Here is a 55,469-nt window from a genome sequence, read left to right as displayed (position 1 = left end):
CAGCCAATAGGCCATGGAGACGGCTCCTGAAAAAATTTGAAATAACATGTTGCATGAAACCGACAGTCGGTTGACGTCAAGGTTTGCGTGTCGCCTCACGTTGTCGGAAAATGCGCCGATTTTAAAGCTCGACGCTCCGGCAGCACCAAGAAGGTTGCCGAGCCTGACTGTTTGCCTTAGGGGGGCATTCATCCATGAACCAACGCAAACCGGACTTGCTCTGGATCCTGGTCTTCATCTTCGGCCTGGGTGTCGTCACCACGGGCTATGCGCAGAGTTTCTGGGAGCGTAAGGCTGACGCTGCCTATCAGATGCCGGTCGAGCCTACCCAGCAGCAGCGCTGATTCCGTCGCTGGCACCGGTCAAGCCGGTGCCAGGTACCAACCGCGGTCCGAGACCGTCCCCTTGAGCGGTACATCCCAACTGGCCTGGGCCAGGCGTTCCACCTTCTGGCATTCGTGGGCAAGGCCCAGCAGCAGCGGTTTCTTCCACACCTTGCGTCGTGCCTGGTAGGCCAGGCTGCGGTCATAGAAGCCGCCACCCATGCCCAGGCGCCCACCGATTTCATCGAAGCCGACCAATGGCAGCAGGATCAGGTCCAGCGACCAGATCGGCCGTTGGCGCTTGCGTTCGATCAGCGGCTCTGGAATGCGGAAACGGTTGGGCCGCAGCTTCTCGCCTTGCTCGAAGCGCTGGAAGACCATGCGCGTGCGTGGCCAGGCATGCAGCACCGGCAGATAGGTGCGCTTGCCGCGTCGCTGGGCTTCGCGCAGCAGCAGGCGCGGGTCTATCTCCCCGTCATTGGGAAGGTACAGGGCAATGTGCCGGGCGCGGCGAAACAGGGGGTGCTGGGCCAGCTGACGATACAGGCCGAGCGAAGCCTGGCGTTGCTGGGCAGGTGTCAGCGCGCGGCGGGCATTGCGAAGCAGGCGGCGGAGTTGAGGGCGGGTGAGCGGCGCGGTGTCGGTCATGGCACGTGCGTTCCCAGGTGTACCGGCCGCCATGGCGGCTAGACGAAATTGCCCGCCGGAGGAGGCGGGCAAGCAAAAATTCAGGCTCCCCGATGAAACCGCTATCGGTGTAGCCCTTGAACCCGAAAGTTCAAGGTGGAGATTGCAGGGGGCGTTAAGGCTTTCCGTCGGGCGGACATGCACACCGGCCCCAGCGTGCAACCCCCGTGGTTGTGCGTATCGGCTCAGGGACATAACCGACTGGCGCATCCCCCAGGGAGTGGCGCCAGTATACCAATCTCAGCCGATTTTGGTATCCGTGTCGTCGGACAGCGCCTGGTCGACTCGCTCCAGCAAGTCGCGCACCTGCTCGCGGGTGGTGCCGCTGGCGGCGACATCCGGGCGTTCCTGGCGGTGCAGCAGTTCGTGGGTGATGTTCAGCGCGGCCATGACGGCGATGCGGTCGGCGCCGATCACCTTGCCGCTGCTGCGGATCTCGCGCATCTTGCCATCCAGGTAGCGTGCGGCACTGATCAGGTTGTTGCGTTCTTCCGGCGGGCAGATGATCGAGTATTCCTTGTCGAGGATCTGGACGGTGACGCTATTGCTTGAACTCATGAGTCTTGCTCCAGGGCCTTGAGGCGTAAAATCATCGACTCGACCTTGCGCCTTGCGATCTCGTTCTTTTCGATGAGGTGGGCGCGCTCCTCGCGCCAGGATTTTTCCTGAGCTACTAGGAGTGCATTTTGGCGTTTTAGTTGCTCGACACGCTCGATGAGCGATTCGAATCGGCTCATCAGTGCCTGCAGGTCGTTCTCTGGCATGGGTTGCACTCGATTCGCTCCCTCGTTGACTGCCCGGCGATCATGCCTGTTCCGGGGGCGGTACGGCCAGTGCTGATGGTCTTGGCGCGCCTGCCGGTGCTAGGATACAAGGTCTTCATTCTAGTCATTGCGCCGCTTGGCGCCTAGCTGCCCATGCCCAATACCCAATCGCCCTACACCGCCTTCGCCTCGCTGCTCGCCAGCAACGGCCACCCTGTTTCCCCAGCCGAACTGCACGGCCTGCTGATCGGCCGCAGCTGCGCCGGCGCAGGTTTCGATGCCGACGCCTGGCTGGCCGATGCCGCCGGCGCGCTGGAAAACGAGCCTGAAGACAACGTGCGCGCCGCACTGATCGGCCTGCAGGAAATGGTCAAGGCCGAGCTCACCGGCGAAGACGTCGCCATCGTCCTGCTGCTGCCCAGCGACGAAGCCCCGCTCGCCGAGCGTGCCACTGCGCTGGGCCAATGGTGCCAGGGCTTCATCACCGGCTTCGGCCTGAACGCCGGTGGCAAGGACTTGTCCACCGATGCGAAGGAGGTGCTCCAGGACCTGGTGGCCATTTCGCAGGTCCAGGAAGCGCTGGAGGAGTCCGAAGACGGCGAGAGCGACTACATGGAAGTCATGGAGTACCTGCGTGTCGCGCCCCTGCTGCTGTACACGGAGCTGGCCAAGCCGGCCGCGCCCGCGCCCAAGCCATCGCTGCACTGATATTCCGGGGGTTGTCGTGCCCATGAGCCGTATTCCGAAGGCCGAGTATGCCCGTCGGCGCAAGGCGCTGATGGCGCAGATGGTCCCCAACAGCATCGCCATCCTGCCCGCCGCCGCGGTTGCCATCCGCAACCGCGACGTCGAGCATGTGTATCGCCAGGACAGCGACTTCCAATACCTCAGCGGCTTCCCCGAGCCCGAGGCGGTGATCGCCCTGATTCCGGGGCGTGAACATGGCGAGTACGTGCTGTTCTGCCGCGAGCGCAACCCTGAGCGCGAACTGTGGGATGGCCTGCGTGCCGGCCAGGAAGGCGCGATCCGCGACTTTGGCGCGGACGATGCGTTTCCCATCACCGATATCGACGAGATCCTCCCGGGCCTGATCGAAGGCCGCGACCGGGTCTACACCGCCATGGGCAGCAACCCGGAATTCGATCGCCGCCTGATGGAATGGATCAACGTGATCCGCTCCAAGGCGCGCCTGGGCGCCCAGCCACCGAACGAGTTCGTTGCCCTGGATCATTTGCTGCACGACATGCGCCTGTATAAATCGGCGGCGGAGGTGAAGGTGATGCGCACGGCGGCGGAGATTTCCGCCCGCGCTCATGTGCGGGCCATGCAGGTCTGTCGAGCGGGCTTGCACGAATTCAGCCTGGAAGCCGAGCTCGACTACGAGTTCCGCAAGGGCGGCGCGAAGATGCCGGCCTATGGTTCGATCGTCGCGGCGGGGCGTAACGCCTGCATCCTGCATTACCAGCAGAACGATGCGCCGCTCAAGGATGGCGACCTGGTGTTGATCGACGCGGGCTGCGAGATCGATTGCTACGCCAGCGACATCACCCGCACCTTCCCGGTCAGCGGGCGTTTTTCGCCGGAGCAGAAGGCCATCTACGAGTTGGTGCTCAAGGCCCAGGCGGCCGCCTTCGCCGAGATCGCCCCGGGCAAGCACTGGAACCACGCCCACGAGGCGACCGTGCGGGTCATCACCGAAGGGCTGGTGGAACTGGGGCTGCTCAAGGGTGATGTGCAGGCCCTGATCGACAGCGAGGCCCACCGTGCGTTCTACATGCATCGCGCCGGCCATTGGCTGGGCATGGATGTGCACGATGTGGGCGAATACAAGGTCGGTGGCCAATGGCGCGTGCTCGAGCCGGGCATGGCGCTGACGGTCGAGCCGGGTATCTACATTGCAGCCGACAACCCGAACGTCGCGAAGAAATGGCGCGGCATCGGCGTACGAATCGAGGACGACGTAGTGGTGACCAGGCAAGGCTGTGAAATCCTGACCAACGGTGTGCCGCGCACGGTCGCCGAGATCGAGGCGCTGATGGCCGACGCCCGAAGGGACGTGGCATGAACCGGGTCAACCTGGCGATCGTCGGTGGCGGCCTGGTCGGCGCCAGCCTGGCTCTGGCTTTGCAGGCAGGCGCCAAGGCACGGGGCTGGAAGATCCTGCTGATCGAACCCTTCGCCCCGGGCGACAGCTTCCAGCCCAGTTACGACGCCCGCTCCTCCGCGCTGTCCTACGGCACCCGGCAGATCTACGAACAGCTTGGCCTGTGGCAGGTCATCAGCCGCCGCGCCGAGCCTATCAGCCAGATCCAGGTGTCCGACCGTGGTCGCTTCGGCGCCACCCGCCTGGATGCCATCGAGGAAGGTGTACCAGCCCTCGGTTACGTGGTGGAGAACGCCTGGCTCGGCCAATGCCTGTGGCAGGGCCTGGATACCGAGGTGGTGAGCTGGCGCTGCCCGGCCGAGGTCAAGGCCCTGCAGGCGATCGCCGGCGGCTATCGCCTGCAACTGGACGACGACACCAGCCTGGAGTGTGACCTGGTGGTGCTGGCCGACGGCGGCCGCTCCGGCCTGCGCGAGCAGTTGAGCATCCATGTGCGCCGTACACCCTACGAGCAGAGCGCGCTGATCGCCAACATCACCCCGGGCGAGGCCCACTGCGGCCAGGCCTTCGAACGTTTCACCGAGCAGGGCCCGATGGCGCTGCTACCCTTGCCGGAGAACCGCTGCGCGCTGGTCTGGACCCGTCAGGGGATGGATGCCCAGCGCCTGGCGGACATCGACGAACGCAGCTTCCTGCGCGAGCTGCAGGAAGCCTTCGGCTACCGCCTGGGCGCCCTGCGCCAGGTGGGCGCGCGGCATCTGTATCCGCTGGCGCTGGTCGAGGCCCAAGAGCAGGTACGCCCGCACCTGGTGGTGCTGGGCAACGCCGCCCATAGCCTGCACCCGATCGCCGGGCAAGGGTTCAACCTGTCCCTGCGTGACGTGCAGTCGCTGGCCGATGCCTTGCTGGCCGGGCCGCAGCAGCCCGGCGACCTGGCGACCCTGCAGGCCTATCACCAACGCCAACAGTTGGACCAGGCCCTGACCATCGGTTTCTCCGACCAGGTCACCCGGCTGTTCGGCAGCAGCCAGCCGCTACTGGCCGCCGGCCGCAACATCGGCTTGCTGGGGCTCGACCTGCTGCCGCCGGCCAAGCGCTGGTTCGCCCGCCAGGCCATGGGCTTGGGCACCCGACCCGATCCACGGGGGCGGGCATGAGCCACTCATCTCGACTGGCCCGCAGGGCGCGCCTGCTGCGCTGGGTATTGAATCTCTATCCGCCTTACCTGGGCGCAGGCATCCGGGTGCAGCACATCAGCCCGGACATGCGCAGCATCAAGGTGCGCATGAACCTGACCCGCTGGAACCGCAACTACGTCGGCACCCAGTTCGGCGGCAGCCTGTACTCGATGGTCGATCCGTTCTACATGTTGTTGCTGATCGAGCGGCTCGGGCGTGACTACATCGTCTGGGACAAGGCTGCCAGCATCGACTTCATCGCACCGGGCAAGGGCCCGGTATTCGCCGAGTTCCACGTCGATGACGCGTTGCTGGAAGACATTCGCCAGCAGACCGCCGGCGGCAAGAAGTACCTGCCCCGTTTGCAGGTCGATATCCGCGACGGTGCCGGCGAGCTGGTGGCGCGGGTCGATAAAACCCTTTATGTGCGGCTCAAGCCGCAAGCGAGGCAGGCGTAAGGCATGGAAATGCGCGCAGATCTGTTGATTGTCGGTGCCGGTATGGTCGGCAGCGCCCTGGCCCTGGCACTGCACCACAGCGGCCTGGAAATCCTCCTGCTCGATGGCGGCCCGCTGTCGGTAAGACCCTTCGATGCCCAGGCGCCTTTCGAACCGCGGGTCAGCGCCTTGTCCGCGGCCAGCCAGCGCATCCTCGAGCGCCTGGGGGCCTGGGAAGGCATCGCCGGTCGGCGTGTCTCGCCGTATTCGGACATGCACGTCTGGGACGGCAGCGGCACCGGGCAGATCCACTTCTCGGCGGCCAGCGTGCATGCTCAGGTGCTTGGCCATATCGTCGAGAACAGGGTGGTGCAAGACGGCCTGCTGGAGCGCTTGCACGACAGCGACGTGGGGCTGCTGCCCAATGCCCGGCTGGAGCAGATGCGCCGTTCCGGCGATGAGTGGCTGCTGACCCTGGCCGATGGCCGGCGCCTGCGCGCACCGCTGGTGGTGGCTGCCGACGGCGCCAACTCCGCGGTGCGCAAACTGACCGGCTGCGAAACCCGTGAGTGGGATTACCTGCATCACGCCATCGTCACCAGCGTGCGCTGCAGCCAGGCGCACCAGGCCACGGCCTGGCAGCGTTTCACCGATGAAGGGCCGTTGGCGTTCCTGCCGCTGGATCGCGGGGACGGGCAGGTGTGGTGCTCGATCGTCTGGTCGACCACGCCGGAGCAGGCCGACAAGCTCATGGCGCTGGATGACGTGGCCTTCTGCGAAGCCTTGGGCCGCGCCTTCGAAGGGCGCCTGGGCGAGGTGCTGGGAGCCGACCCGCGGGTGTGTGTGCCGCTGCGCCAGCGTCATGCCAAGCGTTATGTCGACGAAGGGTTGGCGTTGATCGGCGATGCCGCCCATACCATCCATCCGCTGGCCGGGCAGGGCGTCAACTTGGGCTTCCTAGATGCTGCGGTGCTGGCCGAGGAACTGGAGCGTGCCTGCGGCCGAGGTGAGCGGCTGGCGGACGTGAAGGTGCTGAGCCGCTTCGAGCGTCGGCGCATGCCGCACAACCTGGCATTGATGGCGGCGATGGAAGGCTTCGAGCGCCTGTTCCAGGCCAACCCGCTGCCGCTGCGCTGGTTGCGCAACAGCGGGTTGAAACTGGTGGAACAGGTGCCGGAGGCCAAGGCGCTGTTCGTGCGTCAGGCGCTGGGGCTTTCCGGGGACCTGCCTGAGTTGGCGAAGGCCTGAGGGCCCAATCGCGGGACAAGCCCCACAGAAGTGCACACCGGGCCCTTTGGCAACATTCGGTAACGTCTGCGTAGGTGAGAGGCAAAATGGGATTCACTACCATTTGCACCTCCCAACTCAGCGAGGAATACCCGATGTTGCCACGCAAGCCCCTACTGGCCGCCCTGGCCCTGACCCTGTTCGGCGGCACCGCCCAGGCGGCGGACGAGGTGGTGGTGTATTCCTCGCGCATCGACGAGCTGATCAAGCCGGTGTTCGACGCCTACACCGCCAAGACCGGTGTGAAGATCAAGTTCATCACCGACAAGGAAGCCCCGTTGATGCAGCGCATCAAGGCCGAGGGCGAGAACGGCGTTGCCGACCTGCTGCTCACCGTCGATGCCGGCAACCTCTGGCAGGCTGAGCAGATGGGCATCCTGCAGCCGATCAAGTCGGACGTCATCGATAACAATATCCCGCCGCAGTACCGCGCCTCGTCCCATGACTGGACCGGCCTGAGCCTGCGCGCGCGGACCATCGCCTACTCCACCGACCGGGTCAAACCCGAGGAGCTGACCACCTACGAGGCCCTGGCCGACAAGCAATGGGAAGGCCGCCTATGCCTGCGCACGGCGAAGAAGGTCTACAACCAGTCGCTGACCGCCACCCTGATCGAGACCCACGGCGAAGCCAAGACCGAGGAAATCATCAAGGGTTGGGTCAACAACCTGTCCACTGACGTGTTCTCCGACGACACCGCCGTGCTCCAGGCCATCGAGGCCGGCCAGTGCGACGTGGGCATCGTCAACACCTACTATTACGGCCGCCTGCACAAGGAAAAGCCCAGCCTGCCGGTCAAGCTGTTCTGGCCCAACCAAAGCGACCGTGGCGTGCACGTGAACCTCTCCGGTATCGGCCTGACCAAGCATGCGCCTCATCCGGAAGCCGCCAAGAAGCTGGTGGAGTGGATGACCGGCGACGAAGCGCAAAAACTGTTCGCCGATATCAACCAGGAATTCCCGGCCAACCCGAAGGTCAAGCCATCGGCCGAAGTGGCGGCCTGGGGTAGCTTCAAGGCCGACAGCATCCCGGTGGAAGTGGCCGGCAAGCGCCAGGCCGAGGCCATCCGCTTGATGGACCGGGCTGGCTGGAACTAAGCGCCAGGCTTTATCCTTCTGGGCCATTGAAGCCCAATCGCGGGACAAGCCCGCTCCCACAGGGCCCGGTGCACACCCCTGTGGGAGCGGGCTTGTCCCGCGATGCGGTCGCCACGTATCGAGACTTCTGTTTTGTCCCACGCCCCCCAACGCCGCTGGTACCTTCCGGTTTCCCTGGTTGCCGCTCTGGTGCTGCTGCCCCTGAGCGTCCTGCTGCTGTCCTGGCAGTCGATCGACATGCAGATCTGGTCGCATCTGCTCGACACCCAGATGAGCCGCCTGCTGGGCAATACCCTCACGCTGGTGCTGGGCGTCGGTGCCGGTGTGACCGTGCTGGGCGTGAGCCTGGCCTGGCTCACCAGCCTGTGCGAGTTCCCTGGCCGGCGCTGGCTCGACTGGGCGCTGATGCTGCCCTTTGCCATTCCCGCCTATGTGCTGGCGTTCGTCTTCGTCGGCCTGCTGGACTTCGCAGGCCCGGTGCAGACGGCCCTGCGCGAGGTATTCGGGCCCATGCGCCTGCCACGGGTGCGCTCCACCGGCGGGGTGGTCACGGTCTTAGTACTGGTGTTCTATCCCTATGTCTACCTGCTGGCGCGCAGTGCGTTCCTGGCCCAGGGCAAAGGCCTGATGGAAGCGGCGCGGGTGCTGGGCCTGTCGCCGCTGCAGGCGTTCTGGCGGGTGGCCTTGCCCATGGCCCGGCCGGCCATTGGCGCGGGGATCGCCTTGGCACTGATGGAGACCCTGGCGGATTTCGGCGCTGTGGCCGTGTTCAATTTCGATACCTTCACCACCGCCATCTACAAGACCTGGTACGGGTTCTTCAGCCTTTCCAGCGCCGCGCAGCTGGCCAGCCTGCTGTTGCTGGTGGTGATGCTGGTGCTGTACGGCGAGCGTCGCGCCCGCGGTGCTTCCCGCAGCGCCAGCGAGCGCCCGCGCGGGCAGGCGCTCTACCACCTGCGTGGGGCCAAGGCGGCGGCGGCCACCGGGTGGTGCCTGCTGGTGTTCGCCTGTGCCTTCGTCATCCCTGTATTGCAGCTGCTGGCGTGGTTCTGGCAGCGCGGTCGACATGACCTGGACGAACGCTATGTCGGGCTGGTCCTGCATACCCTTTACCTGGGCGGCATGGCCGCGCTGGTCACGGTCTGCGTGGCGCTGATGCTGGCGTTCGCCCGGCGCCAGGCGCCGACCGGTGGCATCCGCGCCGGGGTGGGCCTGGCCAACCTGGGGTATGCCTTGCCTGGCTCGGTACTGGCCGTGTCGATCATGCTGGCCTTCAGTTACCTGGACAACCAGCTGGTGGTACCGCTTTCCCAATGGCTTGGGGGCGCGGGCAGGCCTTTACTGCTGGGTAGCCTGTCGGCCTTGCTGCTGGCGTACCTGGTGCGCTTCATGGCCGTGGCCTATGGCCCGCTGGAAAGCAGTCTGGAGCGTATCCGGCCGTCGTTGCCGGAGGCCTCGCGTAGCCTGGGCGTAGGCGGTGCAGGGTTGTTTTTCAAGGTATACCTGCCCTTGCTGGTTCCCGGAGCACTGAGCGCCGCCTTGCTGGTATTCGTCGACGTGCTCAAGGAAATGCCGGCCACCCTGCTGATGCGACCGTTCGGCTGGGACACCTTGGCCGTGAGGGTGTTCGAGATGACCAGCGAGGGTGAATGGGCGCGGGCCTCGCTGCCTGCGTTGACGCTGGTCCTGGTCGGCCTGCTGCCGGTCATCGGTTTGATCCGGCGTTCGGCACGGCGCCCCGGCCATCGTCACTGAGGGTGCCAGGGCTCGTCCTTGCGGCTACAATGCGCGGCATTCGCTGCGGTGGGTCCTACAAGATCAGGTGATGAGCAAACGTCGCCGACCGCCGCCGCTTCGCCACGCCCGGAAGGAGAAACCCATGGGACAGCGTACGCCTCTGTATGACCTGCACCTGGCGCTTGGCGCCAAGATGGTCGATTTCGGTGGCTGGGACATGCCCCTGCACTATGGCTCGCAAGTCGAGGAGCACCACCAGGTGCGCAGTGACTGCGGGGTCTTCGATGTATCCCACATGACCGTGATCGATGTCGCCGGCGATGCGGCCACGCCCTGGTTGCAACGCCTGTTGGCCAATGACGTGGCTCGCCTGGACAGCCCCGGCAAGGCGCTGTACAGCCCGTTGCTCAATGCCGACGGCGGCGTCATCGACGACCTGATCGCCTACCGCACGGAAATCGGCTATCGCCTGGTGGCCAACGCCGCCACCCGCGACAAGGTCCTCACCTGGCTGCAGGCGCAGAGCGCCGGTTTCGCCATCAACTTCGTCGAGCGCTCTGAGCTCGCAATCCTCGCCATCCAAGGCCCCCACGCCCGCGAGAAAGTCGCCCAACTGCTCAGTGCCCCGCGTGCTGCGCTGGTCCGTGAGCTGCGCCCGTTCGAAGGTGTTGCCGAAGGTGACTGGTTCATCGCCCGCACCGGTTACACCGGTGAAGACGGCCTGGAAATCATCTTCCCCGGGCAACAGGCCCCAGCCTTCTTCAACGACCTGGTCGGCGCGGGCATCGCCCCTAGTGGCCTGGGGGCACGCGACACCCTGCGCCTGGAAGCCGGGATGAACCTCTACGGGCAGGATATCGACGAAACCCATACCCCCCTGACCTCCAACCTGGGCTGGAGCATCGCCTGGGAGCCGGCCGAGCGCGACTTCATCGGCCGGGCCGGCCTGCTCGCGGAAATCGAGCAGGGCGTGCAGGAAAAACTGGTCGGCCTGGTACTGGAAGAACGTGGCGTGCTGCGGGCCCACCAAGTGGTGCGAGTCGCCGGGATTGGCGAAGGAGAGATCACCAGTGGTAGTTTCTCGCCTACGCTGAGCAAGTCCATTGCCTTGGCGCGCGTACCCATGGCCACGGGCGACCGCGCCGAAGTGGAGATCCGTGGCAAGTGGTACCCGGTGCGGGTGGTCAAGCCGACCTTCGTGCGCCATGGCAAGATCCTGATCTGAATACCCAACGGCGGGCCGACCGCTGACCCTAACGAGGAATACAAGACAATGAGCCAAATCCCCGCCGACCTGCGTTTTGCCGAGAGCCACGAGTGGGCTCGCCTGGAAGCCGACGGCAGCGTGACTGTAGGTATCAGCGACCATGCCCAGCAAGCCCTGGGTGACGTGGTGTTCGTCGAACTGGCAGAAGTGGGCAAGGTGTTTGCCGCTGGCGACGCCGCGGGTGTGGTCGAGTCGGTCAAGGCCGCTTCGGACATCTATGCGCCGGTGGCCGGTGAAGTGACTGCGGTCAACGAAGAGCTGGCCGATAGCCCGGAAAGGCTCAACGACGAGCCTTACGAGGCCTGGATCTTCAAGCTCAAGCCAAGCAACCGTGCCGAGCTGGACAAGCTGCTGGATGCTGCTGGCTACCAGGCTGCCATCGGCGAGTAAGCGTCCTTGCCATGCCTACCCATTGGCGGGTAAACCCGCTCCCACAGGATTGTGTCACCCCTGTGGGAGCGGATTTACCCGCCAATGCATGGAGTGGGTGAAGCAAGTTTTCCCGCAGCATCGGCAATCCCTTCCTAGACTTGTAAGTTTCCAAGAGAACGGGTCCAGGAAGAGATCGTCGCCATGTCCCAGTCGCCATCGCTGAGTCAACTGCAAGAGCTCAACCCCTTCCTGCGTCGTCACCTGGGGCCTGATGCCTCGGAGCAGAAGGCCATGCTCGACGCCCTGGGCGTCGCCAGCCGTGTCGAGCTGATCGAGCAGACCGTGCCACCCGGCATTCGCCTCGGGCGCCCACTCGACCTGCCGCCTGCGCTGGACGAACAGGCCGCCCTGGCCAAGCTCGCCGGCTATGCCGAGCAGAACCAGGTGTGGACCAGCCTGATCGGCATGGGCTACCACGCCACCCTCACGCCAACCGTCATCCTGCGCAACGTGCTGGAGAACCCTGGCTGGTACACCGCCTACACGCCCTACCAGCCGGAAATCGCCCAAGGGCGCCTGGAGGCGCTGCTGAACTTCCAGCAGATGGTCATCGACCTCACGGGCCTGGCCCTGGCCAACGCGTCGCTGCTCGACGAGGCCACCGCGGCAGCCGAGGCCATGGCGCTGGCCAAGCGGGTGGCCAAGAACAAGAGCAATGTCTTCTTCGCCGACGAGCACTGCCACCCGCAGACGCTCTCGGTGCTGCGCACGCGCGCCGAAGGCTTCGGCTTCGAGTTGATCGTCGACTCGGTGGACAACCTGGGCAAGCACCAGGTGTTCGGCGCCCTGCTGCAATACCCGGATACCCACGGTGAGATACGTGACCTGCGCCCGCTGATCGACCAATTGCACGGCCAGCATGCCCTGGCCTGCGTAGCCGCGGACATCCTCAGCCTGGTGGTGCTCACGCCACCCGGCGAGCTGGGCGCCGATGTGGTGCTGGGCTCGACCCAACGCTTTGGCGTGCCCATGGGCTATGGCGGCCCCCATGCCGCCTATTTTGCCTGCCGTGACGAATTCAAACGGGCCATGCCCGGGCGCATCATCGGTGTGTCGCGCGACGCCCGGGGCAACACCGCCCTGCGCATGGCCTTGCAGACCCGCGAGCAGCACATCCGCCGCGAGAAGGCCAACTCGAACATCTGCACGGCCCAAGTGCTGTTGGCCAATATCGCCGGCTTCTATGCCGTCTATCACGGCCCGGAGGGGCTGCGGCGCATCGCCCAGCGGGTGCATAGGCTGACCTTCATCCTGGCCGCAGGCCTGCAAGCCAAAGGCATCAAGCGCTTGAACCAGCACTTCTTCGACACCCTGACCCTCGAGGTCGGTGGCGCCCAGGCGGCGATCATCGAGAGCGCCGCGGATGCACGCATCAACCTGCGGATTCTCGGGCGCGGGCATCTGGGTGTGAGCCTGGACGAAACCTGCACCGAGGCCACGGTGCTGCGTCTGTTCGATATCTTCCTGGGCGTCGACCACGGCCTGAGCATCGCCGAGCTGGATGGCCAGGCCCTGCCCGAAGGCATCCCTGGCGCGTTGGTGCGGCGCACGCCGTTGCTCACCCACCCGGTGTTCAACTTGCACCACAGCGAAACCGAGATGCTGCGCTACCTCAAGCAGCTGGAGAACAAGGATCTGGCGCTGAACCAGTCGATGATCCCGCTGGGTTCCTGCACCATGAAGCTCAACGCCACCAGCGAGATGATTCCCATCACCTGGCCTAGCTTCGCACTGTTGCACCCGTTCGTTCCGGCGGCCCAGGCCCAGGGCTACAAGGCCATGATCGACGAACTGGAAAGCTGGTTGTGCGCCATCACTGGCTTCGATGCGATCTGCATGCAGCCCAATTCCGGCGCCCAGGGCGAATATGCCGGCCTGATGGCGATCACCCGCTACCACCACAGCCGGCACCAACCGCAGCGAACCTTGTGCCTGATTCCTTCGTCCGCCCACGGCACCAACCCGGCCTCGGCACAGATGGCCGGCATGGAGGTGGTGATCGTCGAGTGCGACGACGCTGGCAACGTCGACCTCGACGACCTCAAGGCCAAGGCCCGTGAGGCCGGCCCGCGGCTGTCATGCCTGATGATCACCTACCCCTCGACACACGGGGTATACGAGGAAGGTATCCGCGAGATCTGCGACGTGATCCACCAGCATGGTGGCCAGGTGTACATGGATGGCGCCAACCTCAACGCCCAGGTCGGCCTGGCGCGGCCGGCGGACATCGGTGCCGACGTCTCGCACATGAACCTGCACAAGACGTTCTGCATCCCTCACGGCGGTGGCGGTCCGGGCATGGGGCCGATCGGCGTGCGTGCGCACCTGCAACCATTCGTTGCCAGCCACCCCGTGGTGCCGGTACCAGGGCTCGACCCGAACAACAGTGCCGTCAGCGCAGCCCCGTGGGGCAGTGCCAGCATCCTGCCGATCAGTTGGATGTACATCGCCATGATGGGGCCGCAACTGGCCGACGCCAGCGAGGTGGCGATTCTTTCGGCCAACTACCTGGCCCGCCGGCTCGAAGGGGCCTTCCCGGTGCTCTACCGTGGGCGCAACGAACGCGTGGCCCATGAGTGCATCCTCGACCTGCGCCCGCTCAAGGCCTTGACCGGCATCACTGAGGAGGATGTGGCCAAGCGCCTGATGGACTACGGCTTCCACGCACCGACCATGTCGTTCCCGGTGCCAGGCACGCTGATGGTCGAACCGACGGAGAGCGAATCCAAGGCCGAGCTGGACCGTTTCGTCGAGTCGATGCTGGCGATTCGTGCGGAAATAGACCAAGTGCAGGAGGGCAACTGGCCGGCCGATGACAACCCGCTCAAGCATGCGCCGCATACCTTGGCCGATGTATTGGCGCCATGGACGCGACCGTACAGCCTGGAGCAGGCGGTTGCCCCCACTGCCCACGTTCGGCAGCACAAGTACTGGCCGGCGGTGAACCGGGTCGACAACGTGTATGGCGACAGGAACCTGTTTTGCGCGTGTGTGCCGGTGGAGGCGTACCGGTGAGGCTGGTCGGGCCCGGCTGCAGTGAGGCTGCTGCGCAGCCCATCGCCGGCAAGCCGGCTCCCACCTGCCCTGCGCTGTGATCAGAGACACCGCCGTACCTGTGGGAGCCGGCTTGCCGGCGATAGGGCCGGGGCAAGCAACGCAAGACAGTTGCTCCTACAGGTACGGTGCTGCCTTCAAGGTTGTGCGGGCGCGGTTTGCTCCGCGATGGGGAGTTATTCGACGACGGCGTTCTTGGCCAGGATCGCGTTGGCCAGTTCCATGTCGCTCGCCTTCATGCCCGGGTTGTCGGCTCGCACCTTGCGGATCGCCGCTTCCAGGTAAGGGCCGCGGATTGCACCTTCGCTGGCGACGAAGCTGCCGGCGTCGTCCTGGGCGGCCAGAACCATCTTGTGGTCGGCTGAGGTCAGGTAGCTCGATGCGGTGGTCGCGCCGGAAGAAATGACGTTGCGCCAGAAGGTTTCATCATCGGCCATGGCGGAGCCGAGGGGCAGCGAGAACAGGGCAGCGGCTGCGATGGCGGTTTTGAGACGCATGATGCATTCACCTCGAATGGTGAGGGTTGTGGGATGGCCGCTTTGATCTTGCCCAGGTGACGCAAGTTCCCTGAATACAAGGCTTTTTTCCTCAGGAGCAGACGCGTAGCACCTCCGTCAGGCTGGTTATGCCGGCATCGACTTTCGCCTCGCCGCAACGACGCAGATCCTGCAGCCCTTCGGCAAGCGCCTGTTGTCGCAAGGTGGCCAGGTCGCAGCCCGGGCCGATGCTGGCGCGCAGCTGCGCACTGGGCGCCAACAGTTCGAACAGGCCCGTGCGACCGTGGTACCCGGTACCGCGGCAGGTGCGGCAGGGCAGGGCTTCGTGGGCCGTTGCACCCCGGCAGTCGACGCACAGTGTGCGTACCAGGCGCTGTGCCATGACACCGAGCAGCGTGGCCTTGATCAGGTAGTCGGCCACGCCCAGTTCTTGCAGGCGGGTAATCGCGCCGCAGGCGTCGTCGGTGTGCAGCGTGGAAAGCACCAGGTGTCCGGTCAGTGCGGCCTGGACCGCGACCTGTGCGGTTTCCCGATCACGGATCTCGCCGACCATGATGATGTCCGGGTCCTGGCGCAGCAGGGCCCGCACGCCGTTGGCAAAGCCCAGGTCCAGGCCCGGCTGGACCTGCAATTGGTTGAACGCCGGTTCCAGGCGCTCGATAGGGTCTTCGATGGTGCACAGGTTGACCTGGGGCGTGGCCAATTGCCGAAGGCTGGCGTAGAGCGTGCTGGTCTTGCCCGACCCGGTGGGGCCGGTGACCAGCAGGATCCCCTGGCGGTGGCCGAGCAGGGCTTGCCACTGCCGCAGTTGCTCGCCCTCCAGGCCCAGGCGGTCGAAGTCCTGGTGCAACTGCTGCGGGTCGAACAGGCGCAGCACGAGTTTCTCGCCGAAAGGCGTGGGCAGGGTGGACAGGCGCAGCTCCACTTCGCCACCACTGGGCAGGCGGCTTTTCAGACGGCCGTCCTGGGGGCGGCGTTTTTCAGCTACGTCCATTCGCCCCAGGTGCTTCAGGCGGCTGACCAAGGCCAGGGTGACACCTGCGGGAAAGGCATAGACCCCATGCAGCAGGCCGTCGATGCGATACCGCAGCTGCCCCTGCTCGCGGCGCGGCTCAAGGTGGATATCGCTGGCCCTTTGCTCGATGGCGTACTGCAGCATCCAGTCGACGATATGTACGATATGCGCATCGTCGGCACTGGCTTCGGTATGGCGCTGGCCCAGTTCGAGCAATTGCTCCAGCTCTCCCAGGCTGGTGGGCTGCTGGTGCTGGGCGCCTTGGACCGAATGGGCCAGGCGAAAGAAGGTCTGGGCCAGCTGACGGATCTGCACCGGGCTTGCCAGTACCCGCCGTACCGGCTTGCCCAGGCTTCGGGTGAGGTCTGCCTCCCATTCGCGTTGGTAGGGCTGGGCGCTGGCCACCGTGACGCCGTTGTCGTCCACGGCCACGGCAAGAATGCCATGGCGCTGGGCGAAAGCCGGGGACATCAACCCGCTGACCTTCTGCACGTCGATCTGCAGCGGGTCGATGCGCAGGAAGGGTTGCCTGACCTTGTGGGCGAGCCACTGGCAAAGGGTGTCCAGGTCCAGATGCCTGCCTGGGCGCTGGCGGTCCTCCAGGGCCAGGCTGGCGATGCGTTCCAGTGGATGGATGCTTGGCTGGCTGTTGGCCTGTTCTAGGACGCGCAGGGTGTCGCTGGCGTCCAGGCGCTGGTCGAGCAGCAGGGTATCGAGCAGCCGGCCCAAGTCGAGGGCATGGGTATCGTCAGTGTGCATGCTTGGCTTCCTTGCCAGGTAGGTTGATGCTGGTAAGGTTAGCCGGCATGACAAGGTGCAGGCGGGGCAAAGGGTTTCGGAATCTTGCGCGGTCCCACAGATGTGCGGCGCCCTAGCAAAGCGCTGAATGATGGATGAGGTGGCAGCTCAACCCGCCGCCAGGCCAGTTATGCGCGGTAGGTTCTCCAGGCTGACTTCGCCGACGCACACCAGGTTGCGCAGCTTCTGGGCGATGACCTCGGCCCGGTGCCAGCTCAGGCCGCCAACGCCAACCTCGATGCCCAGCACGTCATCCTGCTGTTGCACATGCACGCTGTGCGGTGTGAGGAACTGCAGCGCGAACAGGTTGAGCACGCGGCACAGGCTGTCCGGCTCGGCCTCGGCTTGCAGGCGATAGCGCACGGTGGCGTGGGCGGCATTAGCGGCCCAGGTGTCGATGCGTTGCGGGGTGTCGGGCCGTTCGAGTGCGTTCATGCCGGTCTCCATCTGTGAGAGGGAAATTCTTGCAGGTCGACCGGGGTATTTCTTCGCTATGATTCGATAAATTCCCCTATGGGGCGAATTAAGCAATTCAAATCATCATAGATAAAGGAATTATTCATGCAAGGCGAACTGGACGCCTATGACCGGCGCATCCTGGCGTTGCTGCAAGAAGACGCTTCGTTGTCCAGCGCGCAGGTCGCCGAACGCGTCGGGCTGTCGCAATCCCCCTGCTGGCGGCGCATTCAGCGCTTGAAGGACGAAGGGGTGATCCGTAGCCAGGTGACCTTGCTCGACCGCAAGAAAGTCGGCCTGAACACGCAGATCTTCGCCGAGGTCAAGCTCAACGCGCACGGGCGCTCGAACTTCACCGAGTTCACCGAGGCGATCCGTGGTTTTCCGGAGGTGCTGGAGTGTTACGTGCTGATGGGCTCGGTGGACTTCCTGCTGCGCATCGTCACGTCGGACATCGAAGCCTACGAACGATTCTTCTTCGAGAAGCTGTCGAATGTGCCGGGGATCCAGGAGGTCAATTCGATCGTGGCCTTGTCCGAGATCAAGTCCACGACCAGCTTGCCCTTGGTCTAGACAGCAGGGGCCGCTCCTACAAGGGCGACGTCACGCGGGGTCATGTAGGAGCGGCCTTGTGCCGCGAAAGGGCTGCAAAGCAGCCCCGTTGCCCACTGGGTCAACGCGTGGACGCAGACTTGAGCAGGTACTTCCAGGCGCGGTTCTGATCTACCGTGCGAGCCTGCTCGACGCGGGCTTCCAGCAACTCGTCCGACAATGGTTGCTCGGCCAGTTGGTGAAGCTTGTTCAGCTCGCCATAGAGGCGGTCGAGTTGCGGTACGTCCAGCACCTGGCGGGCATGGTGCAGCCAGGCTTGCAAACGCTCGATGCGCGGCAGCTGTTCGGCCAGGTCCTCGGGGCGCTGCTTGTACAACGGCAACTGCAACGCACGGGCCTCCTCGCCGAGCAGGTGCACCAGCCAGCTGGCCAGGTGCGCTTTGCCCTGGCGTTCGCCACGGCCTTTACGTTCCTCGGTCCAGGCGCGAGCCAGCAGCCAGCGCGAGGTTTCCAGGGAGAACTGGCCCCAACGGGTGTCCTCCAGTTCTTCGGCGAACTGCTCGGGGGCGGCGCGGCGAACATCTTCGTCGTCGTTGCCGGCCTGCACCAGCGGGCGCCAATCTTCCAGCAGCGCGTCCAGGCGGCTGCGCAGTTCACGGGTAGTGGCCCGAGGTGCAGCCTGGCCGAGGGTGCTGACCAGGGCACGCAGTTCTGCCAGGCACTGCACCCACTCCTGCAGCAGGCTCCAGTGGCCATTGTGGCGGTACTGCTCGGCCAGGCGCTGGCTGCTGCCCAGCAACTGCCAGGCGAGGGCAGCGAAGGCGTCGTCCAGTGCGGTTTCGGCTTCAAGCTGGGTGGTCGGCAGGCTCAGGTCATAGCTGTCTGGCTCGAGCAGGCGATAGCCACGCTCGGCCTTGCTGATGTCGCACGGCATCAGGGGCAGGCTGGCGGCCAGTTCGGCGGCGAGCTCGAGCAGCGCTTCGGGCGCGCCTTCGCGCAGCTCCAGTTCCAGCTCGCAGATTTCTTCCTTGCGCTTGCCAGCAATGACGAAGCCCTGGTCCAGGGCGGCTTCGATCACCACCTTGGCTTTGCCACGGCCCCAGGCGATCTCGGCGTATTCGCGGGTGAAATCAGTGGTGAACAGCGGCTTGATGGTCTTTTTGTCCAGCCCCGCCAGTTGCGCCGGCCAGCAGGTGTCGTCGAGCTTCTTCAGGTCGAGCTTGACCTTGTCCAGGTGCCATTCGTACTCGTTGCGCTCGGACAGGCCGGCCACGCTCTGGCCACGGCACTTGAGGGTCTGGATGACTTCCTCGCCGTCGCGTCGCAGGCGCAGGGCGACGCGGGCTGCAGAGAGTTCACGCTCCGGCGTGTCGAAGTACTGGTTGAGCAGCTCGCGGGTCTGCCAGCCGGACTTGTTGCGCTTTTTCAGCAGGGGGTGCTCGCGCAGGGCGGCCAGGGTCTGGCGGCTGGCGCGGAGCTTGAGTTCGGTTTCTTTGTGCATCGCAGGCTCGAAGGAGGGCATCTTTGGCGTGCAGTCTACAGGAGTCGGCTCTCGGCTGTTGGACTGCGGAGGCTTCTTCGCGGGTAAACCCGCTCGCACGGCAATAGCGCCGCCCTGGCAAGCATGACAAGCCTGCGGGAGCGGGTCTACCTGCGAAGAAGCCTCCAGGAGGTTGTTCTGGGGTTGGGAAGCGTTGTTATGATGGGCCTCGAGCCCGAGGAGAGCGCCTATGCCGTTGCCGTCGCTGAAAGACCAGTTCGCCGCCTTGATCGCCGCGCCCTCGGTCAGCTGCACACAGCCTGCGCTGGACCAATCCAACCGCCAGGTCATCGAACTGTTGGCCGGCTGGCTGGGCGACCTGGGCTTTGCCTGCGAAATTCGCCAGGTGACTTCCGGCAAGTTCAACCTGCTGGCCAGCCGTGGCAGCGGCCCGGGCGGGCTGGTCCTGGCCGGCCACAGCGATACCGTGCCCTATGATGAACAGCTGTGGACCAGCGACCCGCTCAAGCTGACCGAGGTCGACGGCCGCTGGGTGGGCCTAGGCAGCTGCGACATGAAAGGCTTCTTTGCCTTGGTCATCGAGGCGGTCCTGCCGCTGCTGGAACACGACTTCAAGCAACCGTTGCTGATCCTCGCCACCTGCGATGAAGAAAGCTCCATGTCCGGTGCCCGCGCATTGGCCGAGGCCGGCCAGCCCCTCGGCCGTGCGGCAGTGATCGGCGAGCCCACCGGGCTGCGACCGATCCGCATGCACAAGGGCATCCTCATGGACCGCATCGACATTCTCGGGCGCAGCGGCCACTCGTCGGACCCCGGCCTTGGGCACAGTGCCCTGGAGGCTATGCACGCGGTGATGGGCGAGCTGATGGGCTTGCGTCAGCAATGGCAGCAGGCTTACCGCAACCCGCAGTTCAGCGTGCCGACCCCGACCCTGAACTTCGGCTGCATCCATGGCGGTGACAACCCCAACCGCATCTGCGGGCAGTGCGCCCTGGAGTTCGACCTGCGCCCCTTGCCGGGCATGGATGTCGCGCAGTTGCGCGCGGCCATTCGCGAGAAGCTGGTACCGGTGGCCGAGCGTCTGGAGGTGCGTATCGACTACGCGCCACTGTTCCCGGAGGTGCCGCCCTTCGAGCAGCCGGCCGATACCGAGCTGGTGCAACTGGCCGAGCGTCTTACCGGGCATCGTGCCGAAGCGGTGGCCTTTGGCACCGAAGCACCTTATCTTCAGCAGCTGGGTTGCCAGACCATCGTGCTCGGCCCTGGCGACATTACCTGTGCGCACCAACCCGGCGAATACCTTGAAATGTCACGAATCGAGCCTACCGTGCGTCTATTGCGTGACCTGATCCGGCACTATTGCTTGAGCTAAACGACCATTGACCTGATTCGTTCCTGCCTAGAGGAGACCGCGCGTGACCGCAAGCCTGTTCCGACGATGATTTTGAACGCCGCTGTTTGCTTCGCCGTTCTCCGTTCACTTATCCACAGGCCACTGTCATGCCCGAATACGTCAACTGGCTACGCCATGCGTCCCCCTATATCAATGCCCATCGCGATTGCACCTTCGTGGTCATGCTTCCCGGCGATGGCGTGGAACACCCCAATTTCGGCAACATCGTCCATGACCTGGTGCTGTTGCACAGCCTGGGTGTGCGGCTGGTGCTGGTGCATGGCTCGCGCCCGCAGATCGAAAGCCGCCTGGCCGCCCGTGGGCTGACGCCGCACTATCACCGTGGCATGCGCATCACCGATGCGGCGACCCTTGATTGCGTGATCGATGCCGTCGGTGCCTTGCGCCTGGCCATCGAGGCGCGGCTGTCCATGGACATCGCCGCTTCGCCGATGCAGGGCTCGCGGCTGCGGGTGGCGTCCGGCAACCTGGTCACCGCCCGCCCGATCGGCGTGCTCGAAGGCATCGACTACCACCACACCGGCGAGGTGCGGCGTATCGACCGCAAGGGTATCAATCGCCTGCTCGACGAGCGCTCCATCGTGCTGCTTTCGCCCCTGGGCTACTCGCCTACCGGCGAGATCTTCAACCTGGCCTGCGAAGACGTCGCTACCCGCGCCGCCATCGAGCTGGGGGCCGACAAGCTGCTGCTGTTCGGTGCAGAGCCGGGCCTTCTGGATGAACACGGCAAGCTGGTGCGCGAGTTGCGGCCGCAGCAGGTCGCACCGCACCTGCTGCGCCTGGGCAGCGACTACCAGGCCGAGCTGCTCGATGCTGCCGCCGAGGCCTGCAAGGGCGGCGTGGCGCGTAGTCATATCGTCAGCTATGCCGAGGACGGCGCGTTGCTTACCGAGCTGTTCACCCGCGAGGGTGGCGGCACGCTGGTGTCCCAGGAGCAGTTCGAGGTCGTGCGCGAGGCGACCATCGACGATGTCGGCGGTCTGTTGGAACTGATCAGCCCACTGGAAGAGCAGGGCATTCTGGTGCGTCGTTCGCGCGAGGTGCTGGAGCGGGAGATCGAGCAGTTCAGCGTGGTCGAGCGCGAGGGCATGATCATCGCCTGCGCCGCGCTGTACCCGATCGCTGACTCCGACGCCGGGGAACTGGCGTGCCTGGCGGTGAACCCGGAGTATCGCCATGGTGGGCGGGGGGACGAGCTGCTCGAGCGCATCGAAAGCCGGGCGCGCCAGCAGGGGCTCAATACCTTGTTCGTACTGACGACCCGTACCGCGCACTGGTTCCGTGAGCGGGGCTTTGCGCCCAGCGGTGTGGAGCGTCTGCCTGCCGCAAGGGCTTCGCTGTACAACTATCAGCGTAATTCGAAGATCTTCGAGAAACCGTTGTAATCGTCGTTGCCTGTACCGGCCCTATCGCCGGCTTGCCGGCGATAGGGCCGGTACAGGCAATCCATGAGCCAATGAAAAATGCCGCCCTGAGGGCGGCGTTTTCGTTTACACGGTATGCAGGTACCAGTTGTACTCGAGGTCGGAGATCGAGTGCTCGAACTCCTCCAGCTCGCTTTCCTTGCACGCGACGAAGATGTCGATGTACTTCGGATCGATGTACTTGTTCAGGATCTCGCTGTCGTCCAGCTCACGCAATGCGTCGCGTAGGTTGTTCGGCAGGCTCTGCTCCAGTTGCTCGTACGAGTTGCCTTCGATCGGCTCGCCCGGCTCGATCTGGTTGGTCAGGCCATGGTGCACACCGGCCAGCACGGCAGCCATCATCAGGTACGGGTTGGCGTCGGCGCCAGCCACGCGGTGCTCGATGCGCACGGCATCCGGCGAACCGGTCGGCACGCGCAGGGCCACGGTGCGGTTGTCCAGGCCCCAGCTCGGTGCGTTCGGCACATAGAACTGCGCACCGAAACGGCGGTACGAGTTGACGTTCGGGCAGAGGAAAGCCATGGACGCGGGCAGGGTCTCGAGCACACCGCCGACCGCGTGACGTAGCGCGGCGTTCTGCTCGGGATCCTCGCTGGTGAAGATGTTGTTGCCATCTTTGTCCAGCACGGAGATATGCACATGCAGGCCGTTGCCAGCCTGGCCCGGGTAGGGCTTGGCCATGAACGTGGTGTCCATTTCATGGTCGTAGGCGATGTTCTTGATCAGGCGCTTGAGCAGCACCGCATAGTCACAGGCCTTGAGCGGGTCGGCGACGTGATGCAGGTTGACCTCGAACTGGGCCGGGGCGCTTTCCTTGACGATGGCGTCGGCCGGGATGCCTTGCTCCTTGGCGCCTTCGAGGATGTCCTGCAGGCAGTCGGCGTATTCGTCCAGGTCGTCGATCAGGTACACCTGGGTCGACTGCGGGCGCTTGCCTGAAATCGGCGAGCGAGGCGGCTGCGGACGGCCGTTCACGTTCTCCTGGTCGATGAGGTAGAACTCCAGCTCGAACGCCGCGCAGATGGTCAGGCCCATCTCGGTGAACTTGCTTACCACCTGGCGCAGGACCTCGCGCGGGTCGGCGAAGAACGGCTCGCCTTCCAGCTCGTGCATGGTCATCAGCAACTGGGCAGTGGGGCGCTTTTGCCAGGGTTCGTTGGAAAGGGTGCCGGGAATCGGGTAGCAGATGCGGTCGGCATCGCCGATGTCCAGGCCCAGCCCGGTGCTTTCGACGGTGGAACCGTTGATATCCAGGGCGAAGAGGGAGGCGGGCAGGTTGATGCCTTTCTCGTAAACCTTGTGGAGGCTGGTGCGCTCGATGCGCTTACCGCGCACCACACCATTCATATCTGCAATCAAAAGGTCAACGTAGAGAACCTCAGGATGTTCCTTAAGGAACGCGTTCGCTTCGTTAAGCTGAACGGCACGCGGGGGTACCGACATGATGCAACACCTTTGTTGTTAAAAATATCAATCAAGGGGGGCTTGCAAGCCCAGTCAATCCGAAAGAACTGGCGAAGTCAAGCCAACCCCATGATGCCCCTAAATGGCACAGCAACGGCAGAAATGCTGCATCTGGGGGCGAATCATTATCCGCTATTTTGGGCTCAAAGAGCTATCTCGCGCTGAGCGTGTTTTATTTTTTACGGAGGAGTTGTGTAAAAAAATGAACAAGGCTAAGCTCGGCCACAACCCAGAACACAATAATACGAGGGTCATATGGTCCGCTTGCCGCGACCTGCAAGCGCTGCCTGCGCCGCGCTGTCAGGTACCCCCAGCATTCATCGCGAGGGCATGGCCCGCCTTGGAGCCGGTGCGCGTGCGCTGCTCGCAATAATTGACGGCTGGCCCGGATCATCCTCCTTTCGTAGCAGTTTCCTGCACGACTTTTCGCTTTTCTGCCCTTCATTCGCTTCACGGACACGCTTGTTTCGAGTGTATCCGCTGCCGTCCCGTGCATGGGCTTTTGCTTTAGCCAAGCACTGCATCCAGAATCAAGGCGCGGGTCTGCCAAGGCACTTGCAGCCAGGCAGCGCCCGCCTTGATCGACGCCAGACGTCAGCGGCGCCCGACCTTCATCAGCCGGGCCACATTACCTCCTGAGGTATTTATGAGTAACAACCTCGACCAGCTCACCGATTGGTTGAAAGAGCACAAGATCACCGAAGTGGAATGCCTGATCAGCGACCTGACCGGCATCACCCGCGGCAAGATTTCGCCGACCAACAAGTTCATCGCCGAAAAAGGCATGCGCCTGCCCGAGAGCGTGCTGCTGCAGACGGTCACCGGCGACTATGTCGACGACGACATCTATTACGAATTGCTCGACCCGGCCGACATCGACATGATCTGCCGCCCCGACGAGAACGCGGTGTTCCTCGTGCCGTGGGCCATCGAGCCGACCGCCCAGGTGATCCACGACACTTACGACAAGAAGGGCAACCCGGTCGAGCTGTCGCCGCGCAACGTGCTCAAGAAGGTCCTCAAGCTGTATGCCGACAAAGGTTGGCAGCCGATCGTCGCGCCGGAAATGGAGTTCTACCTGACCAAGCGCAGCGAAGACCCGGACTTCCCGTTGCAGCCGCCGGTAGGCCGCTCCGGCCGTCCGGAAACCGGTCGCCAGTCGTTCTCCATCGAGGCCGCCAACGAATTCGACCCATTGTTCGAGGATGTCTACGACTGGTGCGAACTGCAGCAGCTGGATCTGGATACATTGATCCACGAGGACGGCACGGCGCAGATGGAGATCAACTTCCGTCACGGCAGCGCCCTGCACCTGGCCGACCAGATCCTGGTGTTCAAGCGCACCATGCGCGAGGCAGCGCTCAAGCACAACGTGGCCGCCACCTTCATGGCCAAGCCCATGACCGGCGAGCCGGGCAGCGCCATGCACCTGCACCAGAGCGTGATCGACGTGGCTACCGGCAAGAACATCTTTTCCAACGATGACGGCAGCATGAGCGAACTGTTCCTGCACCACATCGGTGGGTTGCAGAAGTTCATCCCCGAAGCGCTGCCGCTGTTCGCCCCTAACGTCAACTCGTTCCGCCGCTTCCTGCCGGATACCTCGGCACCGGTGAACGTCGAATGGGGTGAGGAAAACCGCACCGTAGGTCTGCGTGTGCCGGATGCCGGCCCGCAGAACCGCCGCGTGGAGAACCGCCTGCCAGGCGCCGACGCCAACCCCTACCTGGCCATCGCCGCGAGCCTCCTGTGCGGCTACATCGGCATGGTCGAGGGGATCGGCGCCAGCGCGCCGGTCCAGGGTCGCGGCTATGAGCGGCGCAACCTGCGCCTGCCGCTGACCATCGAGGATGCCCTCGAGCGGATGGAGAACTGCCGCGCCCTGGACCAGTACCTGGGCAAGAAATTCATCACCGGCTACGTCGCCACCAAGCGTGCCGAACACGAGAACTTCAAACGGGTAATCAGCTCCTGGGAACGCGAGTTCCTGCTGTTTGCCGTCTGATCAACCCTGGGGCCGCTGGAGCGCGGCTGTCGGATAACGGAGAAGCCCATGAGCGTCAACAACCCGCAAACCCGTGAATGGCAAACCTTGAGCGGCGAGCACCACCTGGCACCCTTCAGCGACTACAAGCAGTTGAAGGAAAAAGGGCCGCGCATCATCACCAAGGCCCAGGGCGTGCACTTGTGGGACAGCGAGGGGCACAAGATCCTCGACGGCATGGCGGGCCTGTGGTGCGTGGCGGTCGGCTATGGTCGCGAGGAACTGGTGCAGGCGGCGGAAAAACAGATGCGTGAATTGCCGTACTACAACCTGTTCTTCCAGACCGCCCACCCACCGGCGCTGGAGCTGGCCAAAGCGATCACCGACGTGGCGCCCAAGGGCATGACCCATGTGTTCTTCACCGGCTCCGGCTCCGAAGGCAACGACACCGTGCTGCGTATGGTGCGCCATTACTGGGCGCTCAAGGGCAAGCCCGGCAAGCAGACCATCATCGGTCGCATCAATGGCTACCATGGCTCCACCGTCGCCGGCGCCAGCCTCGGCGGCATGAGCGGTATGCACGAACAGGGCGGCCTGCCGATCCCCGGCATCGTGCATATTCCCCAGCCGTACTGGTTCGGTGAAGGTGGCGACATGACGCCGGACGAGTTCGGCGTCTGGGCCGCCGAGCAGTTGGAGAAGAAGATCCTGGAAGTCGGCGAGGACAACGTCGCCGCCTTCATCGCCGAGCCGATCCAGGGTGCAGGTGGCGTGATCATTCCGCCGGACACCTACTGGCCGAAGATCAAGGAGATCCTCGCCAAGTACGACATTCTGTTCGTCGCCGACGAGGTGATCTGCGGCTTCGGCCGCACCGGCGAATGGTTCGGCTCCGACTACTACGGCCTCGAGCCCGACCTGATGACCATCGCCAAGGGCTTGACCTCCGGTTACATCCCCATGGGTGGTGTGATTGTTCGTGACGAAGTGGCCAAGGTGCTCGCCGAAGGCGGTGACTTCAACCACGGCTTCACCTACTCCGGCCACCCGGTCGCGGCTGCCGTGGGCCTGGAAAACCTGCGCATCCTGCGTGACGAGAAAATCATCGAGCGCGCCAAGGCAGACACGGCACCTTATTTGCAAAAGCGTCTGCGTGAGCTTCTGGATCACCCGCTGGTGGGCGAGGTTCGCGGCCTGGGCCTGCTCGGCGCGATCGAGCTGGTCAAGGACAAGGCCACCCGCAGCCGCTTCGAGGGCAAGGGCGTTGGCATGATCTGCCGCCAGCATTGCTTCGACAACGGCCTGGTGATGCGTGCAGTGGGCGACACCATGATCATCGCGCCACCTTTGGTGATCAGCCGTGACGAGATCGATGAACTGGTGGAAAAGGCGCGCAAGTGCCTGGACCTGACCTATGAAGCGGTGCGCTAGCCGTTTGCTAGGCTAGCGATGTGACATTAAGCGGTTACAAGGCCCTGCTTTTCTTGAAACAGCGCCTTGTAACTTGCCAGACTAGCGACTGTTTCAGTCGCCCAGCGCTGTACCGTGGGATCTTGGCTGCTGAACAGATGGCTTGATAATAAATTCTGGAGCATTTCGCATGAAGAAAATGGGCAAGACGTTGCTGGCCACGGCCCTGATGGGTGCCATGGCAACCGCTGTTCAGGCTGAAGACAAGGTATTGAACGTCTACAACTGGTCGGACTATATCGCACCGGACACCATCGCCAAGTTCGAGAAACAAAGCGGCATCAAGGTCAAGTACGACGTCTTCGACAGCAACGAAACCCTGGAAGCCAAGTTGCTGGCAGGCAAGTCGGGTTATGACGTGGTCGTGCCGTCCAACAACTTCCTGGCCAAGCAGATCAAAGCGGGCGTCTACGAGGAACTGGACCGTTCCAAGTTGCCGAACTGGAAGAACCTGGACGAAGACCTGCTCAAGGCCGTGGGCGATGCCAGCGACCCGGGCAACAAGCATGCCTTCCCGTACATGTGGGGCTCCATCGGCATCGGCTACAACCCTGAGAAGGTCAAGGCCGCGCTGGGCGTGGACAAGATCGACTCGTGGGATGCCGTGTTCAAGCCCGAGAACATCGCCAAGCTCAAGAGCTGCGGTGTGAGCTTCCTCGACGCCCCGACCGAAATGATCCCGGCGGCGCTGCACTACCTCGGCCTGCCGAGCAACAGCACCAAGAAAGATGACCTGAAGAAGGCCGAGGAACTGTTCCTGAGCATCCGTCCTTCGATCACCTACTTCCACTCGTCCAAGTACATCGGCGACATGGCCAACGGCAACATCTGCGTGGCCGTCGGTTACTCGGGCGATCTGGAGCAGTCCAAGGCCCGCGCCCACGAAGCAGGCGACAAGGTCAAGGTCGACTACATCATTCCGAAGGAAGGTGCCGGTACCTTCTACGACATGGTCGCCATCCCTAAGGATGCCGAGCACAAGGACGCTGCCTACAAGTTCATGGACTTCCTGATGCAGCCGGAAGTCATGGCCGAAATCACCAACGCCGTACGCTTCCCGAACGGCAACAAGGCGGCCACCCCGTTCGTGGACAAGGAAATCACCAGCGACCCGAGCATCTATCCGCCTGCTGACGTGAAGAAGCAGCTATATGCGATCGCTGCACCTGAAGCCAGCGCACAGCGCTTGATCACCCGCAGCTGGACCAAGATCAAGTCGGGCAAGTAAGCCCGTCTCGAAGCCTTCTGGGCCGGGCTCCCCCGGCGCAGAAGGTATGCAAGGCAATTTAGTTTGCGGCATCGATGCAGCGAAGGTAAGTTGCGCGCCGGTTTTGCGTGTACGGCGGCGTCGCGCCGGCACCTGGAGGCACTGATCGTGAGGACCACCCACTTGTCTATTTCCTTATTTCGCAAGGCCATGATGGCTGGAGCGGGTCTGACGCTGGCATTCGGCGTCCAAGCAGCGCCGACGGTGCATATCTACAACTGGTCGGACTACATCGGGCCGACGACCCTTGCCGATTTCCACAAGGAAACCGGTATCGAGGCCAAGTACGACGTCTTCGATTCCAACGAAACCCTGGAAGGCAAGCTGCTGGCCGGTCGCACCGGCTATGACGTGGTGGTGCCGTCCAACCATTTCCTCGGCAAGCAGATCAAGGCGGGCGCTTTCCAGAAGCTCGACCGCAGCCTGCTGCCCAATTATTCCAACCTGGATCCTGCGCTGATGAAGCGCCTCGAGAAGAACGATCCGGGCAACCAGTACGCCGTGCCCTACCTGTGGGGTACCAACGGCATCGGCTACAACGTCGAGAAGGTCAAGGCCGCCTTGGGCACCGACACGATCGATTCCTGGGCCGTGCTGTTCGAGCCCGAGAACATGAAAAAGCTCTCCAAGTGCGGTGTGGCCTTCCTCGACTCGGCCGACGAAATGCTGCCGGCGGTGCTCAACTACATGGGCCTGGACCCCAACAGCACCAACGCCAAGGACTACCAGAAGGCCGAGCAGAAGCTGCAGGCCGTACGTCCCTATGTGACCTACTTCCATTCCTCGAAATACATCTCCGACCTTGCCAACGGCGATATCTGCGTCGCAGCCGGCTTCTCCGGCGATGTGTTCCAGGCCAAGGCCCGTGCCGAAGAAGCCGGCAAGGGTGTGAAGCTGGCCTACGCCATCCCCAAGGAGGGCGGCAACCTCTGGTTCGACGTGCTGGCGATCCCCAAGGACGCCAACAACGTCAAGGAGGCCCACGCCTTCATCAACTATCTGCTGAAACCTGAGGTCATCGCCCAGGTCAGCGATTATGTCGGTTACGCCAACCCGAACCCCAAGGCTGGCGACCTGATGGACCAGGCCGTGAGGACTGACGCCGCGGTTTACCCACCGCAGGAAGTGCTGGACAAGATGTTCGTCAATGCCGAGTTGCCACCCAAGGTGCAACGTCTGATGACCCGCAGCTGGACCAAGGTCAAGTCGGGCAAGTAACTATCCAGACCCGCCACGCCGGTTGCGAAAGCCGCACGTGCGGGCATAAAAAATCTTGTTGGGAGTTTCACTCATGGCAGTTGCCTCCGGTGCCTATAAAAAAGCCCTCGAGGGTGGCCAGCAACCCAAGCAGGTGCTGGTCAAGATCGACCGGGTCACGAAAAAGTTCGACGAAACGGTAGCCGTGGACGATGTGTCCCTGGAAATCCGCAAGGGCGAGATCTTCGCCCTGCTCGGTGGCTCCGGCTCCGGCAAATCGACCTTGCTGCGCATGCTGGCCGGCTTCGAGCGTCCGACCGAAGGGCGGATCTTCCTCGATGGCGTCGACATCACCGACATGCCGCCCTACGAGCGGCCGATCAACATGATGTTCCAGTCCTACGCGCTGTTCCCGCACATGACCGTGGCGCAGAACATCGCCTTCGGCCTGCAACAGGACAAGATGCCCAAGGCCGAGATCGAGGCCCGCGTGGCCGAGATGCTCAAGCTGGTGCACATGACTCAGTACGCCAAGCGTAAGCCGCACCAACTCTCCGGCGGCCAGCGCCAGCGCGTGGCCCTGGCCCGCTCCCTGGCCAAGCGCCCCAAGCTGTTGCTGCTCGACGAGCCGATGGGCGCCCTGGACAAGAAGCTGCGTTCGCAGATGCAACTGGAGCTGGTGGAAATCATCGAGCGCGTGGGTGTGACCTGCGTGATGGTGACCCACGACCAGGAAGAGGCCATGACCATGGCCGAGCGCATCGCCATCATGCACCTGGGGTGGATCGCCCAGATCGGCTCGCCGGTGGACATCTACGAGACCCCGACCAGCCGCCTGGTGTGCGAGTTCATCGGCAACGTCAATCTGTTCGAGGCGGAGGTGATCGATGACGCCGAAGGCCATGCGCTGATCGCCTCGCCCGAGCTCGAGCGCAAGATCTACGTCGGCCATGGTGTTTCGACCTCGGTCGAGGACAAGCACATCACCTACGCATTGCGCCCGGAAAAGATGCTGGTCACCACCCAGCAGCCAGACTTCGAGCACAACTGGTCGCGCGGCAAGGTCCATGACATCGCCTACCTGGGTGGCCACTCGGTGTTCTACGTCGAGCTGCCCAGCGGCAAGGTCGTGCAGTCGTTCGTCGCCAACGCCGAGCGCCAGGGCACCCGCCCGACCTGGGGTGACGACGTGTACGTATGGTGGGAAGACGACAGCGGCGTGGTACTGCGCTCATGAACATCCGCAAGCTCAAGCGAGCGCTCAACAAGGTAACCCCGGAGGGCCGCCACCTGGTGATCGGCGTGCCGTTCATCTGGCTGTTCCTGTTCTTCATGCTGCCGTTCTTCATCGTGTTGAAGATCAGCTTCGCCGAAGCCGACGTGGCGATCCCGCCCTACACGGAGATCTACAGCTACGTCGAGGACAAGATCCAGCTGGTGCTCAACATGGCCAACTACGGCCTGTTGACCGAGGACGAGCTGTACATCTCGGCCTACCTCGGCTCGCTGAAGATGGCGTTCTTCAGCACCCTGCTGTGCCTGCTGATCGGCTACCCGATGGCCTACGCCATCGCCAACGCACGCAAGGAGACGCAAACCGTCCTGCTGCTGCTGATCATGATGCCTACCTGGACTGCGATCCTGATCCGCGTCTATGCGTGGATGGGCATCCTCAGCAACAACGGCCTGCTCAATGGCTTCCTGTTGTGGACCGGCCTGATCGACCAGCCCCTGCAGATCCTCAATACCAACCTGGCGGTGTACATCGGCGTGGTCTATTCGTACCTGCCGTTCATGATCCTTCCGCTGTACGCCAACCTGGTCAAGCACGACCCGAGCCTGCTCGAGGCGGCCAGCGACCTGGGTTCGAGCACGTTCAACAGCTTCTGGAAGATCACCGTACCGCTGTCGAAGAACGGCATCATCGCCGGTTGCATGCTGGTGTTCATCCCGGTGGTGGGCGAGTTCGTGATCCCGGAACTGCTCGGCGGCCCGGAGACCCTGATGATCGGCAAGGTGCTGTGGCAGGAATTCTTCAACAACCGTGACTGGCCGGTGGCATCCGCCCTGGCGGTGGTGATGCTGGCGATCCTGATCGTGCCCATCCTGCTGTTCAACCGCAGCCAGGCCAAAGAAATGGAGGGCAGGGCATGAAGCGCTTCAGTTTCTCCAAGCTGATGCTGGTGCTCGGCTTGCTGTTCATCTACCTGCCGATGCTGATCCTGGTGATCTATTCGTTCAACGCCTCGAAGCTGGTGACGGTGTGGGGCGGCTGGTCGGTGAAATGGTACGTCGGCCTGCTCGACAACACCCAGTTGATGGGCTCGGTGATGCGCTCGCTGGAGATCGCCTGCTATACCGCGGTCGCCGCCGTGGCGCTGGGCACCCTGGCAGCCTTCGTGCTGACCCGGGTGACCCGCTTCAAGGGCCGCACGCTGTTTGGTGGCCTGGTCACCGCGCCGCTGGTGATGCCCGAGGTGATCACCGGTCTGTCGCTGCTGCTGCTGTTCGTGGCCATGGCGCAGATGATCGGCTGGCCGCAGGAGCGCGGCATCGTCACCATCTGGATCGCCCATACCACTTTCTGTGCTGCCTATGTGGCGGTGGTGGTGTCGGCGCGCCTGCGCGAGCTGGACCTGTCGATCGAAGAGGCCGCCATGGACCTGGGCGCCAAGCCGTGGAAGGTGTTCTTCCTGATCACCATCCCGATGATCGCGCCGTCGCTGGCGGCGGGCGGCATGATGTCCTTCGCCCTGTCGCTGGACGACCTGGTACTGGCCAGCTTCGTATCCGGCCCGGGCTCGACCACCTTGCCGATGGAAGTGTTCTCCGCCGTACGCCTGGGCGTGAAGCCGGAGATCAACGCCGTGGCCAGCCTGATCCTGCTGTCGGTGTCGCTGATGACCTTCCTGATCTGGTACTTCAGCCGCCGCGCCGAAGAACGCCGTCGCCGCGCTATCCAGCAGGCGATCGAGGAAGGCGCCGCCGCCAACGTACAGTCGTCGCAGGTCCAGCGCCCGACCCAGGTCGCAGCGTCCGCCTGATGTGCCATTCGCGGATAAACCCGCTCCCACAGACCCGCCACGCTTCCAGGCTTGTGGCGGGTCTGTGGGAGCGGGTTTACCCGCGAATGCTTTAGCACCGAATCAAAACCAGACAGTATCCCAGTGCGGGTAGTCCCCGATTCTGCTGACCAGCCCGGCCCGCAAAGGGTTGGCAATGATATACCTGGCTACATCCATCACATGCTCTTCCCGCCGCAGTGCCCGGTCTTGGTATCCACACTGCCATATCGGCCCCTGCCTGACCCCGTCCTGGTGCAATGTACGGCTGGAGCGAGATTTGAACCTACGCATCAATGTGCTCAGCGTCACTGCCTTCAACTCGATCAGCCAATGTAGATGGTCCGGCATCACCACCCACGCCAATGACCGGCAGGCTTGTTCCTGTTCTGCCTGACGTAGGTAATGGACGACCAGTCGAGCATGGCGAAAATCCTGAAACAGCGGTTCGCGCTGGTGAGTATTTGTGGTCAACAGATAGAGCCTGCCAGGCTCCGAGAAGCGGCCACGGCGCAGCAAGTGGGATTTGGCCAAGGGCATTGTGATCTTCCTTGAAACTTACTATTTGCTGAACATTAGCGCTTGAATCGGCGTTCTCTGGGCGGCTGATCGTTTCTGGATATCACAGCGGATGCCCTTCGCGGGTAAACCCGCTCCCACAGGGTCGAACGCGGTGGGAGCGGGTTTACCCGCGAAGATCCGGAAGGCCGAAGTTTTGATGGATCCATGTCAGTGCCAGTTGTGAAACCCTGATCTACGCTTCACTGGCGTCCCTCAATCCATTTGGCACAAGCAAGGAGCCTGCATGACGGTAGCGCGTCCGCTGATGGTCGTTTGCCTGGGGCTGCTGTCCATGCTGTCGGGCTGTGGCAAGGAAGAATCCGCCGCCGAGTTGCCCAGGGTCGGCGTGCTGCAGGTACAACCCACCGATTTCGCCGCCCGGGTCACCCTCACCGGTGATGTCCAGGCGCGGGTCCAGACTGACCTGTCGTTCCGCGTAGGCGGCAAGATCATTTCCCGCAGTGTCGATGTGGGTGACCACGTCAAGGCCAACCAGGTGCTGGCGCGCTTGGACCCCAAGGACCTGCAGAACACCGTCGACTCGGCCAAGGCCGAGGTGTTCGCCGAGCAGGCCCGGGTGACCCAGGCCAGCGCCGCCTTCGTACGTCAGCAGAAGCTGCTGCCCAAGGGCTATACCAGCCAGAGCGAGTATGATTCTGCTGAAGCGGCCCTGCGCAGCAGCCAGAGTGCACTCAAGGCTGCCCAGGCGCAGCTGGCCAATGCCCGCGAACAACTGAGCTACACGGCCCTGGTGTCCGAGGCCGATGGGGTGATCACCGCGCGCCAGGCCGAAGTCGGCCAGGTGGTGCAGGCGACCATGCCGATCTTCAGCCTGGCCCGTGATGGCGACCGCGATGCGGTGTTCAATGTCTACGAATCCCTCTTGGTGGCACCTCCCAGCGACGAAGGCGTGATCGTGAGCCTGCTGGACAACCCCCAGGTCAAGGCCGAAGGCCGTGTACGTGAAATCACCCCGACGGTGTCCGCCCAGAGCGGCACGGTGCAGGTCAAGGTGGCCTTGCGCAACGTACCGCCGGGCATGCAGCTGGGCTCACCGGTGACTGCCACGGCCAATGCCCAGGGCCGGCCGAGCATCGAGCTGCCCTGGTCGGCCCTGACCAAGGCGCTGCATGAGCCGGCGGTATGGGTGGTGGGCGAGGGCGACAAGGTGGACCTGCGCAAGGTCCAGGTTTCGCGGTACCTCACGGGCAAGATCGTGGTCGCCGATGGCCTCAAGGGCGGCGAAACCGTCGTCGTCAGCGGCGGCCAACTGCTGCACCCTGGCATGCAGGTGGAAAAGGTCGATGCCAAGGACGGAGGAGCCGCACCATGAAACGCTTGCTGCTGATGCTGTGCGCCGGCGTATCGCTGGCTGCGTGCAGCAGTGATGAAGAAGCCCCCGTGCCGGTGCGGCCGGTGCTGTCGGTGGTGGTCGAGCCGCAGGTGCAATCCCAGCTGGGCCGTTTTGCCGGCAGCATCCAGGCACGTTTCGAGAGCACCCTGGGCTTTCGTGTGTCAGGGCGCATCGCGCGTCGCTGGGTTGACGTAGGTGCCCAGGTGCAGCCGGGCGATACTTTGGCCACGCTCGACCCGACGGACCAGCAGAACCAGCTACGTGCCGCCGAAGGCGACCTGGCCAGGGTCCAGGCGCAGTGGATCAACGCCCAGGCCAATGCGCGCCGGCAGCAACAGCTCTACGACCGCGGCGTCGGTGCCCAGGCGCAGTTGGACATCGCCCAGACCGACCTGAAGACCACCGGTGCTGCCCTGGAGCAGGCCCGCTCGGCGGTCAGCCAGGCCCGTGACCAGCTCGACTACAGTACCTTGCGCACCGACCACGCTGCGGTGGTCACCGCCTGGCAGGCCGAAGCCGGACAGACGGTCAGCGCCGGCCAGGCCGTGGTCACCCTGGCGCGGCCGGACGTCAAGGAAGCAGTGATCGACCTGCCGATCACCCTGGCCGAGCAGCTCAGCAAGGCACTGACCTTCACCGTCGCCTCGCAACTCGACCCCGCCATCAACACCACCGCCACCCTGCGCGAGCTGGAGCCCCAGGCCGATGCCACCACCCGTACCCGGCGTGCACGGCTGACGCTGGCCAACACCCCGGATGCCTTCCACCTGGGGACTGCGATCAGCGTCACCCTGACCTCCGCCGTGTCCCCGCGCAGCGAGCTGCCGCTCAGTGCCTTGTTCGAAGGCGCCGGCAAGCCCCAGGTATGGGTGATCGACCCGCAACAGAAGACCGTGGCGACCCGTGACGTCACCCTGATCGAGCGCACCGCCAGCAGCATCGTCCTGGCGTCCGGCGTGCAGCCGGGCGAGCGTGTGGTCACCGCTGGCGTCAACAGCCTCAAGCCCGGCCAGAAGGTCGCATTCGACGAGGACGCGCAATGAAAGGAAGCTTCAACCTGTCGGAATGGGCGCTCAGGCATCAGTCCTTCGTCTGGTACCTGATGTTCGTCGGGCTGCTGATGGGCATCTTCTCCTACTTCAACCTTGGGCGAGAGGAAGACCCGTCCTTCACCATCAAGACCATGGTGATCCAGACCCGTTGGCCTGGCGCGACCCAGGACGAGATGCTGTACCAGGTCACCGACCGCATCGAGAAGAAGCTCGAGGAGCTCGACTCGCTGGACTACACCAAGAGCTATACCCGCCCGGGCGAGTCCACGGTCTATGTCTACCTGCGCGACACCACCAAGGCCAAGGATATTCCCGAAATCTGGTACCAGGTGCGCAAGAAGATCCAGGATATCCGCGGCCAGTTCCCATCGGGTATCCAGGGGCCAGGTTTCAACGACGAGTTCGGCGACGTGTTCGGCTCGATCTATGCCTTTACCGCCGACGGCCTGACCATGCGCCAACTGCGCGACTACGTGGAGCAGGCCCGGGCAGAGGTCCGTGACGTGCCCAACATCGGCAAGATCGAAATGGTCGGCACCCAGGACGAAGTGCTCTACCTGAACTTCTCGACCCGCAAGCTGGCGGCGCTGGGGATCGACCAGCGCCAGGTCATGCAGGCCCTGCAATCGCAGAACGCCGTGACGCCGGCCGGGGTCATCGAGGCCGGCCCCGAGCGCATCTCGGTGCGCACCACCGGGCAGTTCGCCTCGGAAAAAGACCTTCAGACCGTCAACTTGCGGATCAACGACCGCTTCTTCCGCCTGGCCGATATCGCCGACATCGAGCGCGGCTATGTCGACCCACCGTCGCCGATGTTCCGCTACAACGGGCAGGACGCGATCGGCCTGGCCATCGGTATGAAGGCAGGTGGCAATATCCAGGTGTTCGGCCAGCGGCTCAAGGCGCGAATGGACCGGGTGATCAACGACCTGCCGGTAGGTATCGGTGTGCACACCGTGTCGGACCAGGCGGTGGTGGTCAAGCAGGCGGTCGGCGGCTTCACCAGTGCCCTGTTCGAGGCGGTGGTGATCGTGCTGGCGGTGAGTTTCGTCAGCCTAGGCGTCCGCGCGGGCCTGGTGGTGGCCTGCTCCATCCCGCTGGTGCTGGCCATGGTCTTCGTGTTCATGGAGTACAGCGGCATCACCATGCAGCGGATTTCCCTCGGGGCGTTGATCATCGCCCTGGGCCTGCTGGTGGATGACGCGATGATCACCGTGGAAGTGATGGTCACGCGCCTGGAGATGGGCGAGAGCAAGGAGCAGGCGGCGACCTTCGCCTATACCTCGACGGCCTTCCCCATGCTGACCGGTACCTTGGTGACCGTGGCCGGCTTCGTGCCAATCGGGCTCAACGCCAGCTCCGCCGGCGAATACACCTACACCCTGTTCGCGGTGATCGCGGTGGCGCTGCTGGTGTCCTGGGTGGTGGCGGTGTTCTTCGCCCCGGTGCTGGGCGTGCATATCCTCAACAGCAACAAGCTCAAGGCCCATGAGGCCGAGCCCGGGCGTGTGGGCCGGGCGTTCGAGCATGGCCTGTTGTGGTGCATGCGCAACCGCTGGCTGACCGTGATCGGCACCATCGTGTTGTTCGTGCTGTCGGTGTTCTGCATGCGCTTCGTGCAGAATCAGTTCTTCCCGTCCTCCGATCGCCCGGAGATCCTCGTCGACCTCAACCTGCCGCAGAACGCCTCGATCGAGGAAACCCGCAAGGTGGTCGACCGCTTCGAAGCGACCCTCAAGGGCGACCCGACCATCGAGCGCTGGAGCACCTACATCGGCCAGGGCGCGATCCGCTTCTACCTGCCGCTGGACCAGCAGTTGCAAAACCCCTACTACGCCCAGTTCGTGATCGTCAGCAAAGGCCTGGACGAGCGGGGCGAACTGATGGCGCGCCTGCAGAAGCGCCTGCGCGAGGACTTCGTTGGTATCGGCACCAACGTCCAGTCGCTGGAGATGGGCCCGCCAGTAGGCCGGCCGATCCAGTACCGGGTCAGCGGCAAGGACATCGACCAGGTGCGCCGGCATGCCATCGAGCTTGCGACCCTACTCGATGCCAACGAGCATATCGGCGAGATGATCTACGACTGGAACGAGCCAGGTAAGGTGCTGCGGGTCGAGATCGCCCAGGACAAGGCACGCCAGCTGGGGTTGTCGTCCGAGGACGTGGCCAACGTGATGAACAGCATCGTCAGCGGTGTGCCGGTCACCCAGGTCAACGACAACATCTACCTGATCAACGTGGTCGCCCGCGCCGAAGACAGCGAGCGCGGTTCGCCCGACACCTTGCAGAACCTGCAGATCCTCACCCCCAACGGCACCTCGATCCCGCTGCTGGCGTTCGCCACGGTGCGGTATGAACTGGAACAGCCCTTGGTATGGCGTCGCGACCGCAAGCCGACCATCACCATCAAGGCCTCGGTCAACGGCGACATCCAGCCCACTGACCTGGTGGCCCAGCTCAAGCCGAAGATCGACGAATTCGCCAGCCAGCTGCCGGCCGGCTATGAAGTGGCCACCGGCGGTACGGTGGAGGAAAGCAGCAAGGCCCAGGGGCCGATCGCCAAGGTCATCCCGCTGATGCTGTTCCTCATGGCGACCTTCCTGATGATCCAGCTGCACAGCGTGCAGAAGCTGTTCCTGGTGGTCAGTGTGGCGCCGCTGGGGTTGATCGGCGTGGTGCTGGCCTTGGTGCCCACGGGTACGCCCATGGGCTTCGTGGCGATCCTCGGCATCCTCGCCCTGGCCGGCATCATCATCCGCAACTCGGTGATCCTGGTCACCCAGATCGACGAATTCCGCGAGCAAGGCCTTTCGCCCTGGGATGCGGTGGTGGAGGCCACCAACCACCGGCGCCGGCCGATCCTGCTCACCGCCGCGGCGGCCAGCCTGGGTATGATCCCGATCGCCCGGGAAGTGTTCTGGGGGCCGATGGCCTACGCCATGATCGGCGGCATCATCAGTGCAACGCTGCTGACGCTGCTGTTCCTGCCGGCGCTGTATGTGGCCTGGTACAAGATCCGCGAGCCGGAAAAAGCCTGACCACAACGCGCCCACTTGTGGAGCGGCCTTGTGCCGCGATGGGGCGCGAAGCGGCCCTGAATCCAGTTTGCTCGGTATATCTGATGAACCGTGTTAGCTGGTTTCAGGGCCGCTTCGCGCCCCATCGCGGCGCAAGGCCGCTCCTACAAAAGGATCTTCGAAAATGGTTATATAAAAATTCTTAAACAGTATTTTTCAGAATAAAAGCCGCTCTCTAAGATTGCCCTCAAGCCAGGCGCAATCCCCTTCCTCTGCCCGGCACTTCATTGACAAGGAGAACGAGCATGAGTGCATCTGTGCGTAGCATCGACGGCCAGGACGAAGCCACCATTCTGCGTGAGATCCAGAGCGCCCTGCGTGACCTGCGTTTCGGCGCGGTAGAGATCACCGTGCACAACGCCCAGGTCGTGCAGATCGAGCGCAAGGAGAAGTTCCGCCTGCAGCAGCCCGGCAACAAGTCCGGCTGACCGCGCATCACCTACAAACTAGAAAAATGCCAATCGGGAGCTTCACCATGTCCATCCGCCGTTATGCGCTTGCCGCCCTGGCCAGTGCCGTTTTTGCCGGTTCCGCGATCGCCAAGGACTACGAACTGTTGAACGTGTCCTACGACCCGACCCGTGAGCTGTACCAGCAGTACAACGCCGAATTCATCAAGCACTGGCAGACCACGCACCCAGACGACAGGGTGAAGATCCAGCAATCCCACGGCGGCTCGGGCAAGCAGGCGCGGGCCGTGATCGATGGCCTGCGCGCCGACGTGGTGACCCTGGCCCTGGCGGGTGACATCGACGAAGTGGCCAAGCTCGGCAAGAGCCTGCCCGCCGACTGGCAAAGCCGCCTGCCGGAGGCAAGCACGCCCTACACCTCGACCATCGTGTTCCTGGTGCGCAAGGGCAACCCCAAGGGCATCAAGGACTGGGGCGACCTGATCAAGCCGGATGTCTCCGTCATCACCCCCAACCCCAAGACCTCCGGCGGTGCCCGCTGGAATTTCCTGGCGGCCTGGGCCTATGGCCTGAAGACCGGCGGTAGCGAGGACAAGGCCAAGGAATACGTGCAGGCGCTGTTCAAGCATGTGCCGGTGCTCGATACAGGCGCTCGGGGCTCGACCATCACCTTCGTCAACAACGGCCAGGGCGATGTGCTGCTGGCCTGGGAGAACGAGGCATTCCTGGCATTGAAGGAAGACGGCGGCAGCGACAAATTCGAGATCGTCGTGCCGTCCCTGTCGATCCTCGCCGAACCGCCGGTGGCGGTGGTGGACAAGAACGCCGAGAAGAAGGGCAACACAGCGATCGCCACTGAATACCTCAAGCACCTGTACAGCCCGGCTGGGCAGACGATCGCTGCGCAGAATTTCTACCGCCCACGTGACGAGAAGGTCGCAGCGGAGTTCGGCAAGCAATTCCCGAAATTGGAGCTGGTGACCATCGACAAGGACTTCGGGGGCTGGAAGACTGCACAGCCGAAGTTCTTCAATGATGGCGGTGTGTTCGACCAGATCTATCAGGCACAGTGATCGCCAAGGAAACGCGGGGCCGCTTTGCGGCCCCAGGATTCAGAAGCTTGCACCGGCCCGGGGTTGATCCCGGGCTTCGTGCGTTCAACCAGGGACCTTTATGTCACGTCGTATTTCCCCCGTCATACCCGGCTTCGGGCTGACGCTGGGCTACACCTTGGTGTACCTCAGCCTGATTGTGCTCATACCGCTGGCTGCCATGTTCGTGCATGCCGCACAGCTGACCTGGGATCAGTTCTGGGCCGTGGTCAGCGCGCCACGGGTACTCGCTGCGTTGAAACTGAGCTTCGGCACTGCGCTGTTCGCTGCCCTCATCAACGGTGTGATCGGCACCCTGCTGGCCTGGGTGCTGGTACGTTATGAATTTCCGGGGCGCAAGGTCATCGACGCGATGATCGACCTGCCGTTCGCCCTGCCCACGGCGGTGGCGGGTATCGCCCTGACGGCGCTGTACGCACCGGCCGGCTGGGTGGGGCAGTTCGCCACCGACCTGGGCTTCAAGATCGCCTACACCCCGCTGGGCATCACCCTCGCGCTGACCTTCGTCACCCTGCCGTTCGTGGTGCGCACGGTACAGCCGGTTTTGGCCGATATCCCGCGGGAAGTCGAAGAGGCTGCCGCCTGCCTGGGCGCCAAGCCGTTGCAGGTGTTCCGCCATGTGCTGGCGCCGGCGCTGCTGCCCGCCTGGCTGACTGGCTTCGCCCTGGCGTTTGCCCGTGGCGTGGGCGAGTACGGCTCGGTAATCTTCATTGCCGGCAACATGCCGATGAAGACCGAGATCCTGCCGCTGTTGATCATGGTCAAGCTGGACCAGTACGACTACACCGGCGCCACCGCCATCGGCGTGCTGATGCTGGTGGTTTCCTTCATCCTGCTGCTGCTGATCAACCTGCTGCAGCGCCGTATCGAAACCCCATGAAGGAGGCCCGGTAGATGTCCAGTTCATCCCTTGGCGCCGCCGCTGCGGCCAACGCTGCCCGCAGGGGCAGCGCCACCTCGCGCCGCGTATTGATCGGCCTGGCCTGGCTGGTGTTCGTGCTGTTCCTGCTGCTGCCGCTGTTCATCGTGGTGTCCCAGGCGTTGAAGAACGGCTTCGGTACCTTCTTCGAGGCGATCTTCGAGCCTGACGCGCTTTCGGCCCTGAAGCTGACCTTGCTCGCCGTGGCCATCTCGGTGCCGCTGAACCTGGTGTTCGGCGTCAGCGCCGCATGGTGCGTGAGCAAGTACAACTTCCGGGGCAAGAGCCTACTGGTCACCCTGATCGACCTGCCATTCTCGGTCTCGCCGGTGATCGCGGGCCTGGTATACGTCCTGATGTTCGGCGCCCAGGGCCTATTCGGGCCGTGGCTGCAGGACCACGATATCCAGATCGTCTTCGCCTTGCCGGGCATCGTCCTGGCGACCATCTTCGTCACCGTTCCCTTCGTCGCCCGCGAGCTGATCCCGCTGATGCAGGAGCAGGGCACCCAGGAAGAAGAGGCCGCGCGCCTGTTGGGCGCCAATGGCTGGCAGATGTTCTGGCATGTGACCCTGCCGAACATCAAGTGGGGCCTGATCTATGGCGTGGTGCTGTGCACGGCGCGGGCGATGGGCGAGTTCGGCGCGGTGTCGGTGGTGTCCGGCCATATCCGCGGTGTCACCAACACCCTGCCGCTGCACGTGGAGATCCTCTACAACGAGTACAACCATGTCGCGGCCTTCAGCGTGGCCAGCCTGCTGCTGATCCTGGCGCTCTTCATCCTGCTGCTCAAGCAGTGGAGCGAGAACCGTATTAACCGCCTGCGCCACGGCGCAGCGGAGGAATAATTCATGTCGATCGAAGTTCGTAACGTCAGCAAGCGCTTCAACGCCTTCCAGGCCCTGGACAACATCAACCTGGATATCAACAGCGGCGAGCTGGTGGCCCTGCTCGGCCCTTCGGGCTGCGGCAAGACCACCCTGCTGCGGATCATCGCCGGCCTCGAGACGCCCGACCAGGGCAGCATCGTGTTCCATGGCGAGGATGTCTCCGGCCACGATGTGCGTGATCGCAATGTCGGTTTTGTGTTCCAGCACTACGCCCTGTTCCGCCACATGAGCGTGTTCGACAACGTTGCCTTCGGCCTGCGCATGAAGCCTAAGGGCGAGCGCCCGAGCGAAAGCCGCATCGCCGAGAAGGTCCATGAACTGTTGAACATGGTCCAGCTCGACTGGCTCGCCGACCGCTACCCCGAGCAGCTTTCCGGCGGCCAGCGCCAGCGTATCGCCCTGGCCCGCGCTCTGGCGGTGGAGCCCAAGGTGCTACTGCTCGACGAGCCGTTCGGTGCCCTCGATGCCAAGGTGCGCAAGGAGTTGCGCCGTTGGCTGGCGCGCCTGCACGAAGACATCAACCTGACCTCGGTGTTCGTGACCCACGACCAGGAAGAGGCCATGGAAGTGGCCGACCGCATCGTGGTGATGAACAAGGGCGTGATCGAGCAGATCGGCTCGCCGGGCGAGGTGTACGAAAACCCGGCCAACGATTTCGTCTACCACTTCCTGGGTGATTCCAACCGGCTGAGCCTGAGCGAAGGCCAGCATGTGCTGTTCCGCCCCCATGAGGTGTCGCTGTCGCGGCATGAGACCGAAGGCCACCAGGCCGCCGAGGTGCGCGACATCCGGCCGTTGGGTGCGACCACGCGTGTCACCTTGAAGGTGCCGGGGCAGAGCGAGTTGATCGAAGCCGAGGTGGTGAAGGACCACGACAGCCTGACCGGGCTGGCGCGCGGGGAGACGTTGTTCTTCCGCCCGAAGGTCTGGCAGAAGATGCCGAATATCTAAGCCGCGACTGATTGCAGCAAGCGTTTCAGGGCCACTTTCCTTGGCAGGGGGTGGCCCTTTTTTATTTCGTTTTTTTCATGGGTTTCAAAGGGATAAGGCGATGCCTTTCTGTAACAAAAGGCCAGTACGTTAGGCGCTCAGAGGCCCCAGGAGAGCGTGTGGACATGAATGCAGCAAGCGAGTCGTCTATTTCCCGTTCGGCGATGGATCCTGAGTCGTTCCGGCGCCTGGCGCAATGGTTGAGGCAGCAGGGAAACACCCAGGCCGCAGCGACCGACCCGATTCGGCTGCTGGATGGGCGATACCCGCACGGGCTGCTCAGCGATGCCGAGCTCGAGGCGTTGATCGCGGTTTGGCATTGATCACCCCCATTGTGGGAGCGGGCTTGCCCCGCGATGGGGCGCACAGCGCCCCCAAAGCCCCTCATCAGAACGTGTAGGTCCCCGTCACCACCAGGCTGCGCGGATCACCGAACTGGATCTGCCCGGCACTGGTCGCCGAACTGTAGTAGGTCTTGTCGGTGATGTTGCTCAAGGCCGCCCGCACATCCCAATCACGGGTCCGATAGCCGGCCAGGGCATCCCAGCGGCCATACCCCGGCATCATGACGGTGTTCTGGGTGTCGGCATAGCGCTCGCCCACCAGTGTCAGGCCGGTCTCAGCGTACCAGCCAAGCTCGGGCTTCCAGGTGACGAACAGGCTACCGTTGCGTTTGGCCACATCATTGATGCGATTGCCTTGCTGGCCGTTGTTGTCCTTGACGATGGTCGCATCCTGCAAGCCGATGCCACCGCGCACATACCAGTTGCCGACCAGGTTGCCCATGGCAGTCAGCTCGATGCCGCGCGAGCGTTGCAGGCCGCTGAGCTGGATAAGGTCCGGGTTGTTCGGGTCGCGGGTGCGGCGGTTGTACAGCTCCAGTTCATAGAGGGCCAGGGTGGTGCTCAGGCGTTCATCGAACCAGTCGCTCTTGACTCCGATCTCCTTCTGCCGGGTCAGCTCTGGGCCCGCATCGTTGCTGTTGCCGGGCGCACCGGGCGTGATGCCGATCAGGCCGCCGCCGACCGGTGAGAAGGTCTTGCTCCAGGAGGCATAGAAGGAGTGGTCGCGCCAGGGCGAATAGACCACGCCCAGGCGAGGGCTGGTGCTGGTACTTTCCTGCTTCTCGGTGAGGTTCTTCAGCTTGCTGGTGGTTTCGACTTCGAAGCGGTCGAAGCGCACGCCGGCGAGCAGTTGCCATTGGTCGTTCAGGCGGACCTGGTCCTGCAGGTACAGGCCGGCGCTTTGCACATCGGTATGGTTATCGCTGAAAACCTTCATCGCACCGCTGTGCTGGTGCCCGCCGGTAGCGCCGGACAACGGCACCGCGGGAACGCCGACGCCCGAATGCAGCAGCGAATTGCGCCGCTGCTCGCCCACTTCCAGGCCTACCAGCAACGTGTGTTCGAGCCCGTAGGTGTGCACGTGGCCTTCCAGCTCTACGGTGTTGAACAGGTTGCGGGTGCTCAGGTCCTGCTGCCAGCGCTGGCGGCTGACCAGGCCGGTGCTGGGGTTGTAGGCGGTCTGGTAGGTGTTGTCGAAGTCGCTTTCCAGAGTGAACAGGCTCAGCGTGTGGCGCAGTTGCCACTGATCGCTGAGTGCGTAGTTCAGGCGCGAGCGCAGCGTCTGCGCACGGTCGTCGATGTAATCGCGCTGGGTATCGCCATAGGTGGTGTGGCGGCTGACATCGGCGGGCCGGCCGGTCAATGGGTTGCCGGGGATGCCTCGGTCGGGCGTGCGGTTGTAGCGGCTGTACTCGTATTGCACCAGCCAGTTCAGCTCGGGCGTCAGCTGCCAGCTCATGGACGGTGCGAACAATTGGCGGCTGCCGTCGATGCCGTCGCGGAAACTGTTGTTGTCCTGGTTGCCCAGGTTCAGGCGCAGGCTGAGGGTATCGGTCGGGTCGGCGCTGAGGTCGGCATACAGGCTGCGCAGGTCTTGGCTGCCGCCTTGGGCTTCGATGCTCGAGCGGCGGCCATGCTCCGGCGCCTTGCTCACCCGGTTGACGATACCGCCCTGGCTGCCGCGGCCATAGAGCACCGCGGCGGGACCCTTGAGCACCTCGACCCGTTCGATGTTATGCAGGTCGCGCACGTACTGGCTGTCGTCGCGCACACCGTCCAGGTAGAAGTCATTGCTGGCGTCGAAGCCGCGGATGCGCAGGCTGTCGAAGCGGGTGTCGGCGCCGCTGCTGACGTTGGGAATACCTTCGAGCGCCTTGCCCAGGCTGTCGTGGCCGTAGTCCAGGCTGTTGCGGGTCTTCACCGTGTCGATGGCCTGGGGCACGTCGCGTACCGGGGTCGAGGTGCGCGTGGCGGTGCTGACTTCGCGAACCTGCGGGTTGTCCTCTTCCCGCTCGCGGTCGGCGGTGACCGACAGTTCCGGCAGGACAGTGGTAGCGGCGCTGGCCAGGCCTGCGCCGCAGATCAGCGACAAGCCCAGGGTCAGGCGTGAAAGGTGACAAGGAACGAACATGGGTACATCCGCGAACAAGGTAAATGAAAAAAGGGTGCGGATGTTAATGCGAGTTATTAGCAATTGCCCAGATATTTGTCAGGATATGTCTTTACATGTGTTTCATTTTGTAAAAAATGCCCGTGTCGATGCCTGAGGGCGCCATTACCTACTTTGGGAAGGCGGCCTGGAGCAAATTTGCCATGTGCGAAATAGCTTGCATCGTCGCGCCTTCATCGATAGAGGAAAATTCCTAAAGCCGCTTGGATCTGTCTGGAAATGCTCTGATGAAGACAGGAATTTCGTTATAACAAATTGTATTTCACGATTTTTTGACATTCCGAAGCAGGGGCAGATAGGATTCGTTCAACGCCTGCTGGCCATGACTTGGCCATGCTGCTGGACAAGGCCCGCTCCCGACCATGGCGGGCCTTTCAGTTTGGATCCGCATAGCGTCGAACCTACGAAGGGGCGTTGGTTCCTGGCGTCAAATTGCAGAGCGTTTTTGATTAAGAAATAAGGAAAACAAGATGTTGAAAACCAGGATCAGCCTGGTCGCACTGGCGATGATCGCCGCGACCCAGGCCCAGGCCAACGAGCAGGCCGAAAGCAAGGGCTTCATCGAGGACAGCCACGCCAACGTCCTTCTGCGCAACGCTTACATCAATCGCGACAAGAAGCATGGCACCGACGACCAGATCGAGTGGGGCCAGGCCTTCATCGGCACCTTCAACTCCGGCTTCACCCAGGGCACCGTGGGCGTGGGCGTCGATGCCTTCGGCCTGTACGCCATCCGCCTGGACGGCGGCAAGGGCCACAATGGTGGCGCTGGCGTCGACTTCTTCAAGCCGAGCGACACCGCACCGACCAACTCCCCGCACAACCTCGCCCGTGGCGGCGCGGCAGTGAAGTTCCGTGTTTCCAACACCGTGCTCAAGTACGGTGACCAGATGCCGGCCCTGCCCGTGCTGCAATACGACGACGCCCGCCTGCTGCCAGAGAGCTTCACCGGCACCCTGATCACTTCCAAGGAGATCAAGGGCCTGGAGCTGAACGCCGGTCGCTTCACCCAGGAGGCGCGCAAGAGCGCCGAGGGCCGTGACAGCGGTGGCCTGAAGTCGATCAACGTGTTCGGCGGTAGCTACAAGTTCACCGACAACTTCACCGCGGCGCTGTACACCGCCGACAACGAAGATGTGATGAAGAAGCACTACCTGGGCCTGAACTACGTCTTCCCGATCGCGGCCGACCAGTCCCTGACCCTGGACTTCAACGGCTACAAGTCGGACATCGACAACAAATACGTACGTGCCGCCGGCCTGAACGGCGACTCCAACACCATCTGGAGCCTCGCTGCCACCTACGCCTTCGGCCCGCACTCGATCACCCTGGCGCACCAGCGCAGCACCGGTGACACTGGCTACAACTACGGCTGGTACCAGAACCGTGGTGGCGTGGGTGACGGTGGTTCGACCATCTACCTGGCCAACTCCTACTGGTCCGACTTCAACGCCGAGGACGAACGCTCCTGGCAGTTGGGCTACGGCCTGGACTTCGGTGCCTTCGGTATTCCAGGCCTGACCTACAAGGTCGCCTATGTAGTGGGTGACAACATCAACACCCGCAACGCGGCCAACCCGCAGGGCTTCGGCGAGGGCAAGGAACGCGAGATCTTCAACCAGATCCGCTACGTCGTCCAGGAAGGCCCGGCCAAGGACCTGTCGGTCAAGCTGCGTAGCTCCTTCGTACGCACCAATACCGCAGTTCGCCAGAACGGCTACAACGACGACGGCAACGAAGTCCGCGTATTCGTCGAGTACCCGATCAGCATCTTCTGATCCTGAGCGTGTCTCGAAAGCCCCGGCTCGTCCGGGGCTTTTCTTTTTGAGTTTCTAATCCCACAGGAACCTAAGCGCTTGCGCAGTTTTTTTGGGAGCGGGCTTGTCCCGCGATTGGGGCGCGCAGCGGCCCTTATGCGGGAGTCGTTTCCTCACGGCGTGTCATAGCCGCTATCGGCGCCGCTTCTCCCGCTTGCGGTGCAAAACTGTCACTACGCGCCATCCGCCACATCCGCCCATAGAACTCGCTCTCGATCGAGTCACTGAGCAACTCGCCCGGTTTGAGAAACTGATGCAGCTCGGAAAACAGGCTGATCTGGCTAGGGCTGATACGCCGCGCCAGGTGATTGGGCTTGAGCTCCGACGGGTGCTCGAGGCCCGCCGCCGCAAGCATCTCGGCCAGGGCATGCAAGGTGTTGCGATGAAAGCTGGCCACCCGCTCGGCCTTCTCCGGCACCACCAGCGCGCGCTGGCGCAGCGGGTCCTGGGTGGCGACCCCGGTGGGGCACTTGTTGGTGTGGCAGCTCTGCGACTGGATGCAGCCGATGGCGAACATGAAGCCGCGGGCAGAATTGACCCAGTCCGCGCCGATGGCCAGCACGCTGGCGATGTCGAAGGCGCTGACGATCTTGCCCGCCGCGCCGATGCGAATGCGATCACGCAGGTTCAGGCCCACCAGGGTGTTGTGCACGAACATCAGCCCTTCGCGCATCGGCACGCCCATGTTGTCGCTGAACTCCCTGGGCGCTGCGCCCGTGCCACCTTCCTTGCCATCGACGACGATGAAGTCCGGGGTGATGCCGGTGGCCAGCATGGCCTTGGCGATCCCCATGAACTCCCAGGGGTGGCCCAGACAGAACTTGAAGCCCACGGGCTTGCCGCCGGACAGTTCGCGCAGGCGACCGATGAACTGCAACAGCTCCACCGGCGTGCGGAAGGCGCTGTGGGCGGCAGGCGAAATACAGTTCTCGCCGACTCGAACGCCCCGGGTGGCGGCAATCTCCGGGCTGACCTTGTGCCCCGGCAGAATGCCGCCATGGCCCGGCTTGGCACCTTGGCTGAGCTTGATCTCGATCATCTTCACCTGCGGGTCGCGTGCCTGCTCGGCGAAGCGCGCCGGGTCGAAGCGGCCCTCTTCGGTACGACAGCCGAAGTAGCCGCTGCCGATCTCCCAGATCAGGTCGCCACCGTGCGCCCGGTGATAGGGGCTGATGCTGCCCTCACCGGTGTCATGGGCGAATCGGCCCAGGCGTGCGCCTTTGTTCAAGGCCCCGATGGCATTGGCGCTCAGGGCCCCGAAGCTCATGGCCGAGATGTTGAAGATCGACGCCGAATAAGGCAGCCGGCACTGCGGGCCGCCGATGGCGATGCGAAACGAGGCTGGGTCCAGGGTTGCCACCGGCAGCATCGAATGGCTGATGAACTCGAAGCCAGGCTTGTAGGCATCGTTGAGCGTACCGAAGGCCTTTTCCGCGCTTTCGTTCTTGGCCCGGGCATACACCAGCGAACGTTGTGACCGAGAGAAGGGCAACTTGTCGTCGTCGCCTTCGATCAGGTACTGGCGGATTTCCGGGCGGATGGTCTCGATCAGGTAGCGGATATTGCCCAGGATCGGGTAGTTGCGCCGCACCGCGTGGTGGCTCTGACGCAGGTCGTTGAGGCCGACCAGGCTGAGCAGCGCCGTTACCAGCGTGAACGGCCAGATCCAGGCGTGCTGGGCGAGGAATGGAAGGCTGGCGAAGGTGAACAGCAGGCAGGCGGCCAGGCAAGCGTAGCGGGCGGAGAATGCGTGTTTCATGGGTCCATCGCTGACGGGATGACCCGACCTAGGATAGGCAAAGGCCGCGCGGGGAAAACCAGGGGTTTCGGTAAAAGACTGTTACCTGACCCGTGAAGCAGAGCGCCGGAGATGCCAGGTCGACGGCAAGGTCGTGCATCACTTCTTTCGGCCATGGAGCCAAAGCGCTCGGCATACTTGCTCCTTGGAGCAGCCCCCTTCATGGTGGGTATGGTGTTGATAACTCCGTATCGGTGGTTATAATAACCACCGTTCGGCTGGCCAAGGAAAGGTCGTGAACAGCCGCGAATTGATTTCACTCATAGAAGCCGACGGTTGGTACCTGGTGCGAAGCCGGGGGAGCCACCATCACTTCAAGCATTCCTGCAAGAAAGGCTTGGTGACGATTCCTCATCCCAAGAAGGACCTACTGCCGGCCACGATCGCCAGCGTGCTGCGCCAAGCACAGATCAAGTACGCCAGCTGAACCAGGAGTTATACGCACATGCTTTTCCCTATTGCGATCTTCCACGGCGACGACAGCCATGCCTGGGGCGTCGAGGTACCGGATATACCGGGTTGCTTCTCGGCAGGCGAGGATCTGGACGACGCCATGGCCATGGCCCGCGAGGCCATCGAGGGGCACCTGGAACTGCTCGCGCAGGATGAACGGGAAATCCCCAAGGCCAGCAAGGTCACCGTGCACGCGGCCAACCCAGCCTTTGCCGGTTGTACCTGGGCACTGGTCGACATCGATATCACCCGTTACCTGGGCAAGGCGGAAAAACTCAATATCACCTTGCCGGCCTATCTGCTGAACCGGATCGATGCCTACGTGAAGAACCACCCCGAACAGAAAAGCCGTTCGGGGTTCCTGGCCGAGGCTGCGCTCAAGGTGCTGCAGGGGCAGTGAGGCGCGGCACCTCGTTGCCCTGCAGCAGCCGAGTCGGATTCAGCCCTTGTCCGACCTCAGGGCGCGGACGTCACCCGGCTCGGCAGTCTCGCGCAGGTATTCCTCCAGCGAGTCGTCCAGCGCCTGCAGCCAGCGCGTGTGATGGGGCACGGCGGCGGTGCCGGTCATCACCGAGCGGTAGGAGCGGTCGCGGTAACCCATGATGTCGTGCTTCTTGTCGTTCTTCCATTTGAGGAAGATGCGGTTGACTGCATCGATATCGGAGCTTGGGTAGTCGGTCTGGCTGATCAGGTGCTGGATATACCGGCCCTGGAATTCATACATCGACGCAGTGCTTTCTAAGGCCTCCTCCTCGGCGCGCCAGCGGGCGCTGTCGGCCTGCATGGTGGCGTGGTCGGGCAGGCGGATGCGGCCGAGCATCACGTCGCGGGCGAACCAGGCCTGGGCGTCGAACAGGTTGAAGCTGTACCACAGGTCCTGCATGCCCAGGTACATCAACTGCGGGTTGGCCTCCCACACCACGCCCTGGTACAGGCCCAGCGGCCACAGGCGATTGTTGGTGCGCAGGGTCAGCTCGTCGGGCAGGAATGGGAAGTGGTGCTGGTAGCCGGTGCACAGGATGATCGCATCCACCCGCTTGCTGGAGCCATCGGCGAAATACGCCACATCACCCTCGACGCGTTGCAGTTGCGGCCGCTCCTCCCAGCCTTTGGGCCATTGGTAGCCCATGGGCTGCGTGCGGTAGGCGCTGGTGATCGAGCGAGCGCCGTACTTGTAGCACTGCGAGCCGATGTCCTCGGCCGAATAGCTGCTGCCGACGATCAGCACATCCTTACCGGCGAACTCCAACGCATCGCGGAAATCGTGAGCATGCAGGATGCGCCCCGAGAACCGCTCGAAGCCCGGGAACGACGGTACATTCGGCGTCGAGAAATGCCCGCTGGCCACCACCACGTAGTCGAACGCCTGCTCGATGCCCTGGCCTGCGGCATAGTCGTGGGCCGTAACGGTGAAGGTGCGGCGCTCGGCGTCGAAGCGCACCGCCTTGACCACGGTGTTGAAGCGGATGTACTGGCGCACATCGGCTTTTTTCACCCGACCCTGGATGTAATCCCACAGCACCTCGCGGGGGGGGTACGAGGAAATGGGCCGGCCGAAATGCTCATCGAAGCTGTAGTCGGCGAACTCCAGGCATTCCTTCGGCCCGTTCGACCAGAGGTAGCGATACATGCTGCCGTGAACCGGCTCGCCGTGCTCGTCCAGGCCAGTACGCCAGGTGTAGTTCCACATGCCACCCCAGTCGGCCTGCTTCTCGAAGCAGACGATCTCGGGCATGGGTGCGCCCTGGGCATGGGCGGATTGGAAAGCACGCAGTTGCGCCAGGCCAGACGGGCCGGCGCCGATGATGGCGACACGAATAGTCATGAAGATGTCCTGTTAACACAAATCAAAGGCAAGACCTCCCCAACCCCGAATGGCATGGGCCTAGGGCTGTGGATGGGCGAAGGCTTCAGGTGTCAGCAGGCAGGCGGAGGCACGGGGCGCTTGCGCTTGTGCGCCAGCAGCATGTCCCGAGGCGGGATCGACAGGGTGTGGAACAATGTCGAAAGTGGAGAACAGCCGAGGGTGGAGCGGACAACGGCAGGGAAGGGCCCGGTGGCCTTGCCGAGCAAACCGGCAAGCGGGCCATGGGACCGATAGATACGTGTGATCTCGTACATGGGGGCTTGTAATGCCTCTTTTCTTTATGGATGCCTTTTTAGCTATAACGCATCGAAGGAAAGCATTTCAAGGTTTGTCATTGTTCGCGCAAGAGAAGGACGGTACCTCGCTTGCCTCTGATTCAGACGCTGTAACCTCGTGGTTCCAGTCTTCACCGAACAACTCCACCGGGTGTTGGGTCCGCTCCGAACCGTTGCCACAGGCCAGTGCCTTGGCCGGGCAGTACAGGTCGCAGCCTTGGCAACCGGCTCGTTGTCCAGCGCCCTGACCAGGCGAGGTAGGCGCCTATCCGCGTCCTGGCAGGCATTCTTGAGGGAGCGGAGCGATTCCTTGGGGAAAGGAGCGCTGCTCATCATGGAGACGGCAGGGGTGTCGTGGTGCAGCAGGGAGATGGCGTCGAAGATGCACCCTACGATGAACAGCTCGTCGACCTCCACCTGGTTGAGCGACGGCGGGCACCATCAGACGCCCTTATAGCTCTCACCGGGCTTGAAGCGGGCCTTCTGCTTGCCGAAGCGCTCGGGGCGGTAGATCAGGCGTTCTCAATAGCCGCCCTTGTTCAGGGGGAAGCGGACGGTGGCACTGCCGACGTTGATGTCGCGGCTCCAGTAGTTCTCTTGAATGAATCAGCAGTCGATGAGCTCAAGGCGAAAGCCCCGGGCAAACTGCAGGTAGGCGCGGGCGGTGGCGGTAGGCTCTTTGGCGGTCGCCGGTGCCTGCTCGCTCCAGTCGTTGAACAGGTCGCCGTAGAGGTCCTTGACGTGGACGCGGTGGTTGCACGCTTTCGGCCGGCCGCAGATCAGCATCCAGGGCGACTCGTGGAAGGTGTACAAGGTGTTTTTGCCGCACTTGTGCGCGGGGCATTTGTCCTTGTGCATGTAGTTGATGCCGGGCATGTGCTGAGGCCGAAGTCGGACTCGATCCGGCGGAGAACCTCGCCCCTAAGTTTCTCTTGTATCGTCATGGAACTGCCTTACGTAGCCGCGCGGCCAGGGCGGCCATTAGCGCTCCGATGGTGCGTTTGTGGCCGGCAAGCGCCGGGTAGTCGTCGAGGATGCGGCGGCTGCGCAGATTCTCCGGCACGGTGCGGTAACGGTCGTCGTACCAGTGCTCGGTCATGCCGCGGCGTAGCTCGGCGAGCAGGCTGCTGAGGAGTGCCTCGGCCACGGGCTTGGGCATATCCAGCTGGATCGCAACGGCGGTTGCATGGCGCGTCCTCGAATTGCGGGTGCAACTTCCCCAAAACCATGGGAGTGGGCCTGGGGATTAATGGGCGGGCAGGGCGATCAGTTGCGCACTGAGCCGGCCCAGGAATTGCGCTTGGAGGTGGTACGGCAGATAGCGCACCGGCACCAGCCGCTTTTGCCGACGCGGTGGTCGCGCAGAATGCAGGTATCCGGGCCGCTGGCCAGGTCTATGCCGATCCAGCGGGAGCCCTTGGGCATGCGCTCGGTCATGGCCTGGTGGACGAGGCGGTCGGCCAAAAAGACCGGCACGCCCCACACGTTGACCAGGTGGTTGACGGCGCAGTCGAACAGGCATGTCGTCATGCAGGTGTCTTGTTCACTTCTCGCAGCGATTCCTTGTCATAATCGTCCAAGGCACTGCATTAACTTGGTCAAGGTCGGCTTGTTTGAGCACATCTGCGGTAACTTGGGGCTCGTCATGGAGCCTGATTACCTTGCTGCTACGTACAGAACGCCGTGTTCAAACTTCGTGAGTGCCATGGCGTTCTCCTTGCTGACGGTGCAGGGTGATCACGGCGCCGACCTCGGCATGCCGTGCGGCGATGTGGTCACGGTGGGCCGCGACGATTTCGGCTAGCTCGGCCTCGTCCAGCCGGCCATCGCGCAGGGCGTGGGCGATGATCTGGTTGACTTTGCCTTCGGCCACGTCGGTGGCCAGTGCACGGGCGTACAGGGCGAGGTTGTCCAGCTCGGTATATACGGGTTGGGGAGGAATACCCCGCCGTACAGGCGGCAGATGTAGTCCGGCAGCCGGCTAGTGCCGGTGACCTGCTCCAGCAGGTAAATCTGCTCGTCGGCCAGAGGGCGGTGGCCATTACTCCCGTAGGCCTAGTTGTCGAACTTCTTCAGCTCCAGGCCTCAACTGCGTGGCGGCACATTCACGGCCACCGGGGTAGGCGTTGATCAGTGCGCTCATGACCTTGCGGCGGCTTGTTAGAATGGGGCGCTTAATCTTCTCGTTTCTCACGGTAGGGCTGGCCCGTACGGTCAGCAGGCCTTGGCGAAGGGGGGGCGAGCAGACCGGGATGAGCTCAGTGCCAGATCTTCTGGGACAGGTCGCGCATGATCGAGAAGCCGATGCGGCCATTGGGCAGGGTGTCGGAGCCAGCCTAGCGCGCTACGGTCTGGGTGACGGTGCGGGGGCGTAGCCCTTTGTCAGGGCAAACTGGCGAAAGCTGGTGCCCTGTTCGATAAGGCGTGCGTGAATCTGTCGTTTGTCCGTGGAATGGTGTGCCTCGTCTGGCTAATATGTTCCCAATGCGACGCATTCCCAAGTGGGATATACCAAAGAGGTGTGCTCCCAAATGGGAATAGATGGGCGAATACGCGAGGCAATCGAAAAGCTGGGGCTAACCCTCAAGCAGGCGGCTGATAAGACAGGGATTCCCTACAGTTCCTTGCAGAACTGGGCAGGTGGACATCGTGAGCCGCGACCTGAGGCCCTTATAACGCTTGGTGCCCAACTGGGAATTTCGATTGATTGGTTGCTGACGGGAGAAGGCTCTATGCGTCGTGGCGAGATGCAGAGCGAGGCTGCACCGGCTATCGCGGACAACCCGAGAGAACAGGTACTGCTGGCCCTGTGGCGAGAACTGGACGAGGACGCCCAGCGAGAAATACAGCGAGCTGCTGAGGAAAAGAAACGCCTGATGACACTTGAACAACGCGTCTCGAAGCTGGAGGCCGTTGTCGAAGCTGGCAAAAGGCTGGCATGATCTGTTCCCGCTAGGAACATATTTGGGCTCTAAGTGAGTGGCCCTGATTTCATGAATGGCTAAGGCGTTTTTGCCATCTTGGTTTTTAAATTAGGGGTAAAGGATTGTGTCAAACAATATAGTTCTTCATATATCTAAAATTCTCATGGATGAGGAAAATCCCCGTCACGACAAAATAACCGGCCAGAGAGAAATTCTCAATTGGCATGTCGAGCACCTTGGTTCAAAGCTAATACTTTTAATGAGAAGTCTGGCGGAGAATGGTCAGAGTGACATTGATAAGGTGCTTGTAACTCCTGTTCGAGGGGTTGCTGATACATATGTTGTGAAGGAGGGAAATCGCCGCGTCGCTGCTCTCAAACTACTCAATGACCCGTCTCTTTGTGATGATGAGTTGTTCAGGCGCAGAATTGAAAGCGTCAATGTGAGTGATCAACTTTCATTTAGTATTGACTGCGTCAATATTAAAGACCAGCGGCGAGTGGCTTGGCTGATGGGGTTGCGCCATCTGGGTGAGCAAGGAGGGGTCGGTACCTCTAAGTGGGGGGCCGTAGAGAAAGATAGGCATACGCAAGATGTACTGGGTGGTAACAGATATTGGCGCTCTCTGTATTTTATTGACTATGCCAAAGCGCATGGCCTGATCACTGATCAACAGGCTGCTCGACTGAATGACCGAATCACAACCCTAGATCGACTTATTTCAAATAAAGACTTTAAAACTACTTTGGGTGTTGTTTATAAAGATCGGAATGTAGTGCTTGTAATTCCCGAGGATATTCATCGTCTTTTGCTGGGGAGCGTTCTGGAACAAGTTTCCTTGCCTGACTTTAGGGTAAAGGAAGTATATGACTCAGATGGCGGTTGCAGGAGCTGAGTGCAACACGGTTATTGAATTGAAGCCGGAGCATCATGCCGCATTGCCATGGCATTTTGCATGACCTCTCCCATCACCTCGATGGGGCATTTG

The 55,469-nt window shown here is 63.1% G+C and carries 52 protein-coding genes, 1 other RNA gene and 2 pseudogenes (1 of these 55 running past the window's edge); 35 read left to right on the top strand and 20 right to left on the bottom strand.

Annotated elements, in window-relative coordinates:
• Nucleotides 1-15, bottom strand: the start of a protein-coding gene (locus ACNFCI_RS17820) for an EVE domain-containing protein (protein WP_368829072.1). The gene continues 438 nt to the left of window position 1, outside the view; 15 of the gene's 453 nt are visible here — the first part of the coding sequence; its start codon is at nt 13-15; its stop codon lies off the left edge, out of view.
• A 179-nt stretch (nt 16-194) separates the two neighbouring features.
• Here ACNFCI_RS17820 and ACNFCI_RS17815 point away from each other — a divergent pair, with 179 nt between their 5' ends.
• A complete protein-coding gene (locus tag ACNFCI_RS17815; protein ID WP_172403010.1) occupies nt 195-344 on the top strand; it encodes a hypothetical protein in 150 nt (49 codons plus the stop codon).
• 18 nt (nt 345-362) lie between these two features.
• Here the strand turns inward: ACNFCI_RS17815 and ACNFCI_RS17810 are convergent, their stop codons facing one another.
• From ACNFCI_RS17810 to ACNFCI_RS17795, 4 genes are all read right to left on the bottom strand, one after another.
• Nucleotides 363-971 carry a 5-formyltetrahydrofolate cyclo-ligase gene (locus ACNFCI_RS17810; protein WP_368829071.1) on the bottom strand — a complete coding sequence of 203 codons (609 nt, stop codon included), beginning with the start codon at nt 969-971 and terminating at the stop codon, nt 363-365.
• Between the two features lie 82 nt (nt 972-1,053).
• Nucleotides 1,054-1,233: non-coding RNA, 6S RNA (gene ssrS / locus ACNFCI_RS17805), on the bottom strand.
• A 17-nt stretch (nt 1,234-1,250) separates the two neighbouring features.
• Nucleotides 1,251-1,568 (bottom strand): cell division protein ZapA, encoded by a 318-nt coding sequence (locus ACNFCI_RS17800; protein ID WP_084856567.1) that lies wholly within the window; start codon nt 1,566-1,568, stop codon nt 1,251-1,253.
• Nucleotides 1,565-1,774: a TIGR02449 family protein gene (locus ACNFCI_RS17795; protein WP_084856565.1), complete on the bottom strand. Its 210-nt coding sequence runs from the start codon at nt 1,772-1,774 to the stop codon at nt 1,565-1,567. The genes ACNFCI_RS17800 and ACNFCI_RS17795 overlap by 4 nt, the downstream gene beginning before the upstream one ends.
• Before the next feature lie 153 nt (nt 1,775-1,927).
• Here ACNFCI_RS17795 and ACNFCI_RS17790 point away from each other — a divergent pair, with 153 nt between their 5' ends.
• The 10 genes from ACNFCI_RS17790 (at nt 1,928) to gcvP (ending at nt 14,328) form a co-directional block, all read left to right on the top strand.
• On the top strand, nt 1,928-2,482 hold the full coding sequence (locus ACNFCI_RS17790) for a YecA family protein (protein WP_084856563.1): 555 nt from the start codon (nt 1,928-1,930) through the stop codon (nt 2,480-2,482).
• A 22-nt stretch (nt 2,483-2,504) separates the two neighbouring features.
• The gene (gene pepP / locus ACNFCI_RS17785) at nt 2,505-3,839 is read left to right on the top strand and encodes a Xaa-Pro aminopeptidase (protein ID WP_368829070.1); all 1,335 of its coding nucleotides are present in this window, start codon (nt 2,505-2,507) and stop codon (nt 3,837-3,839) included.
• Nucleotides 3,836-5,035 (top strand): 2-octaprenyl-6-methoxyphenyl hydroxylase, encoded by a 1,200-nt coding sequence (gene ubiH, locus ACNFCI_RS17780; RefSeq protein WP_368829069.1) that lies wholly within the window; start codon nt 3,836-3,838, stop codon nt 5,033-5,035. Before pepP ends, ubiH begins: the two co-directional genes overlap by 4 nt.
• Nucleotides 5,032-5,514, top strand: a complete 483-nt coding sequence (locus ACNFCI_RS17775; RefSeq protein WP_084856558.1) for a DUF4442 domain-containing protein — start codon at nt 5,032-5,034, stop codon at nt 5,512-5,514. Before ubiH ends, ACNFCI_RS17775 begins: the two co-directional genes overlap by 4 nt.
• Nucleotides 5,515-5,523: 9 nt before the next feature.
• Entirely contained in the window at nt 5,524-6,741 is a 1,218-nt protein-coding gene (locus ACNFCI_RS17770; protein WP_172403015.1) for a 2-octaprenyl-3-methyl-6-methoxy-1,4-benzoquinol hydroxylase, read from the top strand.
• A gap of 134 nt (nt 6,742-6,875) precedes the next feature.
• Nucleotides 6,876-7,877, top strand: a complete 1,002-nt coding sequence (locus ACNFCI_RS17765; protein WP_368829068.1) for an extracellular solute-binding protein — start codon at nt 6,876-6,878, stop codon at nt 7,875-7,877.
• 102 nt (nt 7,878-7,979) lie between these two features.
• On the top strand, nt 7,980-9,632 hold the full coding sequence (locus tag ACNFCI_RS17760; RefSeq protein ID WP_416768088.1) for an ABC transporter permease: 1,653 nt from the start codon (nt 7,980-7,982) through the stop codon (nt 9,630-9,632).
• A gap of 124 nt (nt 9,633-9,756) precedes the next feature.
• Nucleotides 9,757-10,839: a glycine cleavage system aminomethyltransferase GcvT gene (gene gcvT, locus ACNFCI_RS17755; protein WP_368829067.1), complete on the top strand. Its 1,083-nt coding sequence runs from the start codon at nt 9,757-9,759 to the stop codon at nt 10,837-10,839.
• A gap of 48 nt (nt 10,840-10,887) precedes the next feature.
• Entirely contained in the window at nt 10,888-11,271 is a 384-nt protein-coding gene (gene gcvH, locus ACNFCI_RS17750) for a glycine cleavage system protein GcvH (protein WP_368829066.1), read from the top strand.
• 183 nt (nt 11,272-11,454) lie between these two features.
• Nucleotides 11,455-14,328: an aminomethyl-transferring glycine dehydrogenase gene (gcvP, locus tag ACNFCI_RS17745; protein WP_368829065.1), complete on the top strand. Its 2,874-nt coding sequence runs from the start codon at nt 11,455-11,457 to the stop codon at nt 14,326-14,328.
• 215 nt (nt 14,329-14,543) lie between these two features.
• On the opposite strand, the gene ACNFCI_RS17740 is transcribed toward gcvP, so the two are convergent.
• The 3 genes from ACNFCI_RS17740 to ACNFCI_RS17730 form a co-directional block, all read right to left on the bottom strand.
• A complete protein-coding gene (locus ACNFCI_RS17740; RefSeq protein WP_084856545.1) occupies nt 14,544-14,864 on the bottom strand; it encodes a DUF2388 domain-containing protein in 321 nt (106 codons plus the stop codon).
• Nucleotides 14,865-14,955: 91 nt separating this feature from the next.
• Nucleotides 14,956-16,638: a GspE/PulE family protein gene (locus tag ACNFCI_RS17735; RefSeq protein ID WP_368829064.1), complete on the bottom strand. Its 1,683-nt coding sequence runs from the start codon at nt 16,636-16,638 to the stop codon at nt 14,956-14,958.
• A gap of 147 nt (nt 16,639-16,785) precedes the next feature.
• Nucleotides 16,786-17,112 (bottom strand): hypothetical protein, encoded by a 327-nt coding sequence (locus ACNFCI_RS17730; protein ID WP_084856541.1) that lies wholly within the window; start codon nt 17,110-17,112, stop codon nt 16,786-16,788.
• Nucleotides 17,113-17,238: 126 nt separating this feature from the next.
• Here ACNFCI_RS17730 and ACNFCI_RS17725 point away from each other — a divergent pair, with 126 nt between their 5' ends.
• Nucleotides 17,239-17,706 (top strand): Lrp/AsnC family transcriptional regulator, encoded by a 468-nt coding sequence (locus ACNFCI_RS17725; protein ID WP_084856540.1) that lies wholly within the window; start codon nt 17,239-17,241, stop codon nt 17,704-17,706.
• Nucleotides 17,707-17,806: 100 nt separating this feature from the next.
• Here the strand turns inward: ACNFCI_RS17725 and ACNFCI_RS17720 are convergent, their stop codons facing one another.
• Nucleotides 17,807-19,186, bottom strand: coding sequence for a CYTH domain-containing protein (locus tag ACNFCI_RS17720; RefSeq protein WP_368829063.1), 1,380 nt, complete (start codon nt 19,184-19,186; stop codon nt 17,807-17,809).
• Nucleotides 19,187-19,415: 229 nt separating this feature from the next.
• On the opposite strand from ACNFCI_RS17720, the gene argE reads away from it, so the two are divergent.
• Both argE and argA read left to right on the top strand, forming a co-directional pair.
• Nucleotides 19,416-20,558: an acetylornithine deacetylase gene (gene argE, locus ACNFCI_RS17715; protein ID WP_084856536.1), complete on the top strand. Its 1,143-nt coding sequence runs from the start codon at nt 19,416-19,418 to the stop codon at nt 20,556-20,558.
• A 128-nt stretch (nt 20,559-20,686) separates the two neighbouring features.
• The gene (gene argA / locus ACNFCI_RS17710) at nt 20,687-21,985 is read left to right on the top strand and encodes an amino-acid N-acetyltransferase (RefSeq protein ID WP_084856534.1); all 1,299 of its coding nucleotides are present in this window, start codon (nt 20,687-20,689) and stop codon (nt 21,983-21,985) included.
• A gap of 105 nt (nt 21,986-22,090) precedes the next feature.
• Here argA and ACNFCI_RS17705 read toward each other — a convergent pair whose 3' ends face one another.
• Entirely contained in the window at nt 22,091-23,467 is a 1,377-nt protein-coding gene (locus ACNFCI_RS17705) for a glutamine synthetase family protein (protein ID WP_084856533.1), read from the bottom strand.
• A 667-nt stretch (nt 23,468-24,134) separates the two neighbouring features.
• Here ACNFCI_RS17705 and ACNFCI_RS17700 point away from each other — a divergent pair.
• The 7 genes from ACNFCI_RS17700 (at nt 24,135) to ACNFCI_RS17670 (ending at nt 32,450) form a co-directional block, all read left to right on the top strand.
• Complete coding sequence (locus ACNFCI_RS17700; RefSeq protein ID WP_084856531.1) at nt 24,135-25,493, top strand: glutamine synthetase family protein; 1,359 nt, start codon at nt 24,135-24,137, stop codon at nt 25,491-25,493.
• Between the two features lie 48 nt (nt 25,494-25,541).
• Nucleotides 25,542-26,903, top strand: coding sequence for an aspartate aminotransferase family protein (locus tag ACNFCI_RS17695; RefSeq protein ID WP_084856530.1), 1,362 nt, complete (start codon nt 25,542-25,544; stop codon nt 26,901-26,903).
• A gap of 169 nt (nt 26,904-27,072) precedes the next feature.
• A complete protein-coding gene (locus ACNFCI_RS17690) occupies nt 27,073-28,170 on the top strand; it encodes a polyamine ABC transporter substrate-binding protein (RefSeq protein ID WP_084856528.1) in 1,098 nt (365 codons plus the stop codon).
• Nucleotides 28,171-28,332: 162 nt separating this feature from the next.
• Nucleotides 28,333-29,427 (top strand): polyamine ABC transporter substrate-binding protein, encoded by a 1,095-nt coding sequence (locus ACNFCI_RS17685; RefSeq protein WP_084856526.1) that lies wholly within the window; start codon nt 28,333-28,335, stop codon nt 29,425-29,427.
• Nucleotides 29,428-29,500: 73 nt separating this feature from the next.
• Nucleotides 29,501-30,643 (top strand): ABC transporter ATP-binding protein, encoded by a 1,143-nt coding sequence (locus ACNFCI_RS17680; protein WP_084856524.1) that lies wholly within the window; start codon nt 29,501-29,503, stop codon nt 30,641-30,643.
• Nucleotides 30,640-31,560, top strand: coding sequence for an ABC transporter permease subunit (locus ACNFCI_RS17675; RefSeq protein ID WP_084856522.1), 921 nt, complete (start codon nt 30,640-30,642; stop codon nt 31,558-31,560). Before ACNFCI_RS17680 ends, ACNFCI_RS17675 begins: the two co-directional genes overlap by 4 nt.
• Complete coding sequence (locus tag ACNFCI_RS17670; protein ID WP_084856521.1) at nt 31,557-32,450, top strand: ABC transporter permease subunit; 894 nt, start codon at nt 31,557-31,559, stop codon at nt 32,448-32,450. Before ACNFCI_RS17675 ends, ACNFCI_RS17670 begins: the two co-directional genes overlap by 4 nt.
• A 102-nt stretch (nt 32,451-32,552) precedes the next feature.
• On the opposite strand, the gene ACNFCI_RS17665 is transcribed toward ACNFCI_RS17670, so the two are convergent.
• Nucleotides 32,553-33,008, bottom strand: a complete 456-nt coding sequence (locus ACNFCI_RS17665; RefSeq protein ID WP_368829062.1) for an REP-associated tyrosine transposase — start codon at nt 33,006-33,008, stop codon at nt 32,553-32,555.
• 265 nt (nt 33,009-33,273) lie between these two features.
• Between ACNFCI_RS17665 and ACNFCI_RS17660 the strand changes: the two genes are divergently transcribed.
• From ACNFCI_RS17660 to ACNFCI_RS17620, 9 genes are all read left to right on the top strand, one after another.
• Nucleotides 33,274-34,362, top strand: coding sequence for an efflux RND transporter periplasmic adaptor subunit (locus ACNFCI_RS17660; RefSeq protein WP_084856517.1), 1,089 nt, complete (start codon nt 33,274-33,276; stop codon nt 34,360-34,362).
• Entirely contained in the window at nt 34,359-35,426 is a 1,068-nt protein-coding gene (locus ACNFCI_RS17655) for an efflux RND transporter periplasmic adaptor subunit (RefSeq protein WP_084856515.1), read from the top strand. The genes ACNFCI_RS17660 and ACNFCI_RS17655 overlap by 4 nt, the downstream gene beginning before the upstream one ends.
• Complete coding sequence (locus ACNFCI_RS17650) at nt 35,423-38,473, top strand: efflux RND transporter permease subunit (protein WP_368829061.1); 3,051 nt, start codon at nt 35,423-35,425, stop codon at nt 38,471-38,473. Before ACNFCI_RS17655 ends, ACNFCI_RS17650 begins: the two co-directional genes overlap by 4 nt.
• Nucleotides 38,474-38,757: 284 nt before the next feature.
• On the top strand, nt 38,758-38,940 hold the full coding sequence (gene oscA, locus ACNFCI_RS17645) for a sulfur starvation response protein OscA (protein WP_070092048.1): 183 nt from the start codon (nt 38,758-38,760) through the stop codon (nt 38,938-38,940).
• Between the two features lie 47 nt (nt 38,941-38,987).
• A complete protein-coding gene (locus tag ACNFCI_RS17640; RefSeq protein WP_368829060.1) occupies nt 38,988-39,995 on the top strand; it encodes a sulfate ABC transporter substrate-binding protein in 1,008 nt (335 codons plus the stop codon).
• Nucleotides 39,996-40,095: 100 nt separating this feature from the next.
• A complete protein-coding gene (cysT, locus tag ACNFCI_RS17635; RefSeq protein WP_084856509.1) occupies nt 40,096-40,914 on the top strand; it encodes a sulfate ABC transporter permease subunit CysT in 819 nt (272 codons plus the stop codon).
• A gap of 14 nt (nt 40,915-40,928) precedes the next feature.
• Nucleotides 40,929-41,801, top strand: a complete 873-nt coding sequence (cysW, locus tag ACNFCI_RS17630; protein ID WP_084856507.1) for a sulfate ABC transporter permease subunit CysW — start codon at nt 40,929-40,931, stop codon at nt 41,799-41,801.
• Between the two features lie 3 nt (nt 41,802-41,804).
• Nucleotides 41,805-42,794 (top strand): sulfate/molybdate ABC transporter ATP-binding protein, encoded by a 990-nt coding sequence (locus tag ACNFCI_RS17625; RefSeq protein WP_084856505.1) that lies wholly within the window; start codon nt 41,805-41,807, stop codon nt 42,792-42,794.
• A 164-nt stretch (nt 42,795-42,958) separates the two neighbouring features.
• Entirely contained in the window at nt 42,959-43,156 is a 198-nt protein-coding gene (locus ACNFCI_RS17620) for a hypothetical protein (protein WP_368829059.1), read from the top strand.
• A 64-nt stretch (nt 43,157-43,220) separates the two neighbouring features.
• On the opposite strand, the gene ACNFCI_RS17615 is transcribed toward ACNFCI_RS17620, so the two are convergent.
• A complete protein-coding gene (locus ACNFCI_RS17615; protein ID WP_368829058.1) occupies nt 43,221-45,308 on the bottom strand; it encodes a TonB-dependent receptor in 2,088 nt (695 codons plus the stop codon).
• 509 nt (nt 45,309-45,817) lie between these two features.
• On the opposite strand from ACNFCI_RS17615, the gene ACNFCI_RS17610 reads away from it, so the two are divergent.
• Nucleotides 45,818-47,125, top strand: coding sequence for an OprD family porin (locus ACNFCI_RS17610; RefSeq protein WP_224457622.1), 1,308 nt, complete (start codon nt 45,818-45,820; stop codon nt 47,123-47,125).
• A 133-nt stretch (nt 47,126-47,258) separates the two neighbouring features.
• Here the strand turns inward: ACNFCI_RS17610 and ACNFCI_RS17605 are convergent, their stop codons facing one another.
• The gene (locus ACNFCI_RS17605; RefSeq protein ID WP_368829057.1) at nt 47,259-48,923 is read right to left on the bottom strand and encodes an FMN-binding glutamate synthase family protein; all 1,665 of its coding nucleotides are present in this window, start codon (nt 48,921-48,923) and stop codon (nt 47,259-47,261) included.
• Between the two features lie 274 nt (nt 48,924-49,197).
• On the opposite strand from ACNFCI_RS17605, the gene ACNFCI_RS17600 reads away from it, so the two are divergent.
• Nucleotides 49,198-49,389: a type II toxin-antitoxin system HicA family toxin gene (locus ACNFCI_RS17600; protein WP_368829056.1), complete on the top strand. Its 192-nt coding sequence runs from the start codon at nt 49,198-49,200 to the stop codon at nt 49,387-49,389.
• Nucleotides 49,390-49,407: 18 nt separating this feature from the next.
• Nucleotides 49,408-49,815 (top strand): type II toxin-antitoxin system HicB family antitoxin, encoded by a 408-nt coding sequence (locus tag ACNFCI_RS17595; RefSeq protein WP_084856496.1) that lies wholly within the window; start codon nt 49,408-49,410, stop codon nt 49,813-49,815.
• Nucleotides 49,816-49,854: 39 nt separating this feature from the next.
• Here the strand turns inward: ACNFCI_RS17595 and ACNFCI_RS17590 are convergent, their stop codons facing one another.
• From ACNFCI_RS17590 to ACNFCI_RS17560, 7 genes and pseudogenes are all read right to left on the bottom strand, one after another.
• Nucleotides 49,855-51,240, bottom strand: a complete 1,386-nt coding sequence (locus ACNFCI_RS17590; protein WP_416768087.1) for a flavin-containing monooxygenase — start codon at nt 51,238-51,240, stop codon at nt 49,855-49,857.
• Between the two features lie 92 nt (nt 51,241-51,332).
• On the bottom strand, nt 51,333-51,536 hold the full coding sequence (locus ACNFCI_RS17585; RefSeq protein WP_143515193.1) for a hypothetical protein: 204 nt from the start codon (nt 51,534-51,536) through the stop codon (nt 51,333-51,335).
• Nucleotides 51,537-51,603: 67 nt separating this feature from the next.
• A pseudogene (locus ACNFCI_RS17580) lies at nt 51,604-51,780 on the bottom strand (DUF3079 domain-containing protein); the annotation flags it as partial.
• Nucleotides 51,771-52,501, bottom strand: a pseudogene (locus ACNFCI_RS17575) (bifunctional DNA primase/helicase); the annotation flags it as partial. The pseudogenes ACNFCI_RS17580 and ACNFCI_RS17575, both read right to left, overlap by 10 nt.
• The gene (locus ACNFCI_RS17570; RefSeq protein ID WP_368829055.1) at nt 52,498-52,716 is read right to left on the bottom strand and encodes a hypothetical protein; all 219 of its coding nucleotides are present in this window, start codon (nt 52,714-52,716) and stop codon (nt 52,498-52,500) included. The gene ACNFCI_RS17570 and the pseudogene ACNFCI_RS17575, both read right to left, overlap by 4 nt.
• A gap of 107 nt (nt 52,717-52,823) precedes the next feature.
• Nucleotides 52,824-53,087: a hypothetical protein gene (locus ACNFCI_RS17565; protein ID WP_368829054.1), complete on the bottom strand. Its 264-nt coding sequence runs from the start codon at nt 53,085-53,087 to the stop codon at nt 52,824-52,826.
• A gap of 157 nt (nt 53,088-53,244) precedes the next feature.
• A complete protein-coding gene (locus ACNFCI_RS17560) occupies nt 53,245-53,430 on the bottom strand; it encodes a hypothetical protein (protein WP_368829053.1) in 186 nt (61 codons plus the stop codon).
• Between the two features lie 658 nt (nt 53,431-54,088).
• Between ACNFCI_RS17560 and ACNFCI_RS17555 the strand changes: the two genes are divergently transcribed.
• Both ACNFCI_RS17555 and ACNFCI_RS17550 read left to right on the top strand, forming a co-directional pair.
• The gene (locus tag ACNFCI_RS17555; protein ID WP_368829052.1) at nt 54,089-54,499 is read left to right on the top strand and encodes a helix-turn-helix domain-containing protein; all 411 of its coding nucleotides are present in this window, start codon (nt 54,089-54,091) and stop codon (nt 54,497-54,499) included.
• 145 nt (nt 54,500-54,644) lie between these two features.
• Entirely contained in the window at nt 54,645-55,376 is a 732-nt protein-coding gene (locus ACNFCI_RS17550) for a hypothetical protein (RefSeq protein ID WP_416768086.1), read from the top strand.
• Nucleotides 55,377-55,469 lie beyond the last annotated feature (93 nt).

This window comes from Pseudomonas sp. NY15356 (assembly GCF_048068175.1).
Taxonomy (GTDB): domain Bacteria; phylum Pseudomonadota; class Gammaproteobacteria; order Pseudomonadales; family Pseudomonadaceae; genus Aquipseudomonas; species Aquipseudomonas putida_K.
This window is presented reverse-complemented; position numbering and strand designations above follow the sequence as displayed.

Bases quoted from the DNA above. Each gene is read 5' to 3' on its own strand.
- ACNFCI_RS17815 (WP_172403010.1), top strand. From the start codon at position 195: ATGAACCAACGCAAACCGGACTTGCTCTGGATCCTGGTCTTCATCTTC.
- ACNFCI_RS17810 (WP_368829071.1), bottom strand. From the start codon at position 971: ATGACCGACACCGCGCCGCTCACCCGCCCTCAACTCCGCCGCCTGCTT.
- ACNFCI_RS17800 (WP_084856567.1), bottom strand. From the start codon at position 1,568: ATGAGTTCAAGCAATAGCGTCACCGTCCAGATCCTCGACAAGGAATAC.
- ACNFCI_RS17795 (WP_084856565.1), bottom strand. From the start codon at position 1,774: ATGCCAGAGAACGACCTGCAGGCACTGATGAGCCGATTCGAATCGCTC.
- ACNFCI_RS17790 (WP_084856563.1), top strand. From the start codon at position 1,928: ATGCCCAATACCCAATCGCCCTACACCGCCTTCGCCTCGCTGCTCGCC.
- pepP (WP_368829070.1), top strand. From the start codon at position 2,505: ATGAGCCGTATTCCGAAGGCCGAGTATGCCCGTCGGCGCAAGGCGCTG.
- ubiH (WP_368829069.1), top strand. From the start codon at position 3,836: ATGAACCGGGTCAACCTGGCGATCGTCGGTGGCGGCCTGGTCGGCGCC.
- ACNFCI_RS17775 (WP_084856558.1), top strand. From the start codon at position 5,032: ATGAGCCACTCATCTCGACTGGCCCGCAGGGCGCGCCTGCTGCGCTGG.
- ACNFCI_RS17770 (WP_172403015.1), top strand. From the start codon at position 5,524: ATGCGCGCAGATCTGTTGATTGTCGGTGCCGGTATGGTCGGCAGCGCC.
- ACNFCI_RS17765 (WP_368829068.1), top strand. From the start codon at position 6,876: ATGTTGCCACGCAAGCCCCTACTGGCCGCCCTGGCCCTGACCCTGTTC.
- ACNFCI_RS17760 (WP_416768088.1), top strand. From the start codon at position 7,980: ATGCGGTCGCCACGTATCGAGACTTCTGTTTTGTCCCACGCCCCCCAA.
- gcvT (WP_368829067.1), top strand. From the start codon at position 9,757: ATGGGACAGCGTACGCCTCTGTATGACCTGCACCTGGCGCTTGGCGCC.
- gcvH (WP_368829066.1), top strand. From the start codon at position 10,888: ATGAGCCAAATCCCCGCCGACCTGCGTTTTGCCGAGAGCCACGAGTGG.
- gcvP (WP_368829065.1), top strand. From the start codon at position 11,455: ATGTCCCAGTCGCCATCGCTGAGTCAACTGCAAGAGCTCAACCCCTTC.
- ACNFCI_RS17740 (WP_084856545.1), bottom strand. From the start codon at position 14,864: ATGCGTCTCAAAACCGCCATCGCAGCCGCTGCCCTGTTCTCGCTGCCC.
- ACNFCI_RS17735 (WP_368829064.1), bottom strand. From the start codon at position 16,638: ATGCACACTGACGATACCCATGCCCTCGACTTGGGCCGGCTGCTCGAT.
- ACNFCI_RS17730 (WP_084856541.1), bottom strand. From the start codon at position 17,112: ATGAACGCACTCGAACGGCCCGACACCCCGCAACGCATCGACACCTGG.
- ACNFCI_RS17725 (WP_084856540.1), top strand. From the start codon at position 17,239: ATGCAAGGCGAACTGGACGCCTATGACCGGCGCATCCTGGCGTTGCTG.
- ACNFCI_RS17720 (WP_368829063.1), bottom strand. From the start codon at position 19,186: ATGCACAAAGAAACCGAACTCAAGCTCCGCGCCAGCCGCCAGACCCTG.
- argE (WP_084856536.1), top strand. From the start codon at position 19,416: ATGCCGTTGCCGTCGCTGAAAGACCAGTTCGCCGCCTTGATCGCCGCG.
- argA (WP_084856534.1), top strand. From the start codon at position 20,687: ATGCCCGAATACGTCAACTGGCTACGCCATGCGTCCCCCTATATCAAT.
- ACNFCI_RS17705 (WP_084856533.1), bottom strand. From the start codon at position 23,467: ATGTCGGTACCCCCGCGTGCCGTTCAGCTTAACGAAGCGAACGCGTTC.
- ACNFCI_RS17700 (WP_084856531.1), top strand. From the start codon at position 24,135: ATGAGTAACAACCTCGACCAGCTCACCGATTGGTTGAAAGAGCACAAG.
- ACNFCI_RS17695 (WP_084856530.1), top strand. From the start codon at position 25,542: ATGAGCGTCAACAACCCGCAAACCCGTGAATGGCAAACCTTGAGCGGC.
- ACNFCI_RS17690 (WP_084856528.1), top strand. From the start codon at position 27,073: ATGAAGAAAATGGGCAAGACGTTGCTGGCCACGGCCCTGATGGGTGCC.
- ACNFCI_RS17680 (WP_084856524.1), top strand. From the start codon at position 29,501: ATGGCAGTTGCCTCCGGTGCCTATAAAAAAGCCCTCGAGGGTGGCCAG.
- ACNFCI_RS17675 (WP_084856522.1), top strand. From the start codon at position 30,640: ATGAACATCCGCAAGCTCAAGCGAGCGCTCAACAAGGTAACCCCGGAG.
- ACNFCI_RS17670 (WP_084856521.1), top strand. From the start codon at position 31,557: ATGAAGCGCTTCAGTTTCTCCAAGCTGATGCTGGTGCTCGGCTTGCTG.
- ACNFCI_RS17665 (WP_368829062.1), bottom strand. From the start codon at position 33,008: ATGCCCTTGGCCAAATCCCACTTGCTGCGCCGTGGCCGCTTCTCGGAG.
- ACNFCI_RS17660 (WP_084856517.1), top strand. From the start codon at position 33,274: ATGACGGTAGCGCGTCCGCTGATGGTCGTTTGCCTGGGGCTGCTGTCC.
- ACNFCI_RS17655 (WP_084856515.1), top strand. From the start codon at position 34,359: ATGAAACGCTTGCTGCTGATGCTGTGCGCCGGCGTATCGCTGGCTGCG.
- ACNFCI_RS17650 (WP_368829061.1), top strand. From the start codon at position 35,423: ATGAAAGGAAGCTTCAACCTGTCGGAATGGGCGCTCAGGCATCAGTCC.
- oscA (WP_070092048.1), top strand. From the start codon at position 38,758: ATGAGTGCATCTGTGCGTAGCATCGACGGCCAGGACGAAGCCACCATT.
- ACNFCI_RS17640 (WP_368829060.1), top strand. From the start codon at position 38,988: ATGTCCATCCGCCGTTATGCGCTTGCCGCCCTGGCCAGTGCCGTTTTT.
- cysT (WP_084856509.1), top strand. From the start codon at position 40,096: ATGTCACGTCGTATTTCCCCCGTCATACCCGGCTTCGGGCTGACGCTG.
- cysW (WP_084856507.1), top strand. From the start codon at position 40,929: ATGTCCAGTTCATCCCTTGGCGCCGCCGCTGCGGCCAACGCTGCCCGC.
- ACNFCI_RS17625 (WP_084856505.1), top strand. From the start codon at position 41,805: ATGTCGATCGAAGTTCGTAACGTCAGCAAGCGCTTCAACGCCTTCCAG.
- ACNFCI_RS17620 (WP_368829059.1), top strand. From the start codon at position 42,959: ATGAATGCAGCAAGCGAGTCGTCTATTTCCCGTTCGGCGATGGATCCT.
- ACNFCI_RS17615 (WP_368829058.1), bottom strand. From the start codon at position 45,308: ATGTTCGTTCCTTGTCACCTTTCACGCCTGACCCTGGGCTTGTCGCTG.
- ACNFCI_RS17610 (WP_224457622.1), top strand. From the start codon at position 45,818: ATGTTGAAAACCAGGATCAGCCTGGTCGCACTGGCGATGATCGCCGCG.
- ACNFCI_RS17605 (WP_368829057.1), bottom strand. From the start codon at position 48,923: ATGAAACACGCATTCTCCGCCCGCTACGCTTGCCTGGCCGCCTGCCTG.
- ACNFCI_RS17595 (WP_084856496.1), top strand. From the start codon at position 49,408: ATGCTTTTCCCTATTGCGATCTTCCACGGCGACGACAGCCATGCCTGG.
- ACNFCI_RS17590 (WP_416768087.1), bottom strand. From the start codon at position 51,240: ATGACTATTCGTGTCGCCATCATCGGCGCCGGCCCGTCTGGCCTGGCG.
- ACNFCI_RS17585 (WP_143515193.1), bottom strand. From the start codon at position 51,536: ATGTACGAGATCACACGTATCTATCGGTCCCATGGCCCGCTTGCCGGT.
- ACNFCI_RS17570 (WP_368829055.1), bottom strand. From the start codon at position 52,716: ATGCCCAAGCCCGTGGCCGAGGCACTCCTCAGCAGCCTGCTCGCCGAG.
- ACNFCI_RS17565 (WP_368829054.1), bottom strand. From the start codon at position 53,087: ATGACGACATGCCTGTTCGACTGCGCCGTCAACCACCTGGTCAACGTG.
- ACNFCI_RS17555 (WP_368829052.1), top strand. From the start codon at position 54,089: ATGGGAATAGATGGGCGAATACGCGAGGCAATCGAAAAGCTGGGGCTA.
- ACNFCI_RS17550 (WP_416768086.1), top strand. From the start codon at position 54,645: ATGGATGAGGAAAATCCCCGTCACGACAAAATAACCGGCCAGAGAGAA.